This is a genomic window from Marinilactibacillus piezotolerans (genome assembly GCF_900114235.1).
GTDB classification, from domain to species: Bacteria; Bacillota; Bacilli; order Lactobacillales; family Carnobacteriaceae_A; genus Marinilactibacillus; species Marinilactibacillus piezotolerans.
Genome location: NZ_FOSJ01000002.1, coordinates 67,259 through 108,180, shown reverse-complemented (window position 1 = coordinate 108,180; position 40,922 = coordinate 67,259). Strand labels below are relative to the sequence as shown.

Sequence of the window (40,922 nt, the reverse complement as noted above, 5' to 3'; positions counted from 1 at the left end):
GATCTTCTGTACCCAGTTCAACACAGCCGGATGGCACTCTAAACTGGGAGGTGGTCCCACAGGAGAAGCAGTTATTGATCGGATTGTTCATAATTCCTACACCATCACTATTGATGGTGAAACATCTATGCGTGAACGACTGGGTTTATCCAATAACTTCTAAGATATTATTATGAAAAACTAATATAATCCTATGGATTATGTAAAGGTGTCCCATAACTAACTTAAATCACAGTGGTTATGGGATATTTCTTTAGTGGTACATCGAGCTGGCAAAAGGTGGTACATTCTTTGGCAAACAGTGGTAAGAAAGTTGGCATCAATGGTACAAATGTGTGGCAGTAGTCAGGGTGGTCATCTTTTGGGGGTTGATGGGGAGGGTAGTTATGAGTGAAGCATTTTATAAACTTTCAATAGAAAAACAGAATATGATTTTAAATGAAGCTTACAAAGAATTTACGCAAAATGGTTATGAAAAAGCTTCTACAAATATCATAGCTAAGAATTCAGAAATTGGTAAAGGTACATTGTTTTATTATTTTGGTAATAAGCGTAAACTTTTTGATTTTTTAGTTGACACAGCTTTTCAGTTAACTTATGAGGTGTATTTTAATAATATTGATTTTGAACAAACAGACTTTTTTAAACGTTTAATAGAAGTCAGTCAATTAAAGCAGAATGTGTATAAAAATTATCAATATCCGATGGGGTTTATTTCAAAAATTCTTATGGAGGCAAGTGAATTTGATTTATCCGAAGAACACATGAAGAAAAGAGCTATTGTAGAAGAAACATGGTCACAAGTGCTAAAGAAAAATATTGATTTTTCAAAATTCAGAGAAGATCTTCCACAGGAAGTTACGTTTAATTTTATCAGATGGACACTTGAAGGATACCGTCAAGAATTAGAAATGAGAGTCAAACAAACAGACGAATTTTTAATGAATGAAGAAAATATCAAAACTTATTATGATGAATATTTTAACTATATAAATACGCTAAAAAAGATTTATTATAAAGAAAATCTAGATTAAAAATATTGGAGGGAGATCAATGAGTATTCTTGAAGTCAAACATCTTTCAAAGTTATTCGGCAAGCAAGCAGCATTGAAAGATGTCTCTTTCAACTTAGGTGGAGGAGAAATACTAGGATTTATTGGACCCAATGGTGCTGGTAAATCTACTACAATCAGAATCATATTAGGAATGCTGAAAGCAACTGAGGGATCAGTAACTTTATTTGGAAAAGATGCATGGGATGATGCAGTTGAAGTACATAAAAGAATTGCCTATGTTCCGGGAGATGTTAATCTTTGGCCAAACCTGACAGGGGGAGAGGTTATCGATCTGTTTTTGAGTATGCGCGGAGTAGAAGTGAAAGCTGCTCGGAAAGAAGAGTTAATGAGAGAATTTGAATTTGATCCAACAAAAAAATGTAGAAGCTACTCTAAAGGGAACAGACAAAAAGTTGCTCTAATTGCTGCGTTTGCAGCAGATGCAGATTTGTACATTTTAGATGAACCCACTTCAGGTCTTGACCCTCTTCAAGAACGAGTTTTCCAAGAACATATTAAAAAAGTGAAAGAAAAAGGTGCTAGTGTACTGTTATCAAGTCATATTTTATCAGAAGTAGAAGAGCTTTGTGATACAGTCGCTATTATTCGTAAAGGTAAAATCGTAGAATCAGGAAAGCTTGATGAACTGAAACATTTAACGCGCACTCAAGTGAAGTTACAAGTATTAGAGTCTGTAGATCATTTGCAAGAAAAAAATTATATTCATGAATTCATAAAAGATAAGGATAAGGTTTTCTTCCAATTAGATTCTAATCATACTGATGATCTGATTCGAGAAATACAAGGACATGGTATAGTAAAATTCGAAAGTACACCTCCAAAATTGGAAGATTTGTTCATGAGACATTATTCTAGGAGCTCGGAAGGTGATGTGTAATGCAGTCATTTAAACAATCAAAAAAACTACTTATTTTTTCCCTTAAAAGAGAAAAAATAAAACTTTCGTATTGGTTGATCGGCTGTTTATCGTTTGTGATAATCGGTATCATTGCATTTGTTTTAACGTATAATGATCCAAATGATAGGCAAGCAATGGTAGGAGCTATGTCAAATCCAGCAATGGAAGCTTTATTCGGGAAAGTAATTGGTGTTGACAACTATACAATCGGTGCCATGTACTCTCATACAATGACTGTGATGACTTTGTCATTAATTTCAATCAGTGCAATTCTTCTAGTTGTGAGAAATACAAGACTGGAAGAAGAAGAGGGAATGATAGAAATTTTTCGAGCATTGCCTACAGGTAAACTAGCTCATACAACTTCAGCAATCACACTACTTGCTATATACAACATCATACTTGCGGTACTTTCAGCTATTATATTAATTATTTTTGGTGATAATAGTGTTGATGTTAATGGTGCCGTATTAACTGGAGTTATTTATGGCTCAGTTGGACTTTTTTATGGTTCAGTTGCGTTACTATTTTCACAGTTATCCAGCAATAGTAGAAATGCTACTATGTTTTCTTTGGTTTTTTTAGGCCTATCCTATGTTTTGAGAATTATAGGAGATTCAGGTTTCGAGTTGATAAGCTGGATATCACCGCTGGGATTGTTGTATCGAACGAAACCATTTGTAACGAATAATTGGTGGCCGGTATTAATTCTATTCTTTGGAACGATAATTTTCATTGTAATTTCTCTTTATCTTCAAAAACGTCGAGACTTAGGTTCAGGGTTATTACCATCTAGAGTTGGAAAACGTTCTGCTTCAAGACTTTTGAGGACGGTTCCTGGTTTGGCATTGAACTTACTTAAAGCTCCATTAATTATCTGGACCCTTTCACTTATCTTATTAGGAGTGACTTATGGATCTGTAATGGGGGATTTAGAGACTTTGATAGCAGGAAATGAAGTAATTGAAAAAATTATTGAAAATAATCCTGATCAGAATATTGTAAAACAATTTATAGCTATTATATTAGGCTTATTATCCATAGCAACAGTTATTCCAGTTATTCAGATAGTAATGAAATTATACAGTGAAGAGAAAAAAGGACGATCTGTATATCTTTTAGTGGGGAAACACTCGAAAAATTATGTGTTAGGGGCATTTGTGGCTTTAAGCTTTTTTAGCAGTGTTTTACTGCAAATGGCACAAGTTTCTACTTTTGCAGCAGCAGTTATGACTACTCAAGTAAAAGGTGTATTTTTTAGGGATATCTTATTAAGTGGTTTAGCTTACTTGCCTGCACTATGGACCATGATTGGTTTTGTTGTTCTATTATTTGGCTGGTTACCTAGAATGATTTTCAGTGCTTGGATTCTTTTAGGTTATAGTTTTGTAATACTTTATTTTTCGAATTTATTTGATATGCCAGAATGGCTTAAAGGGATATCGCCGTTTTATCATGTTCCAGATGTTTTATCTGGGGAAATAAGCTTTATCCGTTTATTTGTACTTTTAATACTAGGGATTTTATTTAGTTTTATTGGATTTATAGGATTTAACAAAAGAGATAGCATAGAATAATCAAACGAAAATCAGATTTGAGATGACTCCGTCTTAGGTCTGATTTTTATATTTTTACTGCATCTGATGTAGTAATGTAAGTAACAATTTGCTATACTGATTACAACGACAGATGAAGTAATTTAAAATCGATACATAAAGAGGTGAGGTGAATGATCAGTAGTGATGTTAGTAGAGGATATAATGATTCATTTATCTTATCAATATTGATTGAAGGAGATTCTTATGGATATGAAGTTTCAAAGCAGATTAGAGAACGGACAAATGGTCAATATGTCATGAAAGAGACAACCCTATATTCAGCTTTTACCAGGTTGAAAAAAAAGGGTTATATTACTTCCTACCCGGGAAATGAAACACAGGGACGTAAAAGAACGTACTATAAAGTGACAGCAAAAGGTAAAGGATTTTTCTTAGAGAAAGAAAAGGAATGGTTGTTAACTAAATCTGTTGTTGATACATTTTTTGGAGGTGGAAAATATTGAATACAATACAGGAATATGTTGATAAAATGTTTAAACAAGTTGTAAAGACTGAAGAAACGGAACAATTGAGAATTGATATATTAGCGAATATGGAAGATCGTTATTTAGCTTTGATTGAAGAAGGAGCATCTGAAAACGAAGCAATTGGTACAGTAATTGTGGAGTTTGGAAATATTGAAGAAGTATTAGACGAAATGGGTCTGAACCATGAAAAAACTTCAGAAGAAATTGATATTAAAGATGTACTAGTAGTTGAATTAGCTGATGCACATGAATATATTGAAGCAAGAAGAAAAGCTGGAATGGGAATAGGTTTAGGAGTGCTGGCTTGTTCCGTTGGGTTAGCTGGACTTGTATCATCAATATCATATGTAGTAAATGGTAATGAAGGACCTGTTTTTATCGGTCTGATCTGGTTACTGATTTTCAGCTGTTTAGGTGTGGCGCAATTTATTCTTCAAGGATTACGCTTGTCTAATTACAAACAATATAGTAAGCCTTTTATATTAGTACCAGAAGCACGTCAGTCTATTGAAATACTTTTAAAAAATTATAAAAAATCTCACGCATTAAGTATAGTAGTTGGTGTTGCGCTATGTATATTCTCATTACTACCGGTATTATTTGGTGCTTTCTTCTATGCTGAAGAAGTTATATTACTAGGTACTGGATTTATGTTTGTTCTAGCAAGCGTAGGAGTATTATTATTTATCTATACTGGAATGAAATGGACAGGATATCAAAATCTATTAGCGAAAGGTAAAACCGTAGAAGAGGTTATGGTTGCTAGAGATCGTGATAGTAGGAAAACTAAGATGGAACATCTATTTGACACTATTTACTGGCCAATTATAGTCGTTTTATATATAATTATCAGCTTTAGTACAGAGTCGTGGTCATGGTCTTGGATTTTATTTCCGATTGGTGGAATATTAGAAAGTACTATTAAAGCATTGTTTGATATCGAAGAAGATTAGAATAATATAAATCTGAAATACTAAAAGGGTTTTCACTATCAGAAAATTCTTTTAGTATTTTTTTAATTTCTCGTTTGTCAAATTAAGCTAGACGGTTTCCAATCTGATACATGCTCATGAAAAACTTCCATAGGGGTTCTATAATCTAAAGACTTTCTAGGAATCGTATTTCTGTAGTTTGAAACAGAAGAAATAAAGGATTGATCGGTTTTATTAAAGTCCATCTGTTTTGGCAGTCCGTCACGTCGAAGCAATCCGTTAGAGTGTTCATTCAGCCCACGCTGAGACGGACAACCAGGATCTGCAAAGAAAATAGAAATATCATGGTGGTTACTAACTGATTTCCAATTAGAGAACTCTTTTCCACAATCAAAAGTGATTGATTTAAAAGAATGGGAAGGGATACTGGAAAACCACTCAGATAATTTTTCTTCTATATCAGTTGCTTTGCGTCCTTCAGGTTTGAGTGTAAAAATGACTTTTGACAAGCGCTCAACCAATGTAATAACAGCACTTTTATGATGCTCTCCAATAATGGTATCCCCTTCAAGGTGACCAAATTCGTTCGTATAATGTGGATACGATAGGGCTCTATCCTGTAGGCTTCTCTTAAAGGCTTGTTTTCCTCTTTTTTCTTTATGGCCATTCGGTTTGCGTTTGCCTTTCAGGGGCAAAGTCGTTTGATCAAATAAAGGGGGCTGTCCTTGAATCTACGGTAAAGAGTTCGCATAGAGCACTTCAAATCAATTTCTTGTCTACCAATAATAACATCAGGTGTCCAACCAGATGCAACTTTGTCTTTAATGTAACGGATTTCTTTATCGGTAAAGGTTTTACGTCTGGCACCACAGTTGCTTTTATTCTTTTTATAGCGTGCATAGTAATCTTGAATCGTATATCCTTGTTTAAGATAATTGACTACATTACAGACAGGTTGTTTTGATCGTTCCAATTTATTTGCAATTTTTGAAGCAGATAGTCCAATCGTGTGATAAGTTTCTATCCATCCAAGGTCTTCCATGGTAAGATGGGTGTAGGCCATTTGTGGTCACTCTCCTAATTTTCGTGGTTGTAAATCTGGAATGAGTGTACCACATATGGTCTTTTTAATCGTCTAGCTTAATTTTACAATTCAAGATTAATAAAATGTATAATGAAAATGAAAAAATATCAGTAAAAAAGTATTTGGCTCATTTTAAGGATAATTTCATTAAAAGCTATAAAGAGAATTGGATAATTCTAGTATTAGCTTTACTTTTTGGGATGGACTTTTTTGTTTTTGAAAGTTCTTCCTTTTTCCCAGAATGGTTGAGTATTATTTCAATATCACTTGCCATCCTCTTTATTCTCTTAACTCTACTAACTCTTTACTTTTTTTCAGTTAGCCAATGTTTACAAGAAAAAATTCTCAATAAATGGCTCATTTCTTTTTATCTGTTATTAAAATATCCATTAATCAGCTTGGCTACTTTGGTACTTATAAGTTTAATAATTATAATATTTATGTTTTTTCCTGCATTGATATTCTTTTTTTCAATTAGTTTACCGGCTTTGATTAGTACAATAGCAGTCAATAAAGGATTAGAAAAAAAGTCTATATTGTAAAACTAAGACTCTAAAGGAGGTATGATCCTGTTTAGAGTCTTTTATTATGCACTAATTAATACGTTACGCTACTAAGTAAATAACCTAGTAACTAGAAATCAGGAACGTCTTCTTGTACACTATTTGTTGTAGATAATAATTGCAGACATTATTAAATGAAATGAGTGGAAAAGATGAAAAAAATATTGATCGTGGAAGATGATAATGCTATTAATGAGTTGCTTTTTGATTTATTAAATGAAGAATACGAAGTAATACAAGCATATGCTGGTTCAGAAGCAAAGCGAATAACAGAAAAAGAAACATTTAATTTAGTTTTACTTGATCTGATGTTGCCGGGTATTTCTGGGGAGGGCTTTATTAGAGAATTTCGTCGTAAATCTAGTGTACCCATAATTGTAATTACTGCTAAAGCTGAAATAAATGTACTAGCTAACGTACTTAGTTTAGGTGCTAATGATTATATTGCAAAACCTTTTAATACAATAGAAGTGAAAGCAAGAGTGAGTGCACAATTGAGGGATCATATAGAGAACTCAGGTGAAGGTACTCTGTATCGGTTTGGACCGATTGAAATGGATGATGCGGCAAGAGTCGTAACGGTGAATCACTTAGCTGTATCTCTAACCCAAAAGGAATACGATTTACTGAAGTGTTTTTTAGAACATCCCAAAAAGGTATATACTAAAGCAAACTTGTTTGAATCCGTATGGCATGAACCATACTTCGGTGATGATAATACGATTTCTGTACATATTTCAAGGTTAAGATCAAAATTGAGTAGTCATAGTGGGGAAGAAATGATTGAAACAGTCTGGGGAGTAGGATTCAAATTAAAAAATCCGGATTAAGTGATTTTTGAATATTTAAGACTTTTGTAAGGTTTACTTCAGAATTTTGAAATAAGTGTGCTTTAATATAAAAATTATCAAGAAATAAAAGTATAAGAACAAAAGATTTTAATAATTCATAAGGAGTGACAAAATGGAAAATCTAATAGAAACTATAGATTTGACTAAACGCTATAGTAAAGCAGTTGCACTGGATAGCGTTTCTATTCACGTCAGGCAAGGGGAAATATATGGTCTAATTGGCAAAAATGGTGCCGGTAAATCAACTTTATTCAAAACGATGATGGGCTTAGCACCAAAGTCTTTTGGGGAAGTGAAGTTATTTGGAGATAGTTCAAACAGTGGACTGAATACAGCTCACCAGAGAATGGGATTTATGATGGGAGCACATTTTTTCCCCTATCTCTCTGCAAGGGAAAATCTTGAATATTTTAGAAAATTAAAAGGAATACCTGATAAAAACGAAGTAGAACGGGTATTAAAACTTGTTGAAATGGATAAAGTTAAGAAAAAATTCAAATCTTTTTCTATGGGGATGAAACAGCGTGTAAGTATCGCTAATGCTCTGATGGGTTATCCAGACATAGTAGTACTTGATGAGCCGATTAATGGGTTGGATCCTCAAGGGATTGCTGATTTCCGTCATTTGGTACAAAAGCTTAATAAGGAGAATATGACCACTTTTGTTGTTTCTTCTCATATATTAGGTGAATTAGGCATGATGGCGACTCGTTTTGGATTTATTCATAATGGGCAGTTAATTGAAGAGATTGATCGGGAAGTCATTCGAAATAAAACAAAAGAGCAAGTTATTGTTAAAGTAAGTGATGTTGAAAAAGCTGCTTACTTATTAGAAGAAAATTTTGAATCTATCGAGTATACAATTAATGGCGATAAAGAATTAGTTATTTTGAAGATGACAGACCGGACTGCTGATATCGCGTCTTTATTTGTTACCAATGGTTTGAGTCTTTTTAAATTAGATACTCAGGAAATATCGATTGAAGATTATTATCTAAATCTTATCGCAGAAGGAGGAGTGAAAAATGTTTAATTATATCAAAGCAGATCTATATAGACTCTTCCACAAAAAATCAAATTATATATTTTACGGTATCGTATTCACTTTGTTTATAGCAGTTGTCATCATTGCTAGAACAAGCGTAGAAGGAGAACTATCTTTTGCAGAGGGCTATTTACAGCTTGGAATTATTTTACTCACACAGTTCTTCCCCTTAGTATTTGGTCTACAAGCATATGTTGCGGTCTTTACAAATGATTTATCTGCCAATACCTATCAGAACATTTTTACTAATGGAATCTCTAAAGTAGAATTTGTCATTGGTAAAGCCATTACAATGATCATTTATTTATTAACAACGTTTTTATCCGGAGCAGTTCTTTATTCACTAATATATGTTATTTTATTAATGACAGAAGACGGTCCAATTGATTTTGAAAGTTTCGGGAATTTAGCAGTCGTTAGTATAACTATTTTTCTAGGAATGCTGGGATATGCAGCTGTAGCGAATATATTGGCATACTTTTCCCAAAATAGTACGATTTCAATTATTACGATGGGTGCTCTAGTGTCAGGAGTTATTCTTCAACTATTTAACTTAGTCTCATTGTTCACTGATAAGATTGAATTCTTAAGAGAATATACTTTGTCTTATCATATGAATGAAGCGTCAAATCAAATGATGGGTTCAATAATAGGAGGAGAAACTGCTTATTCAGCTTCTTTTCAAGCTTGGGGAGTGGCCCTGATCTATCTAGTTATTGCGAGCATTATAGGAATTATTGTTTTAAATAAAATTGAGATCAAAGAAGGAAAATAATTCATAAACAGAGTCTGTCAACTTAGGGGAATGGTGGAAGTGAAATGATCTGGATCGTAATACTCAGTTTGCTCGTTAATATAGTACTCCTTCTAAAATTATATCAAGATCAGAAAGTAAAAAGGAATCTTGTAAAACAACTTGAATGGATTATCGATAAGAATGCATTAGCTAAAATCAAGCATTCTGGTTCTTCTAAATCGCATGATGATCTGGTGAATGAAATTAACCGAATGATTGAAAAAATAAGTGAGATAAGCATAGAATCTGAAGAGATTGTTCAACAAAATCGACGAATGGTTTCTTCAATTTCTCATGATTTTAGAACTCCCTTGACCTCAATGCTAGGATACGTTCAGATTCTACAGAATGATTCAAATTCTTTGAAAGAAAAAAAATACCTTAAAATCATTGAAGAGAGAACTAAAATCCTTAGAGACTTAATTGAAGAATTTTACAGTTTGAGTTTACTGGAATCAAACGAATATGAACTGAATGCAGAGTCCGCAAATCCAATAATCTTGGTTCAAGAACAGGTTGCTATGTATTATTCAGAATTAGAAGATAGTTTTGATCATATATCTATTCAGTTAATAGAAGAAGATATAAAACTTTTGACTAGTCCTCTTGATTTTAATCGTTTAATTGGAAATTTATTAAAGAATGCTTATACTCATGGAATAAAGAGATTTGCTCTATATAATGAAATGAGCGAAACTTCATTAATATTCTATTTAGAAAATGAAGTAAAGGATACAAATACAATTGAGGTTGAACGCCTATTTGAGCGCCTCTACAAAGAGGATAAAACTAGAGCGATTGGATCTACTGGGCTAGGATTATCCATTGCTCAGAAAATAGCTGAAGCACTCGGATATAAGCTTGAAGCTTCACTTAAAGAATCTATGATACAGTTTAAATTAACCATTCCGCTTAAATAATTAATAGAAAAATACGAGCTACTTTTTTTGAAGTAGCTCGTATTTTTTATCTTTTATTTTCAAGTACGATCTTACCGTTTGTATGACCAGTCATTAATTGTTCATATGCTTTTTTCAGGGTTTCTGAATTCATGGCATCAAAGCGATGATTAATTGTTGTTTTTAATTTACCTGCTTCAATATTTTCTTTTAATTCAGTGAGATATTTATGCTGCTTAATCCAATCTTGGGCTTCATAAACGGATCTAGTATACATTAATTCATAACTGAATGTTACGCTTTTAGAAAAGAAAGACATAGGCAGCGGCGTTCTTAATGGTAAGATTGAACAGACATGACCTTGTGGACTGACGATTTTACCGACTTCTTTTATATTATCGTCAGCATTAGAAGCTAAGAAAACATAATCAACAGTCTGAATGCCTAGTTCTTTTAACTGTGGTTTAAAAGCTTCTTTATGGTTAATGATCTTTTCAATTCCCAGTGAGGTAAGATGATCTCTAGATTCTTTTCTTGAAGCAGTACCGATGACATGAATACCATCATTTAAAGCAATCTGTGTTGCGATAGAGCCAACACCTCCAGCTGCACCGATAATCAACAAGGTAGAAGGATCATCACTATTTTTCAAAATATTTAAACGATCATAAAAGGTCTCATATGCTGTAAGAGCAGTTAACGGAAGGGCAGCTGCCTCAGCAAAATCCAAGTTGTCTGGTTTTAATGCAACCATTCTTTCATCAATCACATGATAATCAGCTTGAGCCCCTTGAATGTTGCTGGATCCGGGATAAAACACTTCATCTCCAACTTTGAAGGGTTCTACTTGATCTCCAACCTCTTTTACGATTCCTGCTACATCTCGGCCTAAAATAGTGAATGAATCATCCTCTTCTTTTTTCATTTGCCAAGTAGCTACATCAGTAGGGTTTAAAGCGACCGCTTTTACTTCAACTAAGAGTTGTTTTGCTGAAGGAGTCGGTTTATTGATTTTCTTTTTTTCAAAGTTAGGGGATTTACTTTTATCTCCGGGATTAGTAAATCCGTAAGCTGTCATTTGATCAGACAAAATTATCTTCCTTTCTTCAATATATTATCTTTAGTTTACACCTTTAAAAAAGCGAGAACAATGAATATGTGATAGAATAAAAAAAGACTGATTATTACAAAGGATGGTTAATTTTGACAGAATATATTGAAAATGCCCAAAAAGTCTTTGAGAATAACTTTAACTTGCAACCACAGGAGTCTGTAGTGATTGTAACGGATGACAGTATGAAAGAAATTGCACAACATTTCTACGAAGCTGCTGTTGTCAAAGGCAATGAAACGATCATGGTTCAGTTTCCAGCTACATATAAAAGTGGCGAAGAACCTCCTGTACTGATTGCTAAAGTATTAAAAGAAGCTGATGTAGCTTTATGTATAACTTCTGCTAGTTTGACTCATACTAAAGCAAAAAAAGAAGCCGCAGTTACTGGGACTCGTATTGGAACGATGCCTGGCATTACTTTAGATATGCTGAAAAAAGGTGCGATAGAAGCTGATCCGTCAGATGTTGAAAGTTTAACGGATAAGTTTGCCTCTTTACTAGAATCTGGATCTGAAGTTATTATAGAAAAGGATGGAGAATCCTTAACTTTTGATATAAAAAACAGAAAAGGCATATCCAGTACTGGTATTTTCAGAGAAAAGGGAGAAGGTGGAAACATTCCATCAGGGGAAGCTTATATCGCACCTATTGAAACTTCTGCAAATGGATCGATTATAGTAGATGGATCAATTGCGCAATTAGGAAAAGTTTCTGAACCAATTAAATTAGATTTGAAAGATGGCCGCTTAGTCAAGGCCGAAGGAAAACAAGGCGAAGCTTTATTAGCTCTTCTAGGAGATGAAAAAGGACGTATAATTGCAGAATTTGGAATAGGGACCAATCCAGCAGCTAGAATTACTGGTATTGTTCTAGAAGATGAAAAAGTATATGGAACAATCCATATTGCATTTGGAAGTAACAAACCATTTGGAGGAGAAACAGAAGCAGGGATTCACATTGATTGTGTGGTAAAGAGTCCGACGGTCTGGTTAGATGGTAAAAAAATAATGATGAACGGTAAAGTGGTCGAGTAAACAAATTTAACTCGCAAAAAAATCTAGAATAGAGTATGATGTAAAAATATCATGTTTTAAAAGAAAGAGGAAAAGCCAATGAAAAGAACCACTCATTCAAAATATCCCGGGATTTTTGCTTGGCTTACGGTGTTGGTATGGATGGCTATCATTTTTTGGTTTTCTTCACAACCGGCAAGTGAGTCTGCTCAGTTAAGTTTTGGAGCAATGGAAGTAGGGAGTCAAGTTGTTAATCATTGGAGAATTGTAGGTGCAATTTTATTTGTGCTGTTTTTCAATGTATTTTTAATCTGGTTAAAGCAAAGAACTATGCCATTATGGGGTAAAATCGTTATTTCTGTATTGTTTCTTTTGTTTTGTGGACTTACAGTCTTTTTTTTACTCACTATTGTCAGACCACGGTTAGGAATTAATAACCTTAGAGAAATGAATTATTATGTCTTGCATAATTTCATTAGAAAAAACGCTCACTTCTTTATTTATTTACTTTTTGGAGTATTGGTAAAAAATTCCTTGTCCACTTCAAATATTAAAGGAATTAAAGCTATTTTAATTGCGTTGCTCATTTGTGCAACATATGCAGCCTCTGATGAATTTCATCAGAGTTTCGTGCCAGGAAGAACTTCTTTGATTTCTGATATTTTTATAGATTCTTCAGGCTCTTTTGTAGGTATTCTCTAATACTCCATACTTGACTGGATTTCAGGAAAAAGAAGTATCTGGCAAGCATTCTGGAATATCAAGACAAAGTAAATTAATAGACGCAATAGACTATTCTGTCTGTTGCGTCTATTTTAAAATAGATCTAATTGTCTAGGGGAAAGATTATTAAATGTTATCCCTAAAATTTCTTGTAAAGACAAAGCATTAGAAGCGGCGTGTCCCCCAGAATTGTTGTTGAAAATTATACAAACTTCATGGGAGGTTTTTTCCAAAGATTTGGCAGTCTTCGAAAAATCTACTAGTTCTTCTTTATCATAATTATAAAGAGTTCTTTCTGATCGCCAATCTTTAATATCTTCGCCTAGCCAACCTTCATAGTTACGTCCATGCAATCGATATATAGATAGACAGTCATTCGTTGAAACAGGAATGGTTGGAACGCTGTTGTTGGGTGTTTGCGGCTGGTCAACGATTACATTAATAAAATTTAACTGTCTTAAAAATTCCAGTGTTTTATTCTTATTCTGTTCGGTAAACCAGCTTTGACTCCTAAACTCTATAGCAACTGGCAAATCTTTCATTAGTTCTCGAACACGTCGTAAATAAGCTACGTTTTGTTTCGTACAGTCAAAATAAGGAGGAAACTGAAATAAAAAGGCTTTAATCTTGTTTTCTTTTAGCATTGGAGCGAAAGTTTGATTAAATACTTCAAACATTTGATCAATGCTCGAAAATTCTTCTACCCACTCTTTATGTTGAGTCATAGCCTTATAGGCTTTTGGAATAAATTGAAAAGTATCGGGTGTTTTCTCAATCCAAGAAGAGATATTTTTTTGAGGAGGTATAGCATAAAAGCTAGTATCTAATTCAACAACAGGAAAATAACTCGAGTAGTTTTCCAATTTTCTGGATTTTTCAAGTGTAATCAGAGGATGATCACTCCAGCCCGTTAAACCTATTGTAATCATATAAAAACCTTCTTTCCGCTATTTATTAGTTAGATATATTTTAACATGGTCGGTTCATTACTTCGAATAAAATTTACTTTTCAGAAAATAGTAATAATTATCCATTAACAATTCTGATATACTATATAAACAATGTGTAAAGGAGTGAGACCTTTGTATTTCTATGAATGTCTAAAAGAAAATCGAACTCAATTGAATCGGACAGAAGAAGAAATATTAAATTATCTAATCGATGAAAAAAAGCATGTTGAAGAGTGGACGATCAGAGATGTTGCAAACCGATTTTATACTGTCCCTAATACAATTGTGAGAATGTGTCAGAAACTTGGTTTTAAAGGCTATACTCAGTTCAAAGAAGAATTGAAAAAGACTTTAGAAGCAGAAGAAACTATACTTAATATGACGGATCTAGATGACAAAGTTATCAAAACTAAACAACTCTTGAATAAGGAAGTTTTAGAAGAAATTATTAGTAAAATTTATGATGCTGATAATATTCTTTTTTTCGCGGTTGGACTTTCTAGATTTCCAGCGGAGGAACTTAGTGAGCGATTAAAAATTTTAGGTAAGAAAAGCCAAACTTTCATTGATCCGCATTTGATGAAGCATAATGCAAAGCAAATGGGACGTAAAGACGTAGGAATTGCGATCAGTCTCAGTGGATCAGAAAATTCAAACGTATTTGCAGCAACCAACCGTGCTAATATTGCCGGAGCTAAAACAATCAGTCTCACGGGATTCTCAAGTAATGCTTTGTCAAAAATAACAGACTATCAGCTATACGCTTACAGCACAGAGATTAAGATAGAAGGAATTGATGCATCTGACCGATTCGGGTTACATTATTTAGTGAACAAACTTTTCAATGATTATTTGAAAAAGTATCAAGTATCAGACTAAAAGAATAAAAAAAGCATCGAACCTTAATCCTGAGAAGAGGTTCGATGCTTTTTGTTTAAAATACTATTTTAATTCTGGCCAGTATTCTTTATTAGCTTCAATTAGAGCATCAAGTAGTTTGCGTGCTTTTTTAGCATCTACCACTGTACGATTCATTGTTAAGGCTTGTAAAGCTTTAGTATATGATTCTTCCATATAAGCCTCTACCGTCAGTTTTTCATAGGCATGCTGAGACTCAATCAATCCTTTATAGAATGTATCAATTTTACCGACCGCATATGGATGAGGACCATTTGCTCCAAGGGAAGCCGCTACTTCAACCATACTGTCATCTGGTAAATTTGAAACAATCCCGTTGTTTCTTACCATAACTACATATGTTTTTCTAAGGTTGTGTGCAATAGAGGCTGCTACTTCAACCATCATATCTCCATGGGCATCATTATGAACAACAGAAGAATCTTTGGCTGTACCATTCTCCACAATTCTTCTACATTCATTAAATACTTTAGTCTCGCGACCTTCACGAACTTCATCTGTTCTAGTACGATTAGGATCCATTTTAGATAACTTGTATTCTGGATACAGATAATATTGAAGATAAGTGTTTGGTAAATATTCCGGGAAGTCTCTTAACATATCTTCAACCATTGCATAAGTGTCTAACCAGGACTGATCTCTCTGCTCGGCATCGACTGGTCTGAAACCGCCATTCAAAATGACTTCTTTGATTTCCGGCATTCTGTCTTTCCCGGTTTGATCATAAAGGTGAGTAAACCAACCATAATGATTTAATCCGAAATAGACTGGTTCAAAGTCATTAGCATCAAAGTCAATCAAGCTCGCGAACGAACGTAATAAGTTGACAGGCTGATCACAGATATTCAAAACTTTATCTTCTTTAGGGAATATTTTATCTAAAGCCAAAGCCACAATCGCTGCTGGATTTGTGTAGTTTAATATCCAGGCGTCGGGGGAGAATCTGCGTACGCTTTTCACCATTTTCTCCATGTCTCTAATAGAACGAAGACCATAAGCAAAGCCTCCAGGCCCACATGTTTCCTGTCCAATTACTCCATGTTGTAAAGGTATTTTTTCATCTTTATCACGCATTTCAAAACCACCAGTACGCATCTGGCAGAATACGAAATCTACGTCTGTATAAGCTTCTTTTTCATCAGTTGTGTAAGATACCTTAACATCAGGTGCTTCTTCCTTGAATAAGATTTTAGCGAACTCACCAATGACTTTCTGACGCTCTTCATCAATATCATATAAAGTGATTTTTTCTAGAGGGAATTGTTTTAAATGAGTCGTCATTGCTTTCAGAATTCCGGGAGTCCAGGTAGAACCTCCACCTACTAATACAATTTTACTTTTTTTATTCATCATGATAATGTGCTGCTCCTTTCACTTGTGGTGCGATTTTTTCAACTTTTGGTCCATATATCACTTGATAGTTTGTTTCATCCAATTTCAGCGTTCCTGCTGCACCTGTTTTTTTCAATGCATCTTCATCAACGATTGAGGTATCTCCAAGAACTAAGCGAAGTCTGGTAAAGCAGTTATCAATACTCTTGATATTTTGACTTCCGCCTAATGCATTTACAATAGTCGTTCCTAAATCACCTGAAGGAGCAGAACTGTTTGCTGACTCATTGGTTACTTCATCGTCGTCTAATTCTCGACCTGGAGTCAGAACATGACGTTTTTCAATGACTGTCTTGAATACGAAATAGTAGATTGGGGCATAAAATAACCCTACGATTACTGCCCAGTACCAGTTAGTTGCTGTTCCTTGAAGGATGCCGAACACAGCCAAATCAATGACTCCTCCTTGAACATTACCAATGACCACTCCGAATGCATCCATCAGCATGAAACTCAATCCAGCCATAAAAGCATGGAAGATATATAGAATTGGTGATACAAAGATAAATGAAAATTCGATTGGTTCAGTAATTCCAGTTGTAAAACTAGCAAGGCCAGAAGCGGACATTAATCCTTTTACTTCTTGTTTTTTCTCTTTTAAAGCTGTTTTGACCATAGCGAATGCAGCAGCAGGTAATCCAAATACCATAAATGGAATTTTTCCTTGCGCTAAGAAGCGAGTTGCTTCAGCCATAACGCCCATATCTGGTGAATCCTGTGCTAAAGATGTGTTGAATATATTTAATGCTCCCACTACTTGCTCACCATCTATTTCAGCAATTCCGCCAATTGGGGTAAAGCGTACAATCTGATTTAGAATATGATGTAATCCCGTAGGAACGAGTAATCTTTCTAAGAAGCCGAACAAGAATGTTCCGATTAGTCCAGCTTCAGCAATTAAATTACCGACACCTTCAATAGCAGCACCGAAATATGGCCATACAAAGTACATCAGTAAAGCCAAGAAGGGAACCGTTACTGTTGTAATAATCGGGACAAATCTTTTACCGCCAAAGAAACTAATGGCAGTAGGAAGATCAATAGTGTGAAAACGATTGTGCAGGAATGAAACCAATAGCCCTGTAATGATTCCGCCAAAGACATTCATTCTTAAAGTGAATATTCCTAAAACAGATTCATATTGAGAAGCAGCTTGTGTAGCAGCTAGTTCATTCATCCCCGAGTCCATTAATGCTTCTACCGAGTAGGTTGCTGCAGTAATATCGTTGACACTTAATAAATACTGAATCGTAACGTGAAATAAAATAAATCCTATAACTCCTGAAAAAGCTGCAGTTGTTTTTTCTTTCTTAGCAAGACCGAAAGAAATTGCTACTGCAAATAAGATAGGCAGATTTCCAAATATTGCCCCAGCCAATGCACGGACAATACCGATGAAATGCTGCACAACAGTAAAGGATACAAACGTTTCTCCTACAATATCCGGGTTTTGAAGCACTGAACTAATACCAAGAAAAATCCCAGCTGCAGCAATCAATGAAATAGGTGTCATTAATGCTTTACCAAGACGCTGCCAAAAATCTTTTGACATGATAATTCCTCCTTTATTTTTTATAAACCTATTGTAAGGGTTTTAAATAAGCGTTTACAATAGGAACCTGCTTTGTACACTTCTGTTCTCCTTGTACACAAAACAGTGTACAAAAATAACTTTATATATTTTGATTTTTTGGATAAGGTCTAGCATGATAAAGATAGAATAAAAATGGAGGCGATACCATGGAGTATAGACAACTTGGAAAAAGTGGGTTAAAAGTTTCAGAGATTGCTTTAGGCAGTTGGCTGACTTATGGAAAAACGGTAGAAGATACCACAGCAGAAGATTGTATTAGATTAGCTTATGAGAAAGGGATCAATTTTTTTGATACAGCGAATGTTTATGAACAGGGACAAGCAGAAAAAGTACTGGGTAAAGTTTTAAAAGAATATGATAGAGATAAGGTTGTAGTCGCTACTAAAGTATATTTCCCGATGGGTGACTGTCCAAATGATAGAGGATTGTCAAGAAAGCATATTATCGAACAGTGCGATAGAAGTTTACAGCGACTCGGAATGGACTATGTGGATCTTTATCAATGTCATCGTTTTGACTCAAGTGTTCCTTTAGAAGAGACAATTATGGCGTTGGAAGATTTAATTAAACAAGGGAAAGTACTCTACACCGGAGTAAGTGAATGGTCTGCAGCTCAAATTGAAAAAGCACAAGGGATCATTGAACGTAAAGACTACCATAAAATGATTTCTAATCAACCAGTCTATAATCTATTACAGCGTTATATTGAAAAAGAGGTTCTTCCAGTATCGGAATCACATGGTATGGGACAGATCGTATTTTCTCCATTAGCCCAAGGCGTTTTAACGGGTAAATATAAACCAAATGCTGATATTCCAAAAGATTCTAGAGCAGCAAACAAAGAAATTGGGCGATTTGTTGACCGCTATATGGATAACGAAACACTGGAAGCTGTTCAAAAGCTTGATTCGATTGCAGATCAGCTTGATTTAAGCTTAGTTCAATTATCTCTAGCTTGGATATTACGTCAACCAGGTGTTTCTTCAGCTATCATCGGAGCCAGCAAACCTTCCCAAATTGAAGAGAATGTTCAAGCATCCGGCATTAAGCTATCGCAAGATGTACTGGATGAAATAGATAAGGTATTAGAAGAGATTGCACATGTCAGAGAAAGATAATTCTTTCGTAATAGTGTTGTCATTATAAACAATAACTAAGGCAATAGAGCCTAATAAAGTTAAATCAAATAAAAAGCAGGAACTCGTATTATTTCGAGTTCCTGCTTTTTGTCAGTCTTTAACTACTAAACCAAGCAATTGTAAGAATCCTAGAGCTTGATCCTGTGTCACAATGGCTCCTTTAATATTTTCTGTATCAACTACCATTCTTTCAAAGTTCGAGGTTCTAAGATCTATTCCCTTTAGTGAAGTGTTTGAAAACCTAATCCCACTCATTTCACATTGATCGAAATAGATATTTTTAAAAGTATTTTCATAAAAATCACTTTCCTTAAGTTGAGTAGAAGAAAATAAAACGTTTTTATGCTTTGAATAAGCGAATCCGGCTAAATCCATCATACAGTTTTTAAACTGAACATCTTCAAGAAAGCTGTCACCAAAAGAAGCACCATTCATTCGGCATTGATGAAATTCAACACGTTTTAAGGCAGATTCGTTAATTTCCGCATTAATGCATTGACAGTGATCAAATTTAACATCTTTAAGATAAGCATTTGGTACACTAAAATAATCAAAAATAACATTTTTAAAAACCAAATTTTTAAATTCAACATTTCTTATAGAATCAATACTAATAGTACAATCTTTTATAATAGCATTCTCAATAATAGGATCTTCTTCGTCCATAAGAGAATAAAAATCTTTTTCTAGCAAATCAGAAGAAATATTTGGGTCTATAACTTTCTTTTTCATAGATACTCCTTTAAATAGTTTATGTAAAATAGTGTATCTCTTTCTTAATTCAGTTACAAGTTTGTTTAATGTTTGGTATAATGTACAGATGAACAATGCTTGGATCTATAGAAATCTGAACTGTTTAAAACTGTTTAAAGGATGGCTTTCATGTTTAAAAAGCAATTTTTTCCCGAAACGACAATAAAAACTCTTGCTTCTAATACAAATGTGTATACAGAAGGTGCAAGTTTATTTAAAAAGGAAGCAGTTAACCTGCTATCAGTTGACGATAAAGAAAACACGCTGACCTTTGCTGTCGATGACCATAAGACAGAACAAGTCCATTTGCGTTTTTATCCTAATGGAGTGGCTAAAAAGTACCACTGTACATGTATTCCTTTTGAAAAAAACTCTGGTGCCTGCAAGCACGTAGTAGCTAGTATGTTACAGGCAAACTTAATTCAGCAAACAGATTTAAAAAAGGTGAGCAAATCACAAAAATCTGCTACTGTTAAGGAACCAATGTTTTCTTATAAGAAAAGCGAAGAAGCACTTAGTCAACTTATCCAGATATCTAAGCAGGAGATCTCAAGACAAACGAACGATTATAAAAATCAATCATTAAAATTTGAATTTGTTTTAAATGTGAGTGGTACAGGATATGCTTATGCATATGATTTTTACATGAAAGTTGGGCTTGACCGACTTTATGTGGTGAAAAACGTTCCTTTTGTGATTTCAGAAATTCTTGAAGGCAGGACTTACGAATTTGGTAAGAATTTCACGTATGATCCTGAAAAACATGGTTTACATCCTTCGGACAGAAAAATGCTGGAAGTTTTATATGACTTGTACCAGCTTGTTAAATCGGCAACACCAGTTGGTTATGGACAATCTTATCAGAATAAGACAGAACTGGAAATCCCCGCAAGAAGTTTAAAGTTAGTTTTAAAAACATTAGAGAAGACTGATGGAGGATTCATCAGGTTCGGTCGACCTCCAAAACATTTGATGAGACTAAATGATTTGGATAAAGTAGTAATTACAGAGTCTTTTGAACGTTTTCCTTTAAAATTCAAGCTTGAGAAAAAGGAAAAACTTTACCATTTTTCGTTGGCAGATGAAGATATTGATGAACTAGAATTGAATTTTCATCGAGGCGCCAATATAGTTGAATGGAATCGAGAATTCTTTTTCCTGAGCTCTGAGCAATATAAATTACTCAGCAATCTGATGCAGGTCTTTAATAAAAATGAAAAAGCACCTCTAGTCATGCGTTCAAAAGATTTGACAGAATTTGCATCCACTGTTTTATCGCAATTGTCTTCATTCTTGGATATTGAAGTAGAAGATGCAGTCCAAGAAACGGTTTACAGACAAGACATGGTTGCTCAATGCTACATTGATACATTAAATGATCAGTTATTAGTTAGTCCAGTATTCAAATATGGAGAAATATCGATTTATCCTTTACAGGATCAACCGATGACTGAAGAGTTAGACAAAGTTATTATTAGACAGCTTATAAAAGAAAATCGCCTATTACGACTTGCCCATGAGAGTTTAAATACTGCAATAGTTGTAGATGGACATTGGGTACTTGATTCATTAGATGAGTTAAGTGAGTTCTTGTATGAAAGCTTGCCTATGCTGGCAGAAGAATATGAGATTTTCATGTCGACGGATGCCAGACAACTCATTTATGAGCCAAAATCAGCGCCTTCAATTTCAATAGAATTAAATAGGAATTCTAATCTATTAGATATTAATTTTGATGCTGAAGATATAGCTACAGATGATTTGAGAGAAATCATTAAGCAATTAAATAACAATAAACATTTTTATCGTTTATCGAATGGTAAAATTTTGAATTTAAAAGAAGAAAAATTTAAAGAACTGAATGATACGGTACGAAAAATGGATATTGAATCAGATGATATCAGTGAACAAATGACTGTTCCTGTATTTCAGGGCTTGACTGTATTAGAAGATTCAATCATCAAAAAAGGCAATAGATTCAAAAAACTTGCTCAACAGCTGCTAGAACCTCAAAAGCTTTCTTTTGATTTACCGGATACTTTGAACGCTTCGCTGAGACCTTATCAGGAAACAGGGTATAATTGGTTGAAATCTTTAGATTATTATGGGTTTGGTGGAGTTCTTGCTGATGATATGGGACTGGGCAAAACGCTGCAAACTATAGCGTTTCTACTGTCAAAATCGCAAGAAGTGGGAGGACAGTATCTGATTATTTGTCCTTCAAGCGTATTATATAATTGGCAGCATGAGTTTAAGAAGTTTGCACCGGAATTGCAGACAACCCTAATTTCAGGTTCTATTGAAGAACGGGAAGCAGCGATCAAAGAAGCAGAAACGGATGAAAATTCTATACTAATCACGAGTTATCCGCTGATTCAAAGAGATTTTCTCTTATATAATAATTATAATTTCAAAACAATTGTTTTAGATGAATCCCAGAATGTCAAAAATAGTTCAGCTAAAACGACTCAAGCCGTACACCATCTAAAAGCAGAGACAAAATTTGCTCTTTCAGGTACGCCAATTGAAAATAACCTTGGTGAGCTTTGGTCTTTATTTGCTATTGTTCAACCTGGATTATTTAAAAATAGAAAAGCATATAAAAAGGCGACTCAAGCTAGAATCGCTGCAAAAATCCGTCCTTTTGTTTTAAGGCGTTTGAAACGCGATGTTTTAAGCGATTTGCCTGCTAAAACAGAAACAACTGAATATATTGATTTATCTACAGAGCAGAAACGTATCTATCAGTACCAGTTGACGTTGATTCGTGAAGAAGTCAAAGGAATGATACAAGAAAATACTTTTGATAAAAACCGAATAAGAGTTTTAGCCGGTATGACAAGGCTTAGACAAATCTGTTGTGACCCTGCTTTGATTATGGATGATTATGAAGGGACGTCATCTAAACTTGAACGGCTGCTGGAATATTTAGAAGAAGCTAGAATGAATGGGAAAAGAGTTGTGTTATTTTCTCAATTTACTTCAATGTTAAGCATCATAAGAGAGAGATTGGATAGTCAGGAAGTTGACTATCACTATCTAGATGGACAAACAAAAAATGAAGATCGTCTTAAATTAACTACTCAGTTTAACATGGGAGAAAAGGATTTATTCTTGATTTCTCTTAAAGCTGGAGGTACGGGTCTGAATCTAACAGGTGGAGATACAGTGATTTTATATGATTCATGGTGGAATCCTGCAATCGAAGATCAAGCAGCTGACAGAGTTCATAGATATGGACAAAAAAATGCTGTTCAGGTTATTCGTTTAATTGCTACAGGTACGATAGAAGAGAGAATCAACGAACTTCAAGCAAAGAAACGTGAACTGATCGATACTGTTATCGAAACTGGAAATGAACAACCAATTTCAAGTCTTTCTAAAGAAGAAGTCCTTTCTTTACTCACGGAATAACATCAAAGTGCATTTAGTTGTATAAATTGAATAAAAGACTTAAAATGACGCTAACTAAAACTGAACCATTATAGAAGGTGTGTAAAATGAAAAATAAGCAATCTGCTTTAATATTACCGCCGGATGAGAAAGTCATTCTTGAAAAAAGAGCAAATTTCAAATATAAATGGTACAACTATATTGGCGGTAAAGTCGTATTAACGAATAAAGCCTTATACTTTAAGTCTCATAAACTTAATTTAAAAGAAGATACTACTCGTATAGTTTTAGAAAATATCCATGTATTGCGAAAAGGCAACTCATTAAAAGTCATCCCCAATCGAATGATCGTAGGAGACCGTGAAGGGAATGAGTATACTTTTGTTGTAACAAACAGGAATGAGTTCTACAATGCTGTAGAGGAACAATTGAAATAAGGCACCTTGAGCAGTGACTATAAAAGTTGCTGCTTTTTGTCTATCACTTAGGTACCCTGCTCATGCATATGGCGTATGGTATACTGATTAATAAGTTTTTATCATCATCGGAGGAATAATGTGAAAGAAAAAATAATCGTTATTGTCGGCCCTACAGCTGTCGGCAAGACAAGTTTAAGCTTATCATTGGCAAAAAAATATGATGGAGAAATTATTAGCGGAGATTCGATGCAGATTTATAAAGGGTTAGACATTGGGACTGCAAAGGTTACTAGGGAAGAAAGAAAAGAAGTCATACACTATCTGGTAGATGAGATCAGTCCAAATGAAAATTATGCTGTTTCTGATTTTAAAACTAAAGCAAAAAATCTAATCGAAGATATAACTGCTAGAGGCAAAGTTCCTATTATTGTAGGTGGGACAGGTTTATATATAGAATCTCTTCTATATAATGTATCACATGGTGGTCAAGCAGAGCCGGATTTAACTTACCGTAAAGAATTAGAAACTTTTGCTGAGCAAAATGGGAAACAAAAACTGTGGGAAAGATTAGAGTCCATTGATCCTAAAGCTGCAGAATCTATTCATTGTAATAATTTGCGTAGAGTAATTCGAGCGCTTGAAGTATATAATTCTACTGGTCAATTATTCTCATCTTTACAGATGGAAAAAACGAATAAAGAAAAATTATATGATGCTTATGTTATAGGTCTAACAACAGATCGTGCACTTCTATATGAACGAATAAATCAGCGAGTAGATTTCATGTTTGATCAAGGGCTGATTAAAGAAGTTGAAAGCTTGTTAGCTACTGTTCCGTTAACAGCACAAAGTTTAAAAGGCATAGGCTATAAAGAATTAATTCCTTATTTTGAAAATTATATAAGTTTACAAGCAGCAACAGAACAGATTAAACAGAATTCGAGAAGATATGCCAAAAGACAGTTGACTTGGTTTAGGAACCGTATGGAAATTAGTAGCTGGTGGGATTTTGTTCAAGCACCGGAAAATCAAGAAAAATTAGAAGCTGAACTAGAAATTTTTTTAAGGATGTGAGTATTTGTTAAACGAAGAACATTATGAAAAGGTAGTCGTTGTCGGAATTCAAACAACAGAAACCGATAGTCAGTTTCGCTATTCTTTAGAAGAACTAAAGCAATTAGTTGAAAATGCTGGAGGAAAAGTAGTTGGAGAATTAACTCAGAAAAGAGAACGTCAAGACGCTAAAACAGTTGTTGGCAAAGGAAAACTTAATGAATTGAAACATTTAAGCGAAGAACTTGATGCAACGACAATTGTATTTAATCAAGAACTTTCACCAAGAAACGTCAGGAATATTCAAGAAGAGCTCGAAGCAAAAGTTATTGATCGAATTCAAGTGATTCTAGATATTTTTGCCTTGAGAGCACAAAGCAAGGAGGGGAGACTGCAGGTACAATTGGCTCAGCTCTCCTATCTTTTACCGAGATTAGCAGGTCAAGGTGTGAACATGTCGCGTTTAGGAGCTGGCATTGGGACCCGTGGACCAGGTGAGACAAAACTGGAGACTGATCGAAGACATATACAGAAACAAATGACTGATATTAGACATGAATTGAAGAAAACTGAAGCGCATAGAGAAAGAAGCAGAGAACAACGTAAACAAAGCAACGTTTTTCAGATTGGATTGATAGGATATACCAACGCAGGCAAGTCGACTATACTAAATGTCACTACTGAAACAGAGACTTTTGAAAAAAATCAACTATTTGCTACTTTAGATCCGTTAACTAGACAATTTGAATTACCTTCTGGCTTACAAGCTACCATGACTGACACAGTAGGATTTATTCAAGATCTACCAACTCAGCTGATCGAAGCATTTCAATCAACATTAGAAGAATCTAGAACGGTTGATCTATTACTTCACGTTGTAGATGCTTCGGAAGAAAATATAGCCGGTCATGAAGAGACAGTGCTTGAATTACTGAAAGAACTAAATATGGATAAAATCCCAAGACTAACTGTCTATAATAAAAAAGACTTAGTAAAAGGGAATTTTCAACCTAGTTTATATCCTAATGTAGTCATTTCAGCTAGAGATGAATCTGACGTTAAACGTTTGTTTGAAGCGATTGAAGAGAATATAAAAGAAGAAATGGTTCCTTATACTCTGGAAATCGAAAGTGCCCGTGGGGACTTATTGATTCAGTTAAGAAATGAAACGATTGTTGAAAGACAGTTATTTGATGAAGAAAAGCAAGTGTATTTTGTTGAAGGATATGCACGAAAAAATTCTAGGTGGAATAGATAAAAATAAATAATTTTTCATATAATCTTATCAAAGTGAGTAGAAGTCGTACTTGCATTGATAAGATTTTTTGCTTTGGGTGAAAATGCCTTATGACCATTAGATAATACGATTGATTAGGTCCTGCTAAATAAAGTAATAAATAACAAAAACAGTATAATAAATTATATTATAACTAAATTGTGTCAAGTAACTAAAAACCTATATTATTTTATTCTATTTAATGTATAAACTTTTATGGATACTTTCCGATAGTAAATAAAGTCGAAAAGGAACTCTTTATAGAGTAAAATATAAATTGGTGTGTATATCGCACTAAAAAGGAGCGCGTTAAGTTAATGGATAAAGTCAAGGAACAATGGGAAAATTTAAAAACGAATATAAGTAAAATTGATTGGTCAAAACTAAGACCATCCAAAAACAATTCAATCAAAAGAGGCCATAAAAGCGTTAAATGGCCCATAACCATACTGCTAACTATCGTCATGCTCGTACCTCTTTTGGCAGCTTTACTTTTCTCGTACATACAAACTACGAAAATTATGACTGAGCGAGTCGAAGCTCAAGAAGAACAGATTACTACAAATATTGTAAGTACAATCGATAGCGCTGCAACTGCGGCTGAAACAACAGTTGAAAAACTTGCAATGGATAGTATATTAAACCAGGTTTCATCTGGAACACCTGGAGCGGAATCACAGTTAAGCTCTAGATTACAATACATCTCATCTGGTAATCGATATATTTCAGATGCTTATTATATTCCTATAGGAGAAAATCAGGATATTGTTTCGACTAATACATTGAACGATAATGATTCTCTGAATGAACAACTACCTTGGCTAGAATCTGCATCACAGTCTAATGGAATTCAATGGTCAGAACCATACACATTAAATGGCAGCTCTAGAATTGCAGTATCAAGACCTTTATTTGGTGGTCAATCTGTTATTGGAGTACTTGCTGTTGATCTAGATTTTGAAACAATAAAAAAAGATGTAGAAGAAGCTAAAATTGCCAATACCGGATCTATTCAGATTTTTACGGAAGACGGAATAGTTCTTGCTTCTCCCGATACATCTATAATTGGTCAAAACCATAAAGAAAAATCTTACTTTCAGACTATTTTAAATGAAGAGAGCGATTCGGATACAGGAATTATTTATGATGAAGAAGCCAATGGTGGAGAATTAGGTATTTATTATGAAAAGATTCCTAATTTAGGGTTAACTGTGTTTGGGATGGTTGCTGAAAATGAAATGGATGAAGAAGCAAGTGCAATTATAAAAACATTGATTACCATTACTTTGATTACCATTATAGTTGCAGCAGTTATTTCTTACTATGCTGCAGGTATTATTACGTCAATTGCAAATTCAATGATGAAAACATTTGGTGAAGTTCGTCGAGGTAATTTAACCAATCGTTTAAGCTATAAAGAATTAGTGGATTTTAAAAATCCTTATGTATTTATAAAAAATAAACTATCGAAAAATAACGATGAAATTGTGTCAAGTAATGCTGGAGAATCTGATTTAGATCCTAAGGGAAATGAGATACACCAGATTGCCATAGCCTTCAATGAAACAATGGATACATTTGAAAGTACGATAGCAGTAATTCAAGGAAATAGTAAAAATGTGTCTGAAATGGCGGCTACACTAACAGAATTGTCTGATCAAACAAGTCGAGCAACTTCTGAAGTTGCGCAGACGATTAGCGGAGTTGCTGAAGCCACCAGTACTCAAACTGAAGATACTGAAGAAACAGCAAGTCAAATGAATGATCTATCTCAAGCGCTCAATGAGATCAATGATGCCGTTGGAACTATGGGAAGCCACGCTGACAATACAATGATACTAAATGGTAATAATATTTTTGCTACGCAAGATGTAGATCAGAACTGGAAAGAAACACTAGGTACCATGGATCAGTTAAAAGCTCAAATTGAAGAAGTTGATGGAGACATTCAAAATATCGAAGGAATTGTCAATGCAATTACCAATATCGCCAAGAAAACAAACTTACTGGCATTGAATGCTTCTATTGAAGCAGCTAGAGCTGGTGAAGCAGGTAGAGGATTCGCGGTAGTTGCAGAAGAAATTAGAAATTTAGCTGAACAAAGTGCACAGTCTTCAAAAGATATTCAAAATATTATCCATACTGTTCAAAATAAGTCGACAAATATGGTTAATCATCTAGAAGAAACCAGCGAAGGTAGTAAAGTGCAAACTGAAAAAATCAATGAAGCCTTATCTGCATCGGAAAGTGTTGCAAGCTCATTAGAACAACTGGTAGCAAGCATGATTATCGTTATTCAATCTTCTTCTGTCATTAATGAAAGAAAAGATGAGGTTGTCTCTCAATTGGAAAATATTGCAGCTTCTGCTGAAGAAAATTCAGCTGGAACAGAAGAAGTATCTGCTAATGCACAGGAAATTCTTGCTACAATGGAAGATTTCACTTCACATATCAATAACCTAGAAGAAGTAGCAAAAATATTAAAAACATCTGCTGAGCAATTTGAAATCAACCATAATCATGAAAACAATGCAGACCTCAAAGATTAAGGAAATCTGACTGCAGAGCTTGCTTAAAAGAACAGGAAAAGAGGAATGACCATGGATAAACATATTTTATTTCGTGTAGGAAATCAGATCTTTGCTATTCCAATATCCAGCACAGATCGTGTTGTTCACATTGAAAATCTAACTATTATACCTGATATGTCATCATATATTATTGGTGTAGAGGATATTGAAGGAACAATTACTCCACTGATTGATTTAGCTGAACGCTTTTTTGCCGAAAAAATTACAGACCTGAATAAAGCTGATACGATTATCGTTCATTGGAAAGAAGAAAAAATTGGATTGACTGTTAATGAAGTATTATCAGTTGAAACATACTATGAAAACCAAATCTCAGATAAAGAGGGTACAGAAAAAGCAGATGGTATTCCAACATCATACATTTCAGCATTTGTCCAAACAGATGATGGAATTGTTCCGATTCTAGATCCGCATCTATTATTTAATGCTGAACAAGCAAAAGAGTTAAGGGCATTACTTGAAATCGAACAAATTCAAAATTAATCATGGAAATTAGTCGAATAACGGAGGAAGAAGCCATGTCAGAACAAGTCAAGGTCGGGATATCAGATTATAAGATGTCAGAGCCACCTGACCATTTAGTGACGATTGGACTTGGTTCATGTGTTGGAATCGCATTATATGAACCCACTACTAAAGTCGGTGCACTTATTCATATCATGTTACCGGAAAGTAAAGGATTTAAAGATACCACTAAATGGGAAAAATTTGCTGACTTGGCAATTCCTAAAGTAGCTGAAAAAATGTATGAACAGACAGGTAAGAAGAAATTATTTGCAAAGATTGCTGGTGGTGCCAGCATGTTTTCTTTTGGTTCAAAACCAGATTCCATTCAGATCGGTAAAAGAAACATTATATCTGTAAAAGAAACCTTAAAAGAATTGGGTATACCTATCTTAGGAGATCATACCGGAGGAGAAATGGGAAGATCGATGTTTGTTGATCTAGAAACTTTCGAAGTCAAAGTGCGAATGGTAAATAGAGAATACCACATTTTATAAATAGAACTATTAATTTTTATCAGTAAAGGGAGCTGGAAGATGTCGGTAAAAGTAATGGTGATAGATGACTCGGCGCTGATGCGTAAAATTCTGAGTCATATGCTCCAGGAAATCGAAAAAGTAACTGTATATAAAGCTGTCAGAAGTGAGAAAGAAGCAGTTGCTGCTATTGAGAAAGAAGTGCCTGATCTTATTTTTGTTGACGCTCAAATCCCTAATCATGAAGGATTTAAACTTTTAAAGAAGATAAGTCATGAATATACTATACCAACAATAATGATTTGTTCACCAACCGATCAAAAAGAGATCACTCTACGAGCATTGGAATTAGGTGCGTTAGATTTTGTATTAAGCCCAAACGATATAAATAAAAATTGGAATTTATTCAAAGAAAAATTGGAAAGTAAGATTAAGATTCATTTTTCTAATCAGTTTTATTCAAAGCAGGTTGAACCAATGGTAAAAAAAGGAAAAAGCAAATTTCAGAAACCAGTGAAAGCAATAGTGATGGGGGCTTCAACTGGTGGGCCAAAAGCAATTATTGAAGTTATAAAGCATTTTCCACATTCTATTGGAATTCCTGTTTTTATCGTTCAACATATGCCTAAAGGCTTTACCGCTTCATTTGCTAATCGGTTGAATACTTTATGCAAACTGGAAGTAGTGGAAGCCAAAGATGGAGATAAAATTGTAAAAGATAAAATTTATCTCGCTCCAGGCGGAAAGCATATGGTTATAGAAGATCAGGTAATCAAATTGAACGATGATGATAAAATTCATGGAGTAAAACCTGCTGTAGATTATCTGTTCAATAGTGCAGCCAAAAAATATAAGAATCACTTAGTCGGTGTCGTGCTGACTGGCATGGGTTATGATGGAGCAATAGGTTGCCAATCGATAAAAGAAGAAAATGGATATGTTATTACTCAGGATCAGGAAACCTCAGTAATTTATGGCATGCCAAGAAACGTCGAAGAAAAAGGATTCTCAGACGAAGTCGCAAGTTTATTCGATATTGGTGAAATTTTAAAAAATATGATTGGATGATTATATGACGACACTAAATTTTGAGTTTTTTTATGAATGGGTTCTATCAAATTATAAAATCAACTTAAATGCATATAAAGAAAAGCAACTGCAGCGAAGAATCGGCACAATTATGAAACAATCGGGTGCTACTACATTAGAAGAATATGCCACTATTCTGTCGGTTGATGAAACATTAAAAAAGCAGTTTTTAGACTATATCACAATAAATGTAACGGAATTTTTTAGAAATAAGGATCTTTTTGACAATTTCGAATTAATGATCAATACACACCTTTCAACTAAGTTTAATAGTCTTAAAATCTGGAGTGCTGCTTGTTCTATAGGTGCAGAACCTTATTCTCTTGCCATGATTGTGAAAAAAAACAATATAAAACTTCAACAGAAAATATTAGCGACAGACATTGACCTTACGATTTTGGATAGAGCAAAAAAGGGTTATTTCAGAGAAAATGAAATAAAAAATGTATCTTTAGTCGATAAAAACACTTATTTTGATTTTATGGATGGATATTATACCATTCAAAATGATATAAAGAATAAAGTGCAATTTAAGCAGCATGATTTGGTTCAGGGTCGATATGAACAAAACTTTCATGTTATTGTCTGTAGAAATGTAACGATTTATTTTAAGAATGATGTTAAAGATGAAATATACCTTAAAATGGCTGATTCCTTAGTTACGGGTGGACTCTTATTTACTGGAGCAACAGAAACAATTTATCAGCCTGAAAAATATGGATTTAAGAAAATCGCTTCATTTATTTATGAGAAAGTAGAATAAAGAAATAAAAAAGGAGGATTCGAGCATGGATGACAATAGTGCTTACCGTGATCTGTTTTTTGAGGAAACAGATTCGAATTTGGAAATACTAAACGAAGAAGTTTTAAGATTAGAACAGAATCCTGAAGATACAGAAATCATTGATTCTATATTTCGTTCTGCACATACTTTGAAGGGCATGGCAGCCACTATGGGTTATAATACAATGGCAAAATTAACACATTCTGTCGAAAATGTATTTGAATTGTTTAAATCAAAAAAGGCAAAAGTCGATACTGAGACAATTTCACTGGTTTTTGACTGTTTAGATACACTGACTGACATTGTAGAAGCATTACGAGCTGGAGAAAGTGATGAACTTGATATTTCTAGTCTTGTGTTACGTCTAGAAAATGTTGCAAATCAAAATGCTCAAGTATCCCCCGTCAAGACTAAAGTTGAGACAGAAAACAAGGGAATTGATTTAGTTTTATCTAACTTAGAAGAATCAGATCTAACAGTTATTGAACAAGCAGAACAAACTGACTATAAAGCTTATGTAATAACAGTGAAAGTGGATAATGAGAGCTTTATGAAAGCTGCCCGGGCGTTCTTGGTTATGAACAAGTTAGAACAAGAAGGAGATATTATCTATACTGAACCTTCTGCAGATAAAATAGAAGAAGGTGATTTCGAAGATTACTTTAAAATGATTTTATTAAGTAAACTAAAGCAATCAGAAATAAAAGATAATATCCTGGAGACCAGTGAAATCGAAGAAGTGCTGATTGCTGATTTTGATAAGACTCAGTCAATTAAATCAACTGAAGAAATGCTTGTTGAAAGTACTGCAGCTAATGAAAATAGCAAGGTTAAAGAGAATGGAACGAATCAAGTTGCCGCCAAAAAAGAGACGCCTAAGAAATCTATTTCAAAACAGACAATTCGTGTAGATTTAACAAGGCTTGATCAATTTATGAATCTTGTTTCGGAACTAGTTATCCATAGAACCAGGTTAGAAGATCTTTCTGAAAAAGAAAAACTCCTTGAACTTTCTGAGCCTCTTACTGAAGTAGGGAGAATCACAACAGAATTACAAGAATTAGTGCTTCAGCTTCGTATGCAACCTTTCAATGTTGTCTTACAGCGCTTCCCAAGAATGCTTAGAGATTTGGCAAATGAGCTAGGTAAAGAGATTCAATTGGTTACTGAAGGTGAAGATACAGAATTGGATCGTACGGTTATTTCAGAAATTGGAGAACCACTGATTCACTTGTTAAGAAATTCAGCCGATCATGGCATTGAAATGCCTGAAGAACGGGAAAGAATAGGTAAGCCAAAGGTTGGTACTGTTAAATTGGCTGCTTATCCTGAAGGTAATCGAGTAGTTGTTACACTATCTGATGATGGAAAAGGATTGAATCCTGAATATATCAGAGCAAGTGCTGAGAAAAAAGGCATTTCAACTGCTGGATTATCAGATGAGGAAATTCAGCAATTGATTTTCCATCCGGGATTCTCTACAGCTGCAAAAGTAACGGGAATCTCTGGACGAGGCGTGGGCATGGATGCTGTTAAAGAAAAAATCTCTAGCTTAAATGGGACTATAGAAACGGTTAGTGAAGTTGGTAAAGGCACAACGTTTAAAATCATATTACCTTTGACATTATCAATTATACAAGCTTTGTTAGTTAGAACGGGTGGAGAAACATTTGCATTGCCTCAAGCAATCATCGATAAAGTTAATCGATTTGATGAAGAAGATGCTATCCAAGTCCATCAGGGCGAAGTATACAGATACAAAGATACTACTATTCCAATCACACGTTTAACGGATGCGTTAGACTTAGAAGATTCTAACTATGGATCTCCACATATTATCATTGTTTCCATCGGCGATGAAAAGCATGGTCTAGTAGTAGATGAACTGGTGCAGCAAAAAGAAATAGTCATCAAAAAATTAGGGAAAGAATTAGGAGAAATGAACCATTTTCTTGGTGCGACCATCATGGGAGATGGAAGTATCAGTCTGATTCTTGACTTAACTTCTATCTGTAAAGGAAGGAAGGAAGCAAAACAATGACGCAAGACGAATACTTGTTTCGCTTCGATGCTTTACAAGAGATTATTAATATCGGTGGAGGTAATGCGGCAACCAGTTTATCAAAGCTCATTGAACGAAAAGTAGAAATGGAAGTTCCAACGCTCGAAATTATGGATTATGATCAAATTTATCAAGAAATAAGAAAAGAAGATGAGGTTGTAAAAGCTGTTTTAATGAATATTGTTGGAGATAGAGAATACGGTGTGTTTCTGTTCGTAGCAAATCCAGTAAATGCTGAAAAGCTGGCTCAGATGATTACACCAACTGAAGTGGAACTAACAGTCGAACTGATAGATTCTGCAGTTAATGAAATCGTCAATATTATCGTTCATTCTTTCATGACAGCTATTATGAAGATTATTGATATCAAAATGGTTTCTTCAGTACCGATCATGGCTGAAGATATGTTCGGATCAATCATAAGTAGCGTTTATATGGAACAAGAACAGTATGATCAGCAGATTTTAATCATTAAAAATGAATATTATAGTCTTGGACACAAAATTGAAGGAAGTTTGTATTTTGTACCTAGGCCTGGTGTGTTAGAATTATTATTGCAACAACTTGGATTATAGATTGGAAGGGGAAAAAATAAAAATGACAAAACGTGTACTAATTGTAGATGATGCAGCATTTATGCGAATCAAATTAAAAGATATTTTAGAGAAAAATGGTTATGAGGTTGCAGCAGAAGCTCAAAACGGGATCGAAGCTGTAGAAAAATATAAAGAAACTAAACCTGATTTAGTGACTATGGATATTACAATGCCGGAAAAAGATGGCGTTGAGGCTCTTAAAGAAATTAAGGCAATGGATCCTAAGGCAGTTGTTTTGATGTGTTCTGCTATGGGGCAGCAATCTATGGTAATGGATGCTATTCGTGCTGGCGCAATTGACTTTATTGTTAAACCATTTGACACTGAACGTGTCATTAAAGCTTTAGATAAAGCTAGTCAATAATAAATCAAAACGGTGAAGATGTGAAAGTCGAAAAATTGTCACAACTGCACCGTTTTAAATTACGTATAATAAGGAGGGACGAGTCATGCAAATAATCGTGTTTCGTCTAGGAGAAAGAACTTATGGATTTTCCACTGATAAAGTTGAAGAAATAACAACTATGCTTACTTCGACCACAGTGCCTCATTCACCGAACTGGACAGTTGGTCTGGTTAATCTAAGAGGACAAGTTATGACTCTTGTTGATTTAGATATTCTGCTGAATAAATCAGATTCTTCTGGAGATGATTGGTATAAGAATACAATCATCATACATACTGAAGAGAATCCTATCGCTTTAAAGGTAGGGCCTGTGATTGGAGTAAGTGATGTTTTAGAAGAACAGTTACAAGCAAGTGGGGAAGAAGAATCTATAATTTCTGGATATATTTCAGTTAACGATGATATTGTAAGCATCATCGATTTGGACCAGATCTTTAAGGAGAAAGAGGAAGTATAGTGAGCCAACAAGTCTTATCACAACAAGAAATTGATGCGTTGTTGGGTGCGATAGACAGTGGCGAGATCGATACAGAACAGATGGAAGAGGAACTGGATTCCCCTAAAGTAAAGCCGTACGATTTTCGTCGTCCCGTTCGCCTGTCTAAAGAATATCTGTCAACTATTACGATGGTATTTGAAGACTTCGCAAAGATAGCGGTCAATTTATTGTCTACTCAGTTAAGAAAACCCGTGGATATTAAGATTGCAGCGATTGAACAGGTTTCGTTTGATGAATTTGTTCATTCCGTACCTAGCTTTACACTTATGGGTATTTTCCAAAGCAAACCGCTTAACGGAATGCAGATCATCGAAATCAATCCTCAGTTCAGTCTGCAAATGATTGAATTATTATGTGGATACAATGAAGTTACAGAAGAATCTTCTGTATCTGACAAAACAAGTTTTACGGATATTGAAAGAGCAATTCTGGAAGATATTACTAAATCTTTTCTTCGGTCTTTTGAAACGGCCTGGAAAGAAATTACAGAAATATCTGTAGAATTAGAGTACACAGAAACGAATCCACAATTACTTCAGACTATGTCACCTAATGAGCCTGTATTACTTGTGACATTTTCAGTTGGACTTGATCAACAGAGAACGTTCATTAATATGTGTGTACCTTACATATTTTTTGAAGAAATTCTGGATAAATTAAGTTTTAAAAATTGGTTCCATTCAGGAAAAGAGTTTGATTCATCTGAAAGAGGACAATTATCTAAAAATCTAGATCATGTACCACTAAATCTGGAAGTGCTTCTTGGTGAATCTCAGATGACGATTTCAGACTTTTTGGAGATGGAAGAAGGCGATATTATTCAATTGAATGACAAAACTTCTAAACCTCTGACCATGTATATTGAAGATAGACCATATTATAAAGTTAAACCGGGAATGATTGAAGATAACCTTGCAGTTGAAGTATTAAAGTTTATGGGAGGAGAGAGTACAGATGAGTAGCGGACAATTATCGCAAGAAGAGATAGATGCATTGTTGAATGGTACTGGCGCAGCAGCAACTAGTGAAGAAGAGTCAGTAACTGAAACAATAAATACTGATGACCAAGTTAGCCAGAATACAAAAGATATTCTTGGAGAAGTAGGAAATATTTCTATGTCTCAAGCAGCTACTACTCTTTCTCAATTATTAAATCGTACAATCAAAATTACTACACCTAAAGTATCTGGTGTTACGTTAAAACAGATCGTAGATGAATGTGAAGTTCCAAAAGTTGTGACTACTATTGGTTTCAAAGAAGGTCTAGTAGGAAATAATGTACTTATGATCGATGTTGAAGATGCCATTATCATCGCGGATTTAATGATGGGAAATGACGGGAAAGACGTTGAAGGAAAAGAATTCACTGAACTTGAATTAAGTGCAGTAGCGGAAGCAATGAATCAGATGATGGGATCAGCTTCTACAGCAATGGCTACAATGTTTAACAAGAAAATAGATATCTTGCCGCCAGAAGTAGAAATGTGGAATAGTCCCGAAGAAGCGACCTTAGAAAACATCACAGATGAAAACTTAATTTGTAAAATTTCTTTTCATTTAAGTGTTGAAGGACTACTTGAAAGTGAAATTATGCAAATCCTACCGATGGAAACAGCAAACGAAATTGTAGAAATTATGCTTGGAGACGAAGCAGAAGTTTTGCAAGGTCGTGAAACAAATACATCTGAGGCAAAAACTTTACAAGAATCAAAATCCGATAATCAGTCAGTAGCTGAAACTGCCAGAAAACCAGAAACGGATTCAGTCAGTGTTCAGAAACCTCAATTTCAAGAACTGGAACAGAATGGAATGAAATCGGCTCCTCGTAATTTGGATCTGATTATGGATGTACCGCTGGATTTCAGTGTAGTATTGGGTAAAAGTAAAAAAACCATTAGAGACATACTTTCACTTGGTACAGGTTCTGTAGTTGAATTAGATAAAATGACAGATGAACCTCTTGAAATTTATGTTAATGGAAAATTAATTGCAGAAGGTGAAGTTGTGGTTATCAATGAAAGCTTTGGTATCCGCATCACTAATATTTTAAGCAAAGAACAACGAATTAATCATTTGAAGTAAATATGTTAGAAGCAGAAGCACTGGCAGAGACTAGTGCTTTTGCTGTACTTTAATCCAATATCGATTTGCTTTATAATAAGAGCTGACTTAATTTGAAAACCACCTTAACAATTAATAGAGTGTTCCGATAATAAATTTGTAGGAAACTCAAAACAGCTATTTATAAATAATTCTATTAAAAATCAATAAAAGAGGCGATTATAATGAAAATCGATAAAAACTATTCAAACTTTTTAAATTCTGTGAATCAAGCTAAACCTGGATATGCTCATGAATCTAAAAAAACTGAACAACCTGCAAAAAAACAAGCCAATGTAGAAGTTAATATTTCCAAAGAAGCGCAAGCTCTCTTAGACGCAGATCAAGTAGATATTTCTGAAAAAGTAAAATCTATCAAAGCAGCAATTCAAAATGGTGAATATGAAGTGGATGCCAGTAAAATCTCTTCAGAATTAGTTCGTACGATTCAAACTCAAAAGGAGCAATAAACCATGTCAAGAACAGAAGAGGTTCTTTCACTAATGAACACTTTAAAAGATTACCTGGTGGAAGAGCGAACAGTTTTAATTAATCATGATGGTGAACGTCTACTTGAGCTGGTCAGTGCTAAAGAAGAAACCATGAATGCGCTAGCTCAATATGATGAATCAGAAATCGAGATTGAACAGTTGACTGGAATAACACTTGAAATCAAAAGCTTGCAAGAAACTAATGTTTTATTGACTGAGCAATCTATCAGCTTTACTGAACAACTTGTCAGCAATATACAAAAAAATGCAACAAAGAAAAGTACGTATTCAAAAAAAGGTACATTCGATAAAACTGGACAAAATGCATTTATAGATCAGTCATTATAAGGAGCAAATACATATGTCAGGACTTTTTGGAACTTTAAATACTGCAACAAGTGGATTATTAGCACAGCAAAATGCCTTGCAAACTCTCGGTCACAACGTATCGAACGTTAATACTCCAGGATATTCTAGACAGCGCGTGGATTTACAGACAAATGTCGCTCAACAGATTCCTGGAGTAGGACAAATTGGTACTGGTGTTCAAGTTGCTGGGATTTCTCGTATGCAGGATCAGTTTGTTATGAACCAGTTAATGAACGGTTATTCAACAACTAGTAAACAGCAAGCCTTATCTGATACGATAGGGCAGTTAGAAGCAACATTTAATGAACCGTCTGAAACAGGATTATCTAATCAAATTTCAGAAGTATTCAATGCATGGACATATCTGGCTTCAAATCCAGAACAAGATGCATCTAAAACAATGCTGGTCCAAACTAGTGAAACTTTTGTAGATACAGTTCAACATATGGCGAATTCTATGGCAGCTTTAAAGGAAGATACAATTCAGCAACTTGATAAGGAAGCTGTGGATGCTAATTCAACTTTGAAGCAACTTGAAGATTTGAATTATCAAATATGGCAAGCATCTGTAAGAGGGTATACGCCCAATGATTTACTTGATACCCAAGACCAGCTGGTAAATAAATTAGCTAGTCAAGCTGATATTACTGTAGACAGAGATAAATACAATCGGGTATCTATATCAATGGATGGACAGACCTTATTAAATGAAGATACAAGAAATGAACTGATGACAGTTACTGGATTGAATGAAGATGGAGCTGCTGTCCTTTCGGATGGAACTGTATTAACAGAGGCAGCTGAAATTGGACAGTTTGTCGTTCGTTCAGAGTCGGGTGGAGAAACATCTTTTCAGCCAATTAATTTAGACGGTGGAAGTGTTAAAGGAACTCAAGAAGCTTTGACAATCATAAGTGATATGCAAAATGAATTAGATGATTTTGTATACAGTTTTGCGACTGCTGTAAATACTATTCACAGCAATGACGGAGAAGGAATCGACTTTTTCTCTATAGATGATGAGAACGCTGCACTGTCATTACAAGTTAATCAAGACATAAAAGATGATGCCAGCCTAATCGTAACTGGAAAATCACTTACTAATGATGTTGCAGGTGACGGTTCTAGAGCACAGTTGATTTCTAGTCTGAAAAATACACCTATTTCTTTAGAAGATGCTAACTGGTTCGATGAAGAGACTATGGAAATCAATTCAAGTAACGGCAGCTCAACATTATTTAGTAAATATAATAGCATGGTTACAAATATGGGAATTATTAAACAACAGTCAGACAATATGCTTGATACCCAAGAAGGTCTGATGGCTTTACTAGAACAACGACGTGAATCTGTATCAGGTGTAGATATCAATGAAGAAGTAACGGATATGATCAAATTTTCAAGTGCATTCCAAGCAAATTCAAAAGTATTAGCTACATTGTCAGAGATGCTGGACACACTAATCAATCGAACTGGGGTGTAATAAGTGAGAATTACAAACTCTTTAATGTCAAAAAACTTTATGCGTAATTTGAATAATAATATGAATTCTGTTTACAAATATCAAGAACAATTGTCTACGATGGAGCAAGTCAGTCGTCCAAGTGATGATCCTCTAAAAGTATCAAAAGTATTAGACTTGACTAATGAAATCAAACAGAATGAAGAATATAAATCTACCATCAATGACTCAATTGATTTTACAAATGCTCAAGATTCCGCCCTTGCTAACGCTACTACTTCGATACAGCGGATTTATACATTAACTCAACAAGCTGCTAATGGAACTTATAACAAGGAAGATCGTCAAGCAGCTAAAGCAGAAATTGAAAATGAAATCGACACAATGTTAGATTCATTAAACACAAGTTTTGGCGGACGTTATATTTTTGCCGGAACGAATACAACTACTAAACCATTTGAGAAAACGCTAGATGCAGATGGAAACTTTACAGGCATTACTTATAACGGCACAAGTGATCCTGAACTTTCTGGAAACTTAACAAAAGAAATAGCTCGGGGTGTATCGGTAGAGATGCAGACTGATGGAAGAGAATTAATGAATGAACAAGGAGCTGGAGATGATCTGGGAACCTTTTTCAATGATCTTTTGACAGCATTAGATAATGATGATATTGAAGCTCTTGGTGGTAGTTTATTAGAACGTGCTGATACGGAATTGAACAACATTGTAAACTTACGTACGACAATAGGAGCTACTCATAATCGTCTTCAAGCCGCAAAAGATCGAAATGAATCAGAATACTTGAATTTAAAAACGACCTATTCAAATACACAAGATATTGATTTAGCAGAGACATATATGCAGTATTCTATGGAAATGGTTGCTTATGAAGCTTCACTTCAGATGGGGAATAAGATACTTCAAAATAGTTTATTGAATTATATGTAGTATCGACTTTTTCAAAGCAATAAAATAAAATTTAACTGCAGCGGAGAGTTTACTAGCTTATTAGTAAATTCTCCGCTTTCAATTTTTTTATAGTTAAAAACAAATAACCTTATCTCACTATTAACTTTTAAATCACTCAAATACATATAAACATGAATATATATAGATATTGTATAGAGAAATCTACTACAATCCTTACAGGATAAATTTTTTCTAATAAATTAATAATACTTTTTCATATATAAGCTTAACAGTATCCTATATCTGCCGATACTATAACTAGAAGGCCAGAAGGTCTTTGTAAGAATAAAACAAACATTGGAGGAAAATAAAATGCGTATTAATACAAATACAGCGGCTATGAATACATACTCACGTTTGACAGCAGCAAACGGAGCAAAAAGTAGTTCATTAGCTAAACTATCATCAGGACTAAGAATCAATAAAGCCGGCGACGACGCTGCTGGACTATCTATTTCAGAAAAAATGAAAAACCAAGTATCTGGCTTAGCACAAGCAACTCGTAATGCACAGGATGGTATTTCATTAATTCAAACTGCAGAAGGCGCTTTGAA

The 40,922-nt window shown here is 34.4% G+C and carries 39 protein-coding genes and 1 pseudogene; 34 read left to right on the top strand and 6 right to left on the bottom strand.

Annotated features, from left to right (window positions below):
- Nucleotides 1-386 precede the first annotated feature (386 nt).
- The 5 genes from BM212_RS01405 (at nucleotide 387) to BM212_RS01385 (ending at nucleotide 5,013) form a co-directional block, all read left to right on the top strand.
- A complete protein-coding gene (locus BM212_RS01405; protein ID WP_177206264.1) occupies nucleotides 387-1,034 on the top strand; it encodes a TetR/AcrR family transcriptional regulator in 648 nt (215 codons plus the stop codon).
- A gap of 19 nt (nucleotides 1,035-1,053) precedes the next feature.
- Nucleotides 1,054-1,953, top strand: coding sequence for an ABC transporter ATP-binding protein (locus BM212_RS01400; protein ID WP_091895522.1), 900 nt, complete (start codon nucleotides 1,054-1,056; stop codon nucleotides 1,951-1,953).
- The gene (locus BM212_RS01395) at nucleotides 1,953-3,551 is read left to right on the top strand and encodes an ABC transporter permease (RefSeq protein ID WP_091895519.1); all 1,599 of its coding nucleotides are present in this window, start codon (nucleotides 1,953-1,955) and stop codon (nucleotides 3,549-3,551) included. Before BM212_RS01400 ends, BM212_RS01395 begins: the two co-directional genes overlap by 1 nt.
- 152 nt (nucleotides 3,552-3,703) lie before the next feature.
- Entirely contained in the window at nucleotides 3,704-4,036 is a 333-nt protein-coding gene (locus BM212_RS01390) for a PadR family transcriptional regulator (protein ID WP_072695062.1), read from the top strand.
- Nucleotides 4,033-5,013, top strand: coding sequence for a permease prefix domain 1-containing protein (locus tag BM212_RS01385; protein WP_091895515.1), 981 nt, complete (start codon nucleotides 4,033-4,035; stop codon nucleotides 5,011-5,013). Before BM212_RS01390 ends, BM212_RS01385 begins: the two co-directional genes overlap by 4 nt.
- A gap of 77 nt (nucleotides 5,014-5,090) precedes the next feature.
- On the opposite strand, the pseudogene BM212_RS01380 reads toward BM212_RS01385, so the two are convergent.
- A pseudogene (locus BM212_RS01380) lies at nucleotides 5,091-6,055 on the bottom strand (IS30 family transposase).
- 104 nt (nucleotides 6,056-6,159) lie between these two features.
- On the opposite strand from BM212_RS01380, the gene BM212_RS01375 reads away from it, so the two are divergent.
- The 5 genes from BM212_RS01375 (at nucleotide 6,160) to BM212_RS01355 (ending at nucleotide 10,251) form a co-directional block, all read left to right on the top strand.
- Nucleotides 6,160-6,618, top strand: a complete 459-nt coding sequence (locus tag BM212_RS01375; RefSeq protein ID WP_091895512.1) for a YesL family protein — start codon at nucleotides 6,160-6,162, stop codon at nucleotides 6,616-6,618.
- Between the two features lie 173 nt (nucleotides 6,619-6,791).
- Nucleotides 6,792-7,469: a response regulator transcription factor gene (locus BM212_RS01370; protein WP_091895509.1), complete on the top strand. Its 678-nt coding sequence runs from the start codon at nucleotides 6,792-6,794 to the stop codon at nucleotides 7,467-7,469.
- Nucleotides 7,470-7,602: 133 nt separating this feature from the next.
- On the top strand, nucleotides 7,603-8,523 hold the full coding sequence (locus BM212_RS01365; protein WP_091895506.1) for an ABC transporter ATP-binding protein: 921 nt from the start codon (nucleotides 7,603-7,605) through the stop codon (nucleotides 8,521-8,523).
- Entirely contained in the window at nucleotides 8,516-9,310 is a 795-nt protein-coding gene (locus BM212_RS01360) for a hypothetical protein (RefSeq protein WP_091895503.1), read from the top strand. Before BM212_RS01365 ends, BM212_RS01360 begins: the two co-directional genes overlap by 8 nt.
- 44 nt (nucleotides 9,311-9,354) lie before the next feature.
- Nucleotides 9,355-10,251 (top strand): sensor histidine kinase, encoded by an 897-nt coding sequence (locus BM212_RS01355; protein WP_091895500.1) that lies wholly within the window; start codon nucleotides 9,355-9,357, stop codon nucleotides 10,249-10,251.
- Nucleotides 10,252-10,297: 46 nt separating this feature from the next.
- On the opposite strand, the gene BM212_RS01350 is transcribed toward BM212_RS01355, so the two are convergent.
- A complete protein-coding gene (locus BM212_RS01350; protein ID WP_091895497.1) occupies nucleotides 10,298-11,320 on the bottom strand; it encodes a zinc-binding alcohol dehydrogenase family protein in 1,023 nt (340 codons plus the stop codon).
- 113 nt (nucleotides 11,321-11,433) lie between these two features.
- On the opposite strand from BM212_RS01350, the gene BM212_RS01345 reads away from it, so the two are divergent.
- Both BM212_RS01345 and BM212_RS01340 read left to right on the top strand, forming a co-directional pair.
- Nucleotides 11,434-12,378: an aminopeptidase gene (locus BM212_RS01345; RefSeq protein ID WP_072695055.1), complete on the top strand. Its 945-nt coding sequence runs from the start codon at nucleotides 11,434-11,436 to the stop codon at nucleotides 12,376-12,378.
- Between the two features lie 78 nt (nucleotides 12,379-12,456).
- On the top strand, nucleotides 12,457-13,059 hold the full coding sequence (locus BM212_RS01340) for a VanZ family protein (RefSeq protein ID WP_091895494.1): 603 nt from the start codon (nucleotides 12,457-12,459) through the stop codon (nucleotides 13,057-13,059).
- Between the two features lie 113 nt (nucleotides 13,060-13,172).
- Here the strand turns inward: BM212_RS01340 and BM212_RS01335 are convergent, their stop codons facing one another.
- Nucleotides 13,173-14,009: a DUF72 domain-containing protein gene (locus BM212_RS01335; RefSeq protein ID WP_091895491.1), complete on the bottom strand. Its 837-nt coding sequence runs from the start codon at nucleotides 14,007-14,009 to the stop codon at nucleotides 13,173-13,175.
- Between the two features lie 153 nt (nucleotides 14,010-14,162).
- Between BM212_RS01335 and BM212_RS01330 the strand changes: the two genes are divergently transcribed.
- The gene (locus tag BM212_RS01330; RefSeq protein ID WP_072695052.1) at nucleotides 14,163-14,909 is read left to right on the top strand and encodes a MurR/RpiR family transcriptional regulator; all 747 of its coding nucleotides are present in this window, start codon (nucleotides 14,163-14,165) and stop codon (nucleotides 14,907-14,909) included.
- A gap of 63 nt (nucleotides 14,910-14,972) precedes the next feature.
- On the opposite strand, the gene BM212_RS01325 is transcribed toward BM212_RS01330, so the two are convergent.
- A complete protein-coding gene (locus BM212_RS01325; RefSeq protein WP_245750912.1) occupies nucleotides 14,973-16,301 on the bottom strand; it encodes a 6-phospho-alpha-glucosidase in 1,329 nt (442 codons plus the stop codon).
- Nucleotides 16,291-17,892 (bottom strand): PTS transporter subunit EIIC, encoded by a 1,602-nt coding sequence (locus BM212_RS01320; RefSeq protein WP_245750911.1) that lies wholly within the window; start codon nucleotides 17,890-17,892, stop codon nucleotides 16,291-16,293. Before BM212_RS01320 ends, BM212_RS01325 begins: the two co-directional genes overlap by 11 nt.
- A 188-nt stretch (nucleotides 17,893-18,080) precedes the next feature.
- Between BM212_RS01320 and BM212_RS01315 the strand changes: the two genes are divergently transcribed.
- A complete protein-coding gene (locus tag BM212_RS01315; protein WP_091895488.1) occupies nucleotides 18,081-19,052 on the top strand; it encodes an aldo/keto reductase family protein in 972 nt (323 codons plus the stop codon).
- Nucleotides 19,053-19,163: 111 nt separating this feature from the next.
- Here BM212_RS01315 and BM212_RS01310 read toward each other — a convergent pair whose 3' ends face one another.
- Nucleotides 19,164-19,805 (bottom strand): pentapeptide repeat-containing protein, encoded by a 642-nt coding sequence (locus BM212_RS01310; protein ID WP_091895485.1) that lies wholly within the window; start codon nucleotides 19,803-19,805, stop codon nucleotides 19,164-19,166.
- Between the two features lie 150 nt (nucleotides 19,806-19,955).
- Here BM212_RS01310 and BM212_RS01305 point away from each other — a divergent pair, with 150 nt between their 5' ends.
- The 20 genes from BM212_RS01305 to BM212_RS01210 all read left to right on the top strand — a co-directional run.
- Nucleotides 19,956-23,240 (top strand): DEAD/DEAH box helicase, encoded by a 3,285-nt coding sequence (locus BM212_RS01305; RefSeq protein WP_091895482.1) that lies wholly within the window; start codon nucleotides 19,956-19,958, stop codon nucleotides 23,238-23,240.
- Nucleotides 23,241-23,326: 86 nt separating this feature from the next.
- Complete coding sequence (locus BM212_RS01300; RefSeq protein WP_091895479.1) at nucleotides 23,327-23,656, top strand: hypothetical protein; 330 nt, start codon at nucleotides 23,327-23,329, stop codon at nucleotides 23,654-23,656.
- Nucleotides 23,657-23,776: 120 nt separating this feature from the next.
- Nucleotides 23,777-24,712 carry a tRNA (adenosine(37)-N6)-dimethylallyltransferase MiaA gene (gene miaA, locus BM212_RS01295; RefSeq protein WP_072695046.1) on the top strand — a complete coding sequence of 312 codons (936 nt, stop codon included), beginning with the start codon at nucleotides 23,777-23,779 and terminating at the stop codon, nucleotides 24,710-24,712.
- Between the two features lie 4 nt (nucleotides 24,713-24,716).
- Nucleotides 24,717-25,949, top strand: a complete 1,233-nt coding sequence (gene hflX / locus BM212_RS01290; protein ID WP_072695045.1) for a GTPase HflX — start codon at nucleotides 24,717-24,719, stop codon at nucleotides 25,947-25,949.
- 335 nt (nucleotides 25,950-26,284) lie between these two features.
- Nucleotides 26,285-28,516, top strand: a complete 2,232-nt coding sequence (locus BM212_RS01285) for a methyl-accepting chemotaxis protein (RefSeq protein WP_091895476.1) — start codon at nucleotides 26,285-26,287, stop codon at nucleotides 28,514-28,516.
- A gap of 51 nt (nucleotides 28,517-28,567) precedes the next feature.
- Complete coding sequence (locus BM212_RS01280; protein ID WP_072695043.1) at nucleotides 28,568-29,041, top strand: chemotaxis protein CheW; 474 nt, start codon at nucleotides 28,568-28,570, stop codon at nucleotides 29,039-29,041.
- Nucleotides 29,042-29,076: 35 nt separating this feature from the next.
- Nucleotides 29,077-29,559 (top strand): chemotaxis protein CheD, encoded by a 483-nt coding sequence (locus BM212_RS01275; protein WP_072695042.1) that lies wholly within the window; start codon nucleotides 29,077-29,079, stop codon nucleotides 29,557-29,559.
- Nucleotides 29,560-29,598: 39 nt separating this feature from the next.
- On the top strand, nucleotides 29,599-30,606 hold the full coding sequence (cheB, locus tag BM212_RS01270; protein ID WP_072695041.1) for a chemotaxis-specific protein-glutamate methyltransferase CheB: 1,008 nt from the start codon (nucleotides 29,599-29,601) through the stop codon (nucleotides 30,604-30,606).
- 4 nt (nucleotides 30,607-30,610) lie between these two features.
- On the top strand, nucleotides 30,611-31,390 hold the full coding sequence (locus tag BM212_RS01265) for a CheR family methyltransferase (RefSeq protein WP_072695040.1): 780 nt from the start codon (nucleotides 30,611-30,613) through the stop codon (nucleotides 31,388-31,390).
- A gap of 25 nt (nucleotides 31,391-31,415) precedes the next feature.
- A complete protein-coding gene (locus BM212_RS01260) occupies nucleotides 31,416-33,452 on the top strand; it encodes a chemotaxis protein CheA (protein WP_072695039.1) in 2,037 nt (678 codons plus the stop codon).
- Nucleotides 33,449-34,048, top strand: a complete 600-nt coding sequence (locus BM212_RS01255; RefSeq protein ID WP_072695038.1) for a chemotaxis protein CheC — start codon at nucleotides 33,449-33,451, stop codon at nucleotides 34,046-34,048. The genes BM212_RS01260 and BM212_RS01255 overlap by 4 nt, the downstream gene beginning before the upstream one ends.
- A gap of 22 nt (nucleotides 34,049-34,070) precedes the next feature.
- Nucleotides 34,071-34,433, top strand: a complete 363-nt coding sequence (locus BM212_RS01250) for a response regulator (protein ID WP_072695037.1) — start codon at nucleotides 34,071-34,073, stop codon at nucleotides 34,431-34,433.
- An 85-nt stretch (nucleotides 34,434-34,518) separates the two neighbouring features.
- Nucleotides 34,519-34,932 (top strand): chemotaxis protein CheW, encoded by a 414-nt coding sequence (locus tag BM212_RS01245; RefSeq protein WP_083540545.1) that lies wholly within the window; start codon nucleotides 34,519-34,521, stop codon nucleotides 34,930-34,932.
- The gene (gene fliM, locus BM212_RS01240) at nucleotides 34,932-35,936 is read left to right on the top strand and encodes a flagellar motor switch protein FliM (RefSeq protein ID WP_072695036.1); all 1,005 of its coding nucleotides are present in this window, start codon (nucleotides 34,932-34,934) and stop codon (nucleotides 35,934-35,936) included. The genes BM212_RS01245 and fliM overlap by 1 nt, the downstream gene beginning before the upstream one ends.
- A complete protein-coding gene (gene fliY, locus BM212_RS01235; protein ID WP_091895473.1) occupies nucleotides 35,929-37,056 on the top strand; it encodes a flagellar motor switch phosphatase FliY in 1,128 nt (375 codons plus the stop codon). Before fliM ends, fliY begins: the two co-directional genes overlap by 8 nt.
- A gap of 203 nt (nucleotides 37,057-37,259) precedes the next feature.
- A complete protein-coding gene (gene flgM, locus BM212_RS01230; protein WP_072695034.1) occupies nucleotides 37,260-37,544 on the top strand; it encodes a flagellar biosynthesis anti-sigma factor FlgM in 285 nt (94 codons plus the stop codon).
- Nucleotides 37,545-37,547: 3 nt separating this feature from the next.
- Complete coding sequence (locus BM212_RS01225; protein ID WP_091895470.1) at nucleotides 37,548-37,913, top strand: hypothetical protein; 366 nt, start codon at nucleotides 37,548-37,550, stop codon at nucleotides 37,911-37,913.
- 13 nt (nucleotides 37,914-37,926) lie between these two features.
- Nucleotides 37,927-39,417, top strand: a complete 1,491-nt coding sequence (flgK, locus tag BM212_RS01220; protein ID WP_091895467.1) for a flagellar hook-associated protein FlgK — start codon at nucleotides 37,927-37,929, stop codon at nucleotides 39,415-39,417.
- 3 nt (nucleotides 39,418-39,420) lie between these two features.
- Nucleotides 39,421-40,347 (top strand): flagellar hook-associated protein FlgL, encoded by a 927-nt coding sequence (flgL, locus tag BM212_RS01215; RefSeq protein WP_091895464.1) that lies wholly within the window; start codon nucleotides 39,421-39,423, stop codon nucleotides 40,345-40,347.
- Between the two features lie 333 nt (nucleotides 40,348-40,680).
- Nucleotides 40,681-40,922: flagellin family protein (locus BM212_RS01210; protein ID WP_483869207.1), on the top strand; the 242-nt coding region annotated here is incomplete at its 3' end.

Coding starts and splice junctions, on each gene's coding strand:
- BM212_RS01375 (WP_091895512.1), top strand. CDS start 6,160: ATGTATAATGAAAATGAAAAAATATCAGTAAAAAAGTATTTGGCTCAT.
- BM212_RS01260 (WP_072695039.1), top strand. CDS start 31,416: ATGGATGACAATAGTGCTTACCGTGATCTGTTTTTTGAGGAAACAGAT.
- BM212_RS01355 (WP_091895500.1), top strand. CDS start 9,355: ATGATCTGGATCGTAATACTCAGTTTGCTCGTTAATATAGTACTCCTT.
- BM212_RS01325 (WP_245750912.1), bottom strand. CDS start 16,301: ATGATGAATAAAAAAAGTAAAATTGTATTAGTAGGTGGAGGTTCTACC.
- BM212_RS01395 (WP_091895519.1), top strand. CDS start 1,953: ATGCAGTCATTTAAACAATCAAAAAAACTACTTATTTTTTCCCTTAAA.
- BM212_RS01360 (WP_091895503.1), top strand. CDS start 8,516: ATGTTTAATTATATCAAAGCAGATCTATATAGACTCTTCCACAAAAAA.
- BM212_RS01340 (WP_091895494.1), top strand. CDS start 12,457: ATGAAAAGAACCACTCATTCAAAATATCCCGGGATTTTTGCTTGGCTT.
- BM212_RS01245 (WP_083540545.1), top strand. CDS start 34,519: ATGCAAATAATCGTGTTTCGTCTAGGAGAAAGAACTTATGGATTTTCC.
- BM212_RS01285 (WP_091895476.1), top strand. CDS start 26,285: ATGGATAAAGTCAAGGAACAATGGGAAAATTTAAAAACGAATATAAGT.
- BM212_RS01370 (WP_091895509.1), top strand. CDS start 6,792: ATGAAAAAAATATTGATCGTGGAAGATGATAATGCTATTAATGAGTTG.
- BM212_RS01265 (WP_072695040.1), top strand. CDS start 30,611: ATGACGACACTAAATTTTGAGTTTTTTTATGAATGGGTTCTATCAAAT.
- BM212_RS01225 (WP_091895470.1), top strand. CDS start 37,548: ATGTCAAGAACAGAAGAGGTTCTTTCACTAATGAACACTTTAAAAGAT.
- BM212_RS01255 (WP_072695038.1), top strand. CDS start 33,449: ATGACGCAAGACGAATACTTGTTTCGCTTCGATGCTTTACAAGAGATT.
- BM212_RS01405 (WP_177206264.1), top strand. CDS start 387: ATGAGTGAAGCATTTTATAAACTTTCAATAGAAAAACAGAATATGATT.
- BM212_RS01250 (WP_072695037.1), top strand. CDS start 34,071: ATGACAAAACGTGTACTAATTGTAGATGATGCAGCATTTATGCGAATC.
- flgK (WP_091895467.1), top strand. CDS start 37,927: ATGTCAGGACTTTTTGGAACTTTAAATACTGCAACAAGTGGATTATTA.
- BM212_RS01335 (WP_091895491.1), bottom strand. CDS start 14,009: ATGATTACAATAGGTTTAACGGGCTGGAGTGATCATCCTCTGATTACA.
- BM212_RS01315 (WP_091895488.1), top strand. CDS start 18,081: ATGGAGTATAGACAACTTGGAAAAAGTGGGTTAAAAGTTTCAGAGATT.
- cheB (WP_072695041.1), top strand. CDS start 29,599: ATGTCGGTAAAAGTAATGGTGATAGATGACTCGGCGCTGATGCGTAAA.
- BM212_RS01280 (WP_072695043.1), top strand. CDS start 28,568: ATGGATAAACATATTTTATTTCGTGTAGGAAATCAGATCTTTGCTATT.
- BM212_RS01390 (WP_072695062.1), top strand. CDS start 3,704: ATGATCAGTAGTGATGTTAGTAGAGGATATAATGATTCATTTATCTTA.
- BM212_RS01400 (WP_091895522.1), top strand. CDS start 1,054: ATGAGTATTCTTGAAGTCAAACATCTTTCAAAGTTATTCGGCAAGCAA.
- BM212_RS01320 (WP_245750911.1), bottom strand. CDS start 17,892: ATGTCAAAAGATTTTTGGCAGCGTCTTGGTAAAGCATTAATGACACCT.
- BM212_RS01305 (WP_091895482.1), top strand. CDS start 19,956: ATGTTTAAAAAGCAATTTTTTCCCGAAACGACAATAAAAACTCTTGCT.
- BM212_RS01300 (WP_091895479.1), top strand. CDS start 23,327: ATGAAAAATAAGCAATCTGCTTTAATATTACCGCCGGATGAGAAAGTC.
- BM212_RS01365 (WP_091895506.1), top strand. CDS start 7,603: ATGGAAAATCTAATAGAAACTATAGATTTGACTAAACGCTATAGTAAA.
- BM212_RS01310 (WP_091895485.1), bottom strand. CDS start 19,805: ATGAAAAAGAAAGTTATAGACCCAAATATTTCTTCTGATTTGCTAGAA.
- fliY (WP_091895473.1), top strand. CDS start 35,929: ATGAGTAGCGGACAATTATCGCAAGAAGAGATAGATGCATTGTTGAAT.
- BM212_RS01275 (WP_072695042.1), top strand. CDS start 29,077: ATGTCAGAACAAGTCAAGGTCGGGATATCAGATTATAAGATGTCAGAG.
- flgM (WP_072695034.1), top strand. CDS start 37,260: ATGAAAATCGATAAAAACTATTCAAACTTTTTAAATTCTGTGAATCAA.